The 57128-nt window shown below is 73.0% G+C and carries 45 protein-coding genes and 3 pseudogenes (2 of these 48 cut by a window edge); 12 read left to right on the top strand and 36 right to left on the bottom strand.

Annotated elements, in window-relative coordinates; all coding sequences use genetic code 11:
- From ACFPP6_RS01580 to ACFPP6_RS01500, 17 genes are all read right to left on the bottom strand, one after another.
- Positions 1 to 1509, bottom strand: partial view of an AAA family ATPase gene (locus ACFPP6_RS01580; RefSeq protein ID WP_382036146.1) — the 5' portion only. The gene continues 858 nt to the left of window position 1, outside the view; 1509 of the gene's 2367 nt are visible here — the first part of the coding sequence; it begins with the start codon at positions 1507 to 1509; its stop codon lies off the left edge, out of view.
- On the bottom strand, positions 1506 to 2186 hold the full coding sequence (locus ACFPP6_RS01575; RefSeq protein WP_382036143.1) for a Pvc16 family protein: 681 nt from the start codon (positions 2184 to 2186) through the stop codon (positions 1506 to 1508). Before ACFPP6_RS01575 ends, ACFPP6_RS01580 begins: the two co-directional genes overlap by 4 nt.
- A 73-nt stretch (positions 2187 to 2259) precedes the next feature.
- Positions 2260 to 6111, bottom strand: coding sequence for a beta-propeller fold lactonase family protein (locus ACFPP6_RS01570; RefSeq protein WP_382036141.1), 3852 nt, complete (start codon positions 6109 to 6111; stop codon positions 2260 to 2262).
- The gene (locus tag ACFPP6_RS01565) at positions 6108 to 9491 is read right to left on the bottom strand and encodes a putative baseplate assembly protein (protein ID WP_382036139.1); all 3384 of its coding nucleotides are present in this window, start codon (positions 9489 to 9491) and stop codon (positions 6108 to 6110) included. The genes ACFPP6_RS01570 and ACFPP6_RS01565 overlap by 4 nt, the downstream gene beginning before the upstream one ends.
- Positions 9488 to 10105 carry a phage tail protein gene (locus ACFPP6_RS01560; protein WP_382036136.1) on the bottom strand — a complete coding sequence of 206 codons (618 nt, stop codon included), beginning with the start codon at positions 10103 to 10105 and terminating at the stop codon, positions 9488 to 9490. Before ACFPP6_RS01560 ends, ACFPP6_RS01565 begins: the two co-directional genes overlap by 4 nt.
- A gap of 64 nt (positions 10106 to 10169) precedes the next feature.
- Positions 10170 to 12491, bottom strand: a complete 2322-nt coding sequence (locus ACFPP6_RS01555; protein ID WP_382036133.1) for a baseplate J/gp47 family protein — start codon at positions 12489 to 12491, stop codon at positions 10170 to 10172.
- Positions 12492 to 12494: 3 nt separating this feature from the next.
- Positions 12495 to 12902, bottom strand: coding sequence for a GPW/gp25 family protein (locus ACFPP6_RS01550; protein WP_382036130.1), 408 nt, complete (start codon positions 12900 to 12902; stop codon positions 12495 to 12497).
- Between the two features lie 42 nt (positions 12903 to 12944).
- Positions 12945 to 14741: a VgrG-related protein gene (locus tag ACFPP6_RS01545; RefSeq protein WP_382036128.1), complete on the bottom strand. Its 1797-nt coding sequence runs from the start codon at positions 14739 to 14741 to the stop codon at positions 12945 to 12947.
- Complete coding sequence (locus tag ACFPP6_RS01540; RefSeq protein WP_382036125.1) at positions 14738 to 15475, bottom strand: CIS tube protein; 738 nt, start codon at positions 15473 to 15475, stop codon at positions 14738 to 14740. The genes ACFPP6_RS01545 and ACFPP6_RS01540 overlap by 4 nt, the downstream gene beginning before the upstream one ends.
- 46 nt (positions 15476 to 15521) lie before the next feature.
- A complete protein-coding gene (locus ACFPP6_RS01535; protein WP_382036122.1) occupies positions 15522 to 16046 on the bottom strand; it encodes a phage tail protein in 525 nt (174 codons plus the stop codon).
- Complete coding sequence (locus ACFPP6_RS01530) at positions 16046 to 16378, bottom strand: hypothetical protein (protein WP_382036119.1); 333 nt, start codon at positions 16376 to 16378, stop codon at positions 16046 to 16048. Before ACFPP6_RS01530 ends, ACFPP6_RS01535 begins: the two co-directional genes overlap by 1 nt.
- 2279 nt (positions 16379 to 18657) lie before the next feature.
- Complete coding sequence (locus ACFPP6_RS01525; RefSeq protein WP_168095642.1) at positions 18658 to 18825, bottom strand: DUF6760 family protein; 168 nt, start codon at positions 18823 to 18825, stop codon at positions 18658 to 18660.
- Complete coding sequence (locus ACFPP6_RS01520; RefSeq protein WP_382036115.1) at positions 18822 to 19232, bottom strand: hypothetical protein; 411 nt, start codon at positions 19230 to 19232, stop codon at positions 18822 to 18824. Before ACFPP6_RS01520 ends, ACFPP6_RS01525 begins: the two co-directional genes overlap by 4 nt.
- Before the next feature lie 135 nt (positions 19233 to 19367).
- The gene (locus ACFPP6_RS01515) at positions 19368 to 20951 is read right to left on the bottom strand and encodes a hypothetical protein (RefSeq protein ID WP_382036112.1); all 1584 of its coding nucleotides are present in this window, start codon (positions 20949 to 20951) and stop codon (positions 19368 to 19370) included.
- 75 nt (positions 20952 to 21026) lie between these two features.
- Entirely contained in the window at positions 21027 to 22376 is a 1350-nt protein-coding gene (locus ACFPP6_RS01510; protein ID WP_382036109.1) for an NHL repeat-containing protein, read from the bottom strand.
- 454 nt (positions 22377 to 22830) lie between these two features.
- Positions 22831 to 23964: a CU044_5270 family protein gene (locus tag ACFPP6_RS01505; RefSeq protein ID WP_382036106.1), complete on the bottom strand. Its 1134-nt coding sequence runs from the start codon at positions 23962 to 23964 to the stop codon at positions 22831 to 22833.
- A complete protein-coding gene (locus tag ACFPP6_RS01500; RefSeq protein WP_382036104.1) occupies positions 23961 to 24842 on the bottom strand; it encodes a sigma-70 family RNA polymerase sigma factor in 882 nt (293 codons plus the stop codon). Before ACFPP6_RS01500 ends, ACFPP6_RS01505 begins: the two co-directional genes overlap by 4 nt.
- Positions 24843 to 24986: 144 nt before the next feature.
- Between ACFPP6_RS01500 and ACFPP6_RS01495 the strand changes: the two genes are divergently transcribed.
- The 4 genes and pseudogenes from ACFPP6_RS01495 to ACFPP6_RS36550 all read left to right on the top strand — a co-directional run.
- Positions 24987 to 25946, top strand: a complete 960-nt coding sequence (locus ACFPP6_RS01495; RefSeq protein ID WP_382036101.1) for a hypothetical protein — start codon at positions 24987 to 24989, stop codon at positions 25944 to 25946.
- A 49-nt stretch (positions 25947 to 25995) separates the two neighbouring features.
- Positions 25996 to 27129 (top strand): DUF4132 domain-containing protein, encoded by a 1134-nt coding sequence (locus ACFPP6_RS01490; RefSeq protein WP_382036098.1) that lies wholly within the window; start codon positions 25996 to 25998, stop codon positions 27127 to 27129.
- Positions 27130 to 27172: 43 nt separating this feature from the next.
- Positions 27173 to 27340 (top strand): annotated as a pseudogene (locus tag ACFPP6_RS36555) (IS5/IS1182 family transposase); the annotation flags it as partial.
- A pseudogene (locus ACFPP6_RS36550) lies at positions 27319 to 27594 on the top strand (IS5/IS1182 family transposase); the annotation flags it as partial. The pseudogenes ACFPP6_RS36555 and ACFPP6_RS36550, both read left to right, overlap by 22 nt.
- 21 nt (positions 27595 to 27615) lie before the next feature.
- On the opposite strand, the gene ACFPP6_RS01480 reads toward ACFPP6_RS36550, so the two are convergent.
- The 3 genes from ACFPP6_RS01480 to ACFPP6_RS01470 all read right to left on the bottom strand — a co-directional run bounded on the left by ACFPP6_RS01480 (position 27616) and on the right by ACFPP6_RS01470 (position 29709).
- Positions 27616 to 28122 carry a GNAT family N-acetyltransferase gene (locus tag ACFPP6_RS01480; RefSeq protein WP_382036095.1) on the bottom strand — a complete coding sequence of 169 codons (507 nt, stop codon included), beginning with the start codon at positions 28120 to 28122 and terminating at the stop codon, positions 27616 to 27618.
- Positions 28123 to 28164: 42 nt separating this feature from the next.
- Positions 28165 to 28560 (bottom strand): hypothetical protein, encoded by a 396-nt coding sequence (locus tag ACFPP6_RS01475; protein ID WP_382036092.1) that lies wholly within the window; start codon positions 28558 to 28560, stop codon positions 28165 to 28167.
- Positions 28561 to 28797: 237 nt separating this feature from the next.
- On the bottom strand, positions 28798 to 29709 hold the full coding sequence (locus tag ACFPP6_RS01470; RefSeq protein WP_382036090.1) for a helix-turn-helix domain-containing protein: 912 nt from the start codon (positions 29707 to 29709) through the stop codon (positions 28798 to 28800).
- A gap of 98 nt (positions 29710 to 29807) precedes the next feature.
- Between ACFPP6_RS01470 and ACFPP6_RS01465 the strand changes: the two genes are divergently transcribed.
- The gene (locus ACFPP6_RS01465) at positions 29808 to 30605 is read left to right on the top strand and encodes an NAD(P)H-dependent oxidoreductase (protein WP_382036087.1); all 798 of its coding nucleotides are present in this window, start codon (positions 29808 to 29810) and stop codon (positions 30603 to 30605) included.
- Positions 30606 to 31306: 701 nt separating this feature from the next.
- Here ACFPP6_RS01465 and ACFPP6_RS01460 read toward each other — a convergent pair.
- Positions 31307 to 31886: pseudogene (locus tag ACFPP6_RS01460) on the bottom strand (eCIS core domain-containing protein); the annotation flags it as partial.
- A 349-nt stretch (positions 31887 to 32235) separates the two neighbouring features.
- Between ACFPP6_RS01460 and ACFPP6_RS01455 the strand changes: the two are divergent.
- Positions 32236 to 33006, top strand: a complete 771-nt coding sequence (locus ACFPP6_RS01455) for a nucleotidyltransferase domain-containing protein (RefSeq protein WP_382036084.1) — start codon at positions 32236 to 32238, stop codon at positions 33004 to 33006.
- A gap of 75 nt (positions 33007 to 33081) precedes the next feature.
- Here ACFPP6_RS01455 and ACFPP6_RS01450 read toward each other — a convergent pair whose 3' ends face one another.
- The 4 genes from ACFPP6_RS01450 to ACFPP6_RS01435 form a co-directional block, all read right to left on the bottom strand.
- Positions 33082 to 33948, bottom strand: a complete 867-nt coding sequence (locus tag ACFPP6_RS01450; RefSeq protein ID WP_382036082.1) for a geranyl diphosphate 2-C-methyltransferase — start codon at positions 33946 to 33948, stop codon at positions 33082 to 33084.
- 189 nt (positions 33949 to 34137) lie between these two features.
- The gene (locus ACFPP6_RS01445) at positions 34138 to 35397 is read right to left on the bottom strand and encodes a family 2 encapsulin nanocompartment cargo protein terpene cyclase (RefSeq protein ID WP_382036079.1); all 1260 of its coding nucleotides are present in this window, start codon (positions 35395 to 35397) and stop codon (positions 34138 to 34140) included.
- A 35-nt stretch (positions 35398 to 35432) separates the two neighbouring features.
- Entirely contained in the window at positions 35433 to 36860 is a 1428-nt protein-coding gene (locus ACFPP6_RS01440) for a family 2B encapsulin nanocompartment shell protein (protein WP_382036076.1), read from the bottom strand.
- Positions 36861 to 37195: 335 nt separating this feature from the next.
- Complete coding sequence (locus ACFPP6_RS01435) at positions 37196 to 38026, bottom strand: SAM-dependent methyltransferase (RefSeq protein ID WP_382036073.1); 831 nt, start codon at positions 38024 to 38026, stop codon at positions 37196 to 37198.
- Between the two features lie 526 nt (positions 38027 to 38552).
- Here ACFPP6_RS01435 and ACFPP6_RS01430 point away from each other — a divergent pair.
- Entirely contained in the window at positions 38553 to 42062 is a 3510-nt protein-coding gene (locus tag ACFPP6_RS01430) for a BTAD domain-containing putative transcriptional regulator (protein ID WP_382036070.1), read from the top strand.
- 26 nt (positions 42063 to 42088) lie between these two features.
- On the opposite strand, the gene ACFPP6_RS01425 is transcribed toward ACFPP6_RS01430, so the two are convergent.
- Complete coding sequence (locus ACFPP6_RS01425) at positions 42089 to 42544, bottom strand: hypothetical protein (protein ID WP_382036068.1); 456 nt, start codon at positions 42542 to 42544, stop codon at positions 42089 to 42091.
- A gap of 151 nt (positions 42545 to 42695) precedes the next feature.
- Positions 42696 to 43232, bottom strand: a complete 537-nt coding sequence (locus ACFPP6_RS01420) for a hypothetical protein (protein ID WP_382036065.1) — start codon at positions 43230 to 43232, stop codon at positions 42696 to 42698.
- Positions 43233 to 43829: 597 nt separating this feature from the next.
- Here ACFPP6_RS01420 and proP point away from each other — a divergent pair.
- Positions 43830 to 45371, top strand: coding sequence for a glycine betaine/L-proline transporter ProP (proP, locus tag ACFPP6_RS01415; protein WP_382036766.1), 1542 nt, complete (start codon positions 43830 to 43832; stop codon positions 45369 to 45371).
- A gap of 68 nt (positions 45372 to 45439) precedes the next feature.
- Positions 45440 to 45964, top strand: a complete 525-nt coding sequence (locus ACFPP6_RS01410) for a hypothetical protein (RefSeq protein ID WP_382036062.1) — start codon at positions 45440 to 45442, stop codon at positions 45962 to 45964.
- A 113-nt stretch (positions 45965 to 46077) separates the two neighbouring features.
- On the opposite strand, the gene ACFPP6_RS01405 is transcribed toward ACFPP6_RS01410, so the two are convergent.
- A complete protein-coding gene (locus ACFPP6_RS01405; RefSeq protein WP_382036059.1) occupies positions 46078 to 46566 on the bottom strand; it encodes a GNAT family N-acetyltransferase in 489 nt (162 codons plus the stop codon).
- 119 nt (positions 46567 to 46685) lie between these two features.
- Positions 46686 to 47660 (bottom strand): hypothetical protein, encoded by a 975-nt coding sequence (locus ACFPP6_RS01400; RefSeq protein WP_382036056.1) that lies wholly within the window; start codon positions 47658 to 47660, stop codon positions 46686 to 46688.
- A 220-nt stretch (positions 47661 to 47880) separates the two neighbouring features.
- Between ACFPP6_RS01400 and ACFPP6_RS01395 the strand changes: the two genes are divergently transcribed.
- The 3 genes from ACFPP6_RS01395 to ACFPP6_RS01385 all read left to right on the top strand — a co-directional run bounded on the left by ACFPP6_RS01395 (position 47881) and on the right by ACFPP6_RS01385 (position 49921).
- Positions 47881 to 48867 (top strand): NAD-dependent epimerase/dehydratase family protein, encoded by a 987-nt coding sequence (locus ACFPP6_RS01395; protein ID WP_382036054.1) that lies wholly within the window; start codon positions 47881 to 47883, stop codon positions 48865 to 48867.
- A 255-nt stretch (positions 48868 to 49122) separates the two neighbouring features.
- Positions 49123 to 49557, top strand: a complete 435-nt coding sequence (locus ACFPP6_RS01390) for a lasso peptide biosynthesis B2 protein (protein ID WP_382036051.1) — start codon at positions 49123 to 49125, stop codon at positions 49555 to 49557.
- A 151-nt stretch (positions 49558 to 49708) separates the two neighbouring features.
- On the top strand, positions 49709 to 49921 hold the full coding sequence (locus tag ACFPP6_RS01385) for a hypothetical protein (protein WP_382036048.1): 213 nt from the start codon (positions 49709 to 49711) through the stop codon (positions 49919 to 49921).
- Between the two features lie 46 nt (positions 49922 to 49967).
- Here ACFPP6_RS01385 and ACFPP6_RS01380 read toward each other — a convergent pair whose 3' ends face one another.
- The 7 genes from ACFPP6_RS01380 to ACFPP6_RS01350 all read right to left on the bottom strand — a co-directional run.
- The gene (locus ACFPP6_RS01380; protein ID WP_382036045.1) at positions 49968 to 50567 is read right to left on the bottom strand and encodes a dihydrofolate reductase family protein; all 600 of its coding nucleotides are present in this window, start codon (positions 50565 to 50567) and stop codon (positions 49968 to 49970) included.
- Positions 50548 to 51792 carry a M6 family metalloprotease domain-containing protein gene (locus ACFPP6_RS01375; RefSeq protein ID WP_382036042.1) on the bottom strand — a complete coding sequence of 415 codons (1245 nt, stop codon included), beginning with the start codon at positions 51790 to 51792 and terminating at the stop codon, positions 50548 to 50550. The genes ACFPP6_RS01380 and ACFPP6_RS01375 overlap by 20 nt, the downstream gene beginning before the upstream one ends.
- Positions 51793 to 51829: 37 nt before the next feature.
- The gene (locus tag ACFPP6_RS01370) at positions 51830 to 52510 is read right to left on the bottom strand and encodes a GntR family transcriptional regulator (protein ID WP_058041802.1); all 681 of its coding nucleotides are present in this window, start codon (positions 52508 to 52510) and stop codon (positions 51830 to 51832) included.
- 130 nt (positions 52511 to 52640) lie between these two features.
- Positions 52641 to 54011: an aldehyde dehydrogenase family protein gene (locus ACFPP6_RS01365; RefSeq protein WP_382036040.1), complete on the bottom strand. Its 1371-nt coding sequence runs from the start codon at positions 54009 to 54011 to the stop codon at positions 52641 to 52643.
- Positions 54008 to 55012 (bottom strand): proline racemase family protein, encoded by a 1005-nt coding sequence (locus ACFPP6_RS01360; protein WP_382036039.1) that lies wholly within the window; start codon positions 55010 to 55012, stop codon positions 54008 to 54010. The genes ACFPP6_RS01365 and ACFPP6_RS01360 overlap by 4 nt, the downstream gene beginning before the upstream one ends.
- A gap of 62 nt (positions 55013 to 55074) precedes the next feature.
- Entirely contained in the window at positions 55075 to 55983 is a 909-nt protein-coding gene (locus ACFPP6_RS01355) for a dihydrodipicolinate synthase family protein (protein WP_382036036.1), read from the bottom strand.
- Between the two features lie 72 nt (positions 55984 to 56055).
- A protein-coding gene (locus tag ACFPP6_RS01350; RefSeq protein WP_382036033.1) for an FAD-dependent oxidoreductase crosses the window boundary here: on the bottom strand, positions 56056 to 57128 show its 3' portion. It continues 502 nt past the right edge of the window; the window shows 1073 of its 1575 coding nt (coding positions 503-1575); the start codon falls outside the window, past its right edge — the gene reads right to left on this strand; the stop codon is at positions 56056 to 56058.

Genomic DNA, 57128 nt, shown 5'->3' with positions numbered 1-57128 from the left:
CTCGGGCAGGACCAGGTCGGGCCAGGAGACGGCGGGGCGCACGCGCCGGGCGAGGCGGCCGAGGGCGCTGCCGTTCCAGCTGCGGGCGGCGGCGTGGACGGCCGCCGGGCCGACGGGGGTGCCGTCCGCGTCGGCCTGGCGGCAGGCCGACGCGGCCACGGCGGGGATCCGGTGCGGGGCGATCCGGTACCGGGCGCCTGCGGCCGCGGCCTCGTCGATCCGGTCGGCCGTCGCCGCATCGAGCCTGTCGGCCGCCGCCTCATGGGTCCCGACGGCCGGACCGGTGAGCGCGCGTAACTCGTGCCGCCACATTGCCGCCCGCTCGGGCTCCGTGAGCGGCGGGCACTCGACCAGGACGGGGTGCGTGGGCGTCCAGTGCGCGTCCCAGGGCTCCGGGCCGGTGAGCACGACCGGGACGGGCAGATCCGTGAGCGGGGCCAAGAGGGTGCGCATGCGCCGGACGTCGGAGGAAGTGCCGGCGGCGCCGAGGGAACCGGCGGAGCCGACAGGGCCGACCAGCAGCCCGCAGCCCCGCAGCCGCGCTTCGAGGACGGCGGCGCGGACCACGGCCTCCGCCCCCACCTCCGCCTGCGGCTCGTTCGGGAGGGCGGCGAGGGCGGCGAGGTCCAGCCGGAGCGCCGGCCTGCCGACCGCTGCCAGCGCCGCCTCGGCGACGCTCCCGGCCGCGCCGCCGGGCCCGTCGCGCAGGTGGGCCGACGGGTGGCGAGCGAGCAGCGAGGCGAGGTGCCGGGCGGTGGCGGCGAGCGGCCCCTCGCCCGGCGGCGGCAACTGCGGCGCAGGCCGGGGCAGACGTACGGCGCTGCGCAGGGCGGCCGGCAAGGCGTCATGGCCCAGCAGATGTGCGGTGACCCGGTCGGGGACGCGCAACGGACGTGTCAGGAAGGGGCGTTCGGTGTCGCCGTCCTCCAGCAGGCCCCCGGCCCGCAAGGGGCCGTCGGGCGAGAAGACGCGCCGGGCGGTCGCGGAGGCGCTGGGGACGCCGCACAGGGCGAGGGCGAGTCCGGTGGTGGCGTGACGGCAGGTGATGTCGTCGTTGAGGTACCCGTAACAGCGCTCGAAGCGTGCGTCGGTGTCGGGGGCGAGGGCGATCAGCAGGACGTCCACGTCCAGCGGGCTCAGGCCGAACTCCTGGGCGAGGCGCGTGAGGGGCGGTGCGGAACCGGCGGCGACGGCCGCGTCCTCGTGTGCACGGAGGGCGGCGGCGAGGCGGCCTTCGGCGGGGTCGGTGGGCAGCGGGCCGATGGGGGCGTCCAGGAGGTGCGGGGCCGCGTCGTCGGAGATGTAGAGCCCCTGGAACGGGTCGAAGGGGGCGTCGGCGAGCCCCGGGAGCCCACCCGGTCCGGCCGCCGTCTCGTCACCGGTACGGACGGCGATGGCGCGCCGGACTCGGGCCTCGATCAGGGCCAGGCGGGCGAGGAGCCAGTCGGCGGCCGTGGGAGCCGCCGCCCCGGCGGCTTCGTCGGGGCGTGTCGGCGACGGTGCGGTCATCGGCCGCCGCCTTCCCCGGTGGGGCTGGTGGGATCGGTGGGATCGGTGGCCCGGCGCGGCGTTCCGGGCCGGAGGAACTCGACGTTCTCGTCGCCGATCACAAGGGGCTGGGACACCCAGTGGTCGTAGCCGGCCGGAAGGTACGACAGCAGGGGCACGGTCACGGTGACGTTCAGAGCGGGTGCGAGTGTGTGACCCACCGTGCTCCACAGCTCGGTCAGGGCCCGGTCCTCGGCCGGCGGGTGGCCGACGTCGAGAAGGGCCTGCAGGTGCATCTGCTCCAGCTCCGGAGGGAGCCGCACCTCGAACTCACGGCTCCTGGCGAAGCCGACGAGGAGTTCGCCGAGCATGCGGTGGGCGATGAGGGCGTCCGGCGCCAAGGCGCTGACGAGGTAGGACAGCCGGGCGTACCGGGGCGGGTCGTGCTGCGCCAGTTTCTTCCGCGGTTCGTCCCCGCCGCCCAGTGGCGTGACGTACTGATAGACGGTACCGGTCTGCTTGCGGTCCAGGTCCTCTCGGATGTCGTACAGGTAGATGCCGACGGTCTCCGCGCCGGCGACCTCCCCGTCTCCGCCGTCGCGGCCCGAGGGCTGGAAGGTGACGCGGAAACCCGATGGCGGATAGGTCAGATCCCTCCGTACGCGTGCCTCCATCGCCAGGTCGACCAGTTCGATCATCTGTCTGCCTCTGTCTGCCGTTGTCGCCGCTGTCCGTGCCGGATGGGTGGGGTCGTACGGAGGGTGACGGGTGTCAGGCGGGGCCGCCCGGTCCGAGGAGCGCCTGACGGGTGTCGATTCCCAGTTCCGTTGTACCGGCCTTTGCCAGCTCCGTGGTGTCGACCACCGCGACGGCGGCACCGGACTCGTCGGCGACGTACACACGCGGCTCCGTCGGATGCAGTGCGAGGGCGGCAAGCCCGGCACCGGCCGGCACGGTGAAGCGGAGTGCCCCGGTCCCGGTCTCGAGGATCGAGAGCGTTCCGCTGTTCTCCGAGGTCACGAAGAGCCTCATGCCGTCGGCCGAAACCGCCACGGTCTGCGGCGCGACGATGTGCCAGGTGTGGGTGACCCTGGGCGGGCCGAGCGTGATGCCGGCGAGACCGTCGGCGGTGAGGCACAAGGCGCTGCGGCCGTCCGGGCGGAAGGCCGCGCCGGGGCGGGCGCCCAGTTCCGGGGTGCTGCCCGCGAGCCGGGGCCGGGCGGGGTCCCCCGTCTCCAGGACGTGGATGCCGCCGCCGTCTCCCCCGACGAAGGCGTAACCGCCTTGCGGGTGCACGGTGATGTTCCGGGCGCCGGGAGGAAGGAGCAGACCGGGGCCGGGCAGGAGGACAGGCCTGGCCGGGTCGCCGGTGACGTGCAGGACGTGGAGCCGGCGGTCGTCGCCGGAGCGGGTGACCAGATAGGCGTGGCCGGTCACCCCCGGGTGGACGGCGACGCCTTCGACGGCGGGGAGCGGAAGCTGCACCGTGCCGGTCACGGAAAGGCGATCCGGCTGGGACGTGTCGAGCACCCACAGGGTGCCCGGCGCCCGGTCGTGGTCCCCTTCCTGCGATCCGCTGACGTACCCCCACGGCTGCGCGGGGTGAAGGGCGATGCCGGTGGGCCGTGCACCGCCGGTGAGCTGTACCGGATCCGCCGCGGCCCGGACGGGGCGGCCGGCCGCGGCCAGGTCGACGACGCGCACCTCGGGCACGGGGCCGCCGGCGTCCACCGCGTACGCGTACGTTCCGTCGGGATGCACCGCGACGTCGCACAGGGACGCTCCCGTGCTCAAGGCGGGCCCGGCCGGGCCTCCGTCGAGGGCCACGGCGTCGAGGCTGTTGTCCCGGACGATGTAGGCGTACGGGGCCCGGGGATCGAGCGCCACGGCACGGGCGCCCTCGGCCTCGGCCAAGGGCACGGGCGTACCGACCCGTTCAGCGGTTCTGTCGAGGACGGTGATGCTGTTGCCCCCGCGGTTGGCGACGTAGGCGTGCACGCCTCCCGGCCCGCTCGCCACGCCCATGGGGTCGTCTCCCACGGGGAGCGTGCTCACGTCGTGGTCGGCGAGACGGACGCACCGTACGGCTCCGGCACGGCGGTCGGTGGCGTACGCGTAGGCGCCGTCCTGGGTGACGGCCACGTCCCACGGCTGGGAGTCGGCCGGCTCACCGACCGGAACGGGGGTGACCATGGAACCGAACACCGTGACCGTCGGCCCGTCGAAGTCGGCGATGCAGAGGGTGCCCTCGCCCGAGACGGCGGGCGAGTACGGGAGGACGTCCTTGTCGAGGGGGACGGCCTTGCTCTCGTGCACGGCCAGCCGGGTGTCGTCCAGCGTCAGCACGGCCAGGCACGCGGAGCGCGAAGCCACGCTCTTGGCACCCTGGTTGACGACACACAAGGTGCGGTCGTCGCGGCAGACGAGCCCGCTGGGCGTGTCGATGCCGACCCCCGACGCGGCGTTCGCCACGACAACGGCCCGCATGTCCCCTTCCAGGAGTACCCCGTACACCGTGCCGGTCGCCCTCTGCGACCCCGGGCTGAGCTCCTCGTCGGCCGCGTAGAGGAACCGGCCGTCCGGGGAGAGCGCGAGCCCGAGGTGGACATCAATCTGGTTCGACTTGACGATGATCGTCCCCATGAAGTCGCCCTTGTCAGCGGCGACGTTGAACATCTCGACGGTGCCCTTGCTACTGGCAGCGTTGGAGACGTAGAGGGTGGCTCCGTCCGGCGAGAGAGCCAGACCGTAGGGCTGCACCAGGGCGGCGGGGGTCTTGGTGACGGTCCGGCGGAAGGTCCACGCGTCACCGTCGTCGTCGCGCCCGAGAACCGAGACGGTCCCGTTCGTGTAGTTGGCTACATACAGCAGCCGCTCGTCGGGCGACAAGGCCATCTCATGAGCGCCGGCCAGCCGGCCTGTCTCGGCATTGATGAACGTCGTGCGTTCCCAGTGGCCCGAGGCATTCTTTCGGAGGACGGCGATCCTTCCGTCGAATGTACCCCCCGGAGGCTCGACAAAGTCCGCGACGTACATCGTCCGGCCGTCCCTGGACAGGGCAACACCAGCGGGGTGCTCGCATCCGACGGTCTCGGCGCCGATCGTGTACGTTCCCCCGCGCGGGTCAACGAGCGACACCGTCGCCGTGCCGTGGTCGGCGGTCACCGCGTACCGGCTGTCCGGGGTGACGGCCACGCCGTGCGGCCGGGATCCCGGCGCCAGGGCGACCGGAGTCACCCGGGCGCCTTCGCCGCCCTCCAAGGTCTCTCCCGAGTCGGGCGTCAGAAGGAGAAGGCGGTCCGAGTCCGGGCTGGTCGCGCAGGCGAACGTCCGGTCCGGCGCCACGGCGACGTCCCAGGGCTTGTGCTCGTCTCCGAGACCGACGGGCGTGCCGGGCGCCAGGTGTTCGAGGTCCAGCACGGCGAGCTTGCCGGACGCGGTGTCGGCCGCGTAGGCCCACCGGCCGTCCGGGGAGACCGCGACGCCGACCGGCTTCGAGTCGTCCCCCGTGGTGACCTCCCCCGCCTTGTACGGAGCCGTGCGTACGGTGACGAGGCGGCCGGTCGCCTGGTCGGTGACGTACGCGTAGTGGCCATCAGGTCCGAACACCACGCCCGAGGGTACGGTCGTGACCTCAAGCTCCGCGGTCTCCGGTTGCTGCCCCTGCCCCCATGCGTCCAGGCGGATGGCGGTGACCTTCCCCGTGGTCTGGCTGACGGCGTGGATCAGACGGCCGTCCGGCGTGAAGGCCACGGCGACCGGGTGCGGGCCGGTCGCGACCGTGACGGCGGATCCCATCCGTCCGCTCTGCCGGTCGAGTTCGGCGATCGCGACCGACGCCGAGCCGTAGGCGGCCACGCAGATGCGGTCGCCCGCCGGGCTCACCGCGATCGCGCGCGGCTCGGCGCCGATTCCCTCCACGGCTCCCCCGGGCGCTTCGGTGCCCTGGATCAGGTCGACGACCTTCACCGCGCCGGTCTCGCCGTCCGCCCTGACCCCGACGTACGCGAAACCTCCGCCCGGGGACACCGCGACCGCCCCGGTGGCCCCGCTCACCGGCACCGTGCCGGTCACGGACGGTTCGGCCGGCCCGGCGACACCGATGACCGAGGCCGTCCCGCCCGTCACGTCGACGGCGCAGACCCGCTCCCCCGAGGGAGCTGCTGCGAGGGTGCACGGTCCCGTGCCCACCGCGAGTGCGGCCACTCGCTCGCCGTCCGCCTCGAACACCACGACCCCGCCCGAGTCGTTCGCGACACAGACGCGGTCACGGGCGAGTCCGGCGACGACGGAGGCCGGGCTCGGGTCCGGGTCCGGGCTCGGGTCCGGGTCCGGTTCGGTGGGGACGGTGTCCAGCAGCACGGGCTCGGCGCCGGTCAGATCCACCACCGACAGCGTTGCCGAGCCGTGGTTGGCGACGTAGGCCCTGGTGCCGTCCGCACCGACGGCCACCGCACGGGGGTTGCTCCCGACCCCGACGGTGTGCGGCGGCTCCGGGCTCCCCGGTGTGCCGAGGCCCACCACGGCCAGCCGGTCCGCCGCCCAGTCCACGGCCAGCAGCCGGGGCTCTCCGGCGATGCCCCGGCCCGTCCCGCTGCCGCCCCTCTGCTCCGTCCCGCTCATGACGGCACCTCCGCAACGGTGATCCGGTGTTCGACGGAATACACGGTCTCGCCCGGCCCGCAGTCGACCAGGTCGACGGGCTTTTCGGCCACGCCGGTACGCGGGTCGACCGGCGTCAGGGTCGCGGTGGCCACGCGGGCGACCCCGGGCACCTGTTCCAGGACCCGGAACGCCTCTCCTACGTGCACGGGGCGCCCGAGCGGCCAGCCGGTGCCGTCCGGTCCGCCGCCGACAGGGCTGAAGTACCGGTACAGGGCGCGTTCGGCGGCCGCCCCGAGGGCGGCGCGCTCGGATGCGGTCCGGTAGTCGGCGGGTACGATACGGGCGTCGATGCGGATGCCCCGGTAGCCGGGCTGTTCCAGCCACACCGGCACCCCTTCGGGCTGGCGGGCCCGCAGGGAGCGCCGCAAGGTGTCGCCGGCGTCGCGGCCGGGGGTGAGCATGTGGAACGGGAACCAGCCGCGTTCGTCGGCCGTGACGAAGGGGACGACCATGAGCCGTACGCCGGCCTGGGTGTTGCCGCCGCTGGTGTCCGTGTAGCCGTTCTTCCCGCCGCTCGTGGGGGTGGTGTTCACCACGCCCAGGACCCCGTCCGCGGGATCCTTCACATGGTTGACGTCGCCCGGGGGGATGCCGTTGGCGGCGGCGCCGAGGGTGACCTTGTACGGGCTGCTCGTCGTGACCCTCGTGCCTGCCGGTGGCACCTTGCCGTACTGGCGGTTGCTGATCCAGGGGCCGAAGTGGACCTGGCCCGTGCTGGCGTTGACCACGACGTGCTCGTCCTCGGGCTGCGAGTCGGTGAAGGAGAGGACGGTCGTCCAGTCGTCGTCCGCGCCGACGCGGATCGCCGGCAGGTCGCCGTACACCGGCGCTTCGAGCACCGGGAGGACCTGTCCGGGCTGACCCGTCGAGACGGCCTCCTTGTGGCCCGCAGGGTGCGTCGCGTACTGCACCGCGGGCACGTCCTTCGTGGTGCCGGAGTCGGCGTGGACGGTGTACGTGGTGTCGTCCGCGCCCTTGGGGTCGAGGATCTGGACGGCCAGCCAGCAGGCGGCTCCCTCCACCGGAAGGTCCTGCCCGGGAGCTTCGAGAGCCTCCTGCGGCGTCGTGGCGAGCTCGCCCCGGTCGACCGCGGCCAGCCACCGCGCGGAGCCGGCCAGGGGGACCGGGTGGGCGGTGAGGGGCGCACCTTGACCGCCCTCGCCCTCTCCGCCCTCTCCGCCCTCTCCGCCCCCGGCGACCCTGATCTCCTCGGCGGGTGCGGCCGCATAAGCGCACGGGGAGGCGGTATCCCACCAAGGCCTGCCTTTCCGGGGGGCGAACACGGACACCGCGATGCGGTCGTCCGGCTGCCGCCCGTCCCCGGACGACGCCGCGACCCACAGAGTGAGGTTGCGCGGATCGTGCGGCTTGGCGATGCGCACCAGGGCAAGGACCAGCTTGCCGTGTTCCTTGAAAGGGCCGGAGAAGCCGGACTCCGCCGCGTAGCTCCCGGCAAGGAACATCTCCTCGGCGCCGATGGCGTCCGGGCGGAGACGGAGGGGCGCCGTGCCCATGGGTTCCGGCAGTTCGCGGACGGCCGCCGCAGTCGTGGTGAAGACCGTCTTCCCGTCCTCCGTCGTGACCTCCGCCCCCTTGCGCACCTCGGGCACGCCGGGCGCGACGGTGAACCGGACCTCGGTCCTGGCGGGCTCCCAGGGGACGTAGTTGCGCGCCGGGTCGAGCGCGTCGTCGGTCAGGTCCCGGATGTGGTGGATGCGGGCCATGCCCGCGGAGGCGGCGAGGGCCAGCTGCTCGTAGTCGCGCGGGACGACGGCCCGTTCGGGCACGGGCGAGCCGAGCGGCAGGCGGGTCGCGCAGGCGGCGGCGCTCTCGCGCTCCGTGCCGCCGACGGCGGGCGCCGGGTTCGTCACGGAGGAGATGTACGGCAGCGGCGTCCGCAACACCGTGATCGTCCGGGCGGGCACGTTGCCCCGGGCACCGCCCCCGGACAGGTAGCGCCGTGCCCGGACGACCGCGCCCGCAGGCAGGGCCGCCCCGTGCTGCCGCGGACCGCGGGCCCCGGCCACCAGAGGCGCGAACACGGCCTCGCCGGTGCGCGGGTCCAGGGTGAAGTGCCGGTCGACGGGCCCCGATCCGGCGAGCGAGGCGACGTGCGTCCACCGTTCGGTGCGCCCGCCGACGGTGGCCTCGACGACGAGGGGATCGGTGGACCGCGACATCGGCGGACGGGCGAAACGCAGCCGCTCGCCGGGGATGCCGGAGGCCGTCCCCAGCGTCTCGTCCTGGATGAGCCGGGCCTGGACGACCGGGACGGGCACGCTCAGCACCGGGTTGAGCGCAACCTCGGTCAGGGGGGCCTGTCCCGCATCCGTGCGGTAGCGGATCAGGCCCACGTCACGCAGCCTGCGCGGCGTGTCCTGCTCTTCGCCCGGACCCGGGTCCCGGCTGGGGTCCGTCCGCCGGTGGAGGAGGAGCTGGGCCGGCGCGTGGGCGGACGGGAGGTCGAGGGTGATCTGTCCCGGCAGGCCGGGGCCGGTCACGCTGTCGGTCACGACGCGGCAGGGGGTCCAGTGCGTCCCCTGCCAGGCTTCCCACCGGCCCCGCGCCTGGCGGGCGCCGCCTCCGGCCGTGGTGACGGGGGCCTCGCCCAGCCGGACGTCGAGCGTCACCCGGATATTGGGAACGGGAACGGACAGGACCAGCAGCGCGTAGGGGTCGGTCGCGGCAGAAGGGCCGCCGGCCGCAGGGCCGAGGCCGAGAAGGCCGAGGCTGCGATCAAGGCCAAGGCCAAGGCCGTCCATGGCGTCCCCGGAAGCGGGGAAGTCCTCCAGATAGGGGAGATTGAGGTGGAGCGGCGGCCCTGCGTAAGCGGGGGCAACGGGCTCGACGGGCTTGCCCGCGTCGGCGCCCAGTCCGGTCAGCGTGCCCTCCAGGGCTCCGCTGCCGGTGCGGCGCTCCCGGAAGCTGCCGGCGGCGACGAGGACGCAGGGGTTGAGCACGGCCTCGGTCAGGGTGCTGAAGACGACCGGTTCCTCGTCCCCCACCGGTCGCGTGGCCACCTCCAGCCCGGCGGGGACGACGACCGGTTCGGGCGGCGGTGCCGCGAGCCGGAAGACGACCTCGGTCTGCGCGGGCGACGGCTGGTACGGCCGGACGCCCAGCATGCTCAGCGCCTTCAGGCGCCGCTGGTCGGGGGCCAGGTTGATCCGGTCGCGCAGGGCCACGACCATGTCGGTGCACGTCTCGATCAGGCCCCGCCCGGGGTCGGTGCGGTCCTGCCCGCTCCATACCCCGACTCTGCGGTGCACGGCGTCGACGGCGGCGGCGACGACCTGGTCGCGGGTGCGCCCGTCGTACTCGGGTGTCGGCAGACTCATCCCTGCTGTGACCTCTCGTCAGGGGTGGCGGGAGCGGGCCCGGCAGGTCCGGCGCCCTCGGTGCGCCGCGCCTCCCGGCGGTCGCCCTGATCACTGATGACCGCGACCTTGAACGGCAGGTGCGCGGGGCAGTGTGCGCGCACCAGACGGGTGAGCCGGTGTTCGAGGGCCTGGCGGTCCTCGTCGCGCCCTGCCGTCAGGGTGACGGTGAGCGTGCGACCCGCCCGAGGGGGCCTGTCGCCTTCGGTGAAGACGCCACCGGGGTCGTCGATGACGAGGCGGTCCCAGCCGTGGAGCTCCTTCGCTTCCAGCCGCAGCCCGTACGGGGTCCCGCGGTATGCCGTCAGCCGGGGTGCCAGGTCGACGGCCTTGCGGCGCTGGTTCTCGGTCCACCCGGGCTCGACCCGGGCTCCGGTGATGCGGATCAGCCAGTCCAGGAAGGCGGGAGGCGCGCGCCACGGGTCGAGGACGGCGTCGAGGCTCTCGATCCGCTCCTCCGTCGGGGCCAGGACCTCGCCGATCGCGGCGGCGAACGCCTCCACGACCGTGTCGCCGGAGTAGACGGACGGCAGGGCGAGGGGGCGTGCGGCGCGGGGTTCGGGATGCGGATCCATGGCGGGGCGGTCCTCTCCGGGGTCCCGGCGACCGGCGCCGGGCTCTGCGGTCGGTCTCGGGTGGTCAGTCCTCAGGACGGGCGACGGTGATGTCCACGCCGTCGAGCAGCACGAGCCCGCCGTCGGAGACCTCGACGGACGTGACGACCCGGCTGCCGCCGTTGCCGTTGCCGTCGTCGTTGCCGTCGTCGTTGCCGTCGCCCCCCTGGACCGGGGGCAGGGTCAGGCCGACGGCGAGTGTGCCGCGGAGCTCCGGGAGCGGTTCCAGCGCGGTGAAGACATCGCCCGCATGGACGCGGCGGCCCCACGGCCAGCCCCGCCCGTCCGGCCCCCCGGCCGTGGGGTGGAAGAAGCGGCGCAGGGCCCGCTCGGCGGCCTGCCGGGCCCGTGCCTCGTCCTCCTCCGTGCTGCTCCACGGCCGGACCGTGGCCGTGACGCCGAACGAGTGGTAGCGGGGAGGGCCCGCGCCGAGGCTCTCGCCGAGCAGCCGTGAGGCGTCGACGACGGCGCTCACCCGCGTGAGGACCTCCGCGGGAATCGCGAACTCCCCGGCGGACGGCTTCCGTCCGGGGTCGGCATCCGTCCGGGGCACGAGGAGGACGTGCAGGAGGGCGTCCTCAGAGCGCCAGAGGGCGGGTTCGGTCCGCGTCCCCTTCATGAAGTAGAAGACGCCGTTGACGACAGCCACCGCGTCCGGGGTGTCCTGGCACTGCGGGGAGAGCCCGGGGAAGGCTTCCGAAATGCGCGAGGTCACGCCTCTGCTGTCCGGCAGGGGCAGGAACCCCCGGCCGCCGGAGACGACGGAGTAGGCGCGGTGGTAGAAGATCTCACCTTTGAAGAAGAACAGTTCGTAGACATCAGGGGTCGCGGGGTCGGCCAGCACGGCGACATCGTCGAGGTCGGCGCAGAAGGCTTCCGGCAGGCCGGGGAACTCCTGCCGGATCTCGCGCTGCCCAACCCCGCCGTCCCACAGGCAGTGCCGCCCGTAGAACCAGAGTCTCGGCGGCTGTTCGACCGGGAGCTTGGGCTGCAGTTCGCCGGTGCGGATGACGGCGTTCAGGCACTTGGCCTGCTGGACCTCGTCGGGCACGTCATCGGTCTCGCCGCCTCGGGTGGGCGCGCCCGTGCCGCCGGCTTCGTCCGTGTCCGGCATCCGGAGGGGCAGCGGGCGGGCCGTGATGGTGCCGTTGTCGTCGTAGTAGTGCACCGCCCGGCTCGGGTTCCGGGCGGCGACGGCGCAGGCGAGGACCTCGGCCGGGCGTTGCGGTACGCCGAACGCCTCCGGCACGCGGGAGTCGGTGGGACGTGTCAGTGCCGTCACCCGCACCCGTGCCAGGCCGTCGACGTGCTCCTCGATCAGCTGCTCGTGGTCGGCCGCGGTGACCGCGCGCCGCAGGGGGGCCAGTCCGAGCCCGGCCCGCTCCAACGCCTGCCGCCAGTCCTCCGCGTCCTGCGCGGGCGCGAGCACCGTGCGGACGGCGGCGGTCAGTCCGGCCGGTGACGCGACCGTGAGGGGCGTACCGGCGGGGACGCCGCCCTTGCCTCCCCGGTAGGCGGTGTACTCGGCGCTGATCACGGCGCCGGCCGACGGCTTGGCGCCGTGCTGCGCGCTGCCGCTCTCCTCCGGAACCAGCGGCCCGAAGACCACTTCGCACGCGGCGTCGTCCCACCAGTGGGCCAGGGTGTCCAATTCGGCCTCGGCGAACGTCCGTACGGGCGGCCACACCACGCCGTTGACACGGACCGTCACCGGCGGCCCGAACGGCGGGTCCGCGGCGGGCGCCCCGGGCCGCCAAGGGCGCTGCGACGTCGCGAACCGTCCGCCCGGGGCACCGTCGGCGATACCCAGCACCTCGTTGTACGTGACGGGCTGTTCGACGGCCTCCACGCACCCGGACGCCTGCCCCTCCGTGAGGGTCAGCAGGGCTACGGTGCGCATGACGACGGCGTCATCTCCGTCGCCGGTCCGGACCTCCGTGCCTTCAGGAATCGCGAGGGAGGGGAGAGCGCCGCCGCGCGAGAATTCGACGACGACGCGGGCGGGAGAGGCGGGCAGCGACGTGATCCCCATCAGCCGCAGCAGGGCGGACCGCTGCCGGTCCGTCATCCGGTCGAGGCGGTAGGAGAGCTGGTCGGCGCGCTCGGCGCAGGCTTCGATCAGGGTGACGCCGGGGTCGGACACGTTGTGGTCGGTCCACTCCGGTACGCGCTCCGGGAGGGCGCGCTTGGCGGCGTCGACGAGCGGCTGGAAGCGCAGGTCGTCGAGGTCGGGGACGGGAACGCCGGACGGATCCGCCGGGCCGCCCGCCGAATCCGGCTCGGGCACGGACGCGGAGGCGGGAGGGGAGGCACTCCCCGGTCCGGGGGTGGGCAGGGAGATGGACATGGGTCACTCATCCGGGGATTCGGATTCGCCGGGCAGGGTGTAGAAGGGGAAGACGAGGTTGCGGGGTTCGTTGGTGGCCCGCAAGCGGTAGCGGATGTCGATGTAGAGCACGCCGGTGTCCTCGGAGTCCGTGCTGAAGAGGAGATCGTCGACCTCGATGCGCGGCTCCCACCGGTCCAGGGCCTGGCGCACCTCCACGTCGGCGCGGGCGACCGTGGTGGCGTCGAGCGGGTCGAAGACGAGCCGGTGGATGCCGCAGCCGAATTCCGGGCGCATGGGCCGCTCGCCGGGCGCGGTGGACAGGATGATGCGGACGGCCTGCTCCACGTCGTCGCTGCCGCGCGCGAGGCCGACCCGGCCCGTGCCGGTGATGACGGCGGGGAAGGCCCACCCCGCGCCGATGATGTCCACGGTCCGTCCTCTCCTGGAAGGTTCACCGGTGCCCAATGGGCTTCAGTTGATGTCCACGGTGTCGCCCGTGATGGTCGTGCTCTTGCCGTTGAGCTTGAGCTCGCCCGTGCTCTCGACGGTGACGGTGGCGCCTTCGAGCCGCAGCTCTCCCCCGCCGCTGCCGGCCGCCTTGACGGTGACGGTGCCGGCCGTGACGATCACGCTGCCCGCCTCGCCCGCGTCGATGGTGAGGGTGCCGTCGCCGCGCCCGTCGAGCGAGACCCGTACGGTCTTCTCGCCCTCCCCCGCCGCGAAGGCGATCGTGGTGTCCTTCCGGTCGAGGTGGGTGGTGAGCTTGCCGTCGCCGGTCAGGAGCCGGACGCCTTGGGGCCCGTCGGTGGCGCTGAGCAGTTCGAGGCGGTCCCCGGTGCGGGAGGCCAGCGAGCGGCGGTTGGCGCGCCCGGTGTCGGCGTCGACGAGCGGCAGGCCGTGGTCGGTGGGAGCGTCCACGCCGTTGTAGAGGCCGCCGATGACGTACGGGCGGTCCAGGCGCCCGTGTTCGAAGCCGACGAGCACCTCGTCCCCGGCCTCCGGCGCGAAGACGCCCCCGCCGTCGGTCCCGCCCCACTGGACGGTGCGGACCCAGTCGGTCACATAGTCCTGGGAGAGCCACGGCAGGCGCAGCCGTACGGCGCCGCGCTGGCCCTGGCCCGGTTCCTTGGTGTCGGTCACCACGCCCACCGCGACGCCGAGCCCGCACAGGGGCGGCGGGTAGGGCACGACGGGCGGGGGCAGCGGGCCTACGTGGACGTGGGTGCGGTAGCCCTGTTCGCCGTCGAAGGTGTGACGGCAGACGGTGACCGTGTACTTGCCGGTGAAGGGCTCGCCCACCCCGGCCAGGGCAATGGGCACGCCGGCCCGCAGCTCCGGGGTACCCGCGGCCTCGGCGGAAAGCCGCGCCATCGCGGCGGCCGCCTCCTCCGCCACCCCGCGCGCCGCGACGTCCACCTGCTGCGCGGCGGTGTAGGGACGGCCGCTGACGAGCAGCCCGGCCGACGCGCCTCCGAACGCGCCGCCGAGCTGTCCGGGGGTGACGCCCACGCTCAGCCGCTCGCTCCGGCCCGCACTCGCCGTGGCGGACAGCGCCGCCTTGGTCCCGGGGTCCCAGCCGCGGACCTCCACGTCGGCGACCTGCCCCTCGGAGGACACGGCGGCCCGCAGCGCCATCAGGTTCACCCCGTACTGAAGGACGTACGGGCTGCGGTCCGCTCCCGTGCTGGGTGCGGGGGCGCCGCTCGCGGCCGCGGGACGGGTCATGTGCACGCTGCTCCCCTTGACCGAAAGGCGGAGTCCGCGCTGGTCGGCCAGGTGGGTGAGGAGCTCCCAGTCGGTCAGGTTGGGCTGGGCCAGGTGCTCGATCCGGGTGCGTTCCGCCTCGATGGTGCCGGTCTTCAACCCGTGCCGGCCCGCGGCCGCTTCCGCGACCTCGGCGACGGTCGTGTCGACGTAGGCGGCCACGCGTCGCCCGCGCATCAGCCGGTGCCCCCGGTCCATGGCCCGTACGGTCGTGAAGGTGCCGTCGCTGTCCACCTCGGTCTCCAGCGCGATGACCTCCCCGTCGAAGATCTCGGCGCGGGCACGGCGGCGGGCGGCGGCCACGGACACGGTCAGCGGCGAGCCGACCTTGATGCCGGCCGCCGCCAGAAGACGGTTGCCCGGATCCCGGAACCGCAGGCGGGCCCGGGCCGGTGCGCCCACGGCGGTGTCGACCACGGCCTCCACGAGCCGGTCGGCCCACAGCTCCTGCAGGACGGAACCGAAGGCGATCACCGGCTCCGCCGCGTACAGCCTCTGCGTCACGCGGGACCTCCTGAGGTGCGCTCCTCCGCGGCCCGTTCCTCCAGGACCGGCAGCACCAGTACGGTGCCCGGCAGCACCCGGGAGGGGTCGTCGACGGCGTTGGCGCGGGCGATGGCCCGCCAGCGGGTGGCGTCGCCGTACGCCTGCCAGGCCAGCCCGGCGAGGGTGTCGCCCGCGACGACCCGGTGCGTGGCCACCGGCCCGTCCGCGCCGGAGGTCGGGTTCTGCCGGGGCGCCGAACCACCCACCTCCTCCATGGAGATGGTGCAGGAGGCGCGCAGCGGCACGCCGTCGTGCCCGAAGCGCGTGTACGTCGCGTCGACCTGCGTCACCAGCGCCAGGAACGCCGTCGTCCGCGAACGGCCCCACTCCAGCCGTACCCACGGCGCCGAGGCCGGCTTGGCCGTGGTGCTCGCGGAGGTGGGGGCGCAGCAGTCGAGCAGCTTCTCGACCTGGTCCTGCACACTGGAGCGGAAGTCCCCCGCGTCGAGGAACACTTCCAGCGTCATCGTCCGCGGCTGCGCCCCCACGAACTGCGCCTGGGCCGCCTCCCCGTTGGACGGCGACCTGCTGCGGTCCCAGCGGGCCTGCTTGCCCACCTGGAGGCGGTCCGGGTTGAAGTGCAGCCGGACGCGCCCGCGTTCCGGGCCGGGCGTGTTGCCGGCGCCCGTCGGGGGATCGTAGATCACGAGGGCGGCCCGTACGGGGGCGCCTCCCAGCAGCTCGGACAGCATGCGGTCCTCTCGGGGATGGGCTTGGGGTGGGCTGGGGCCGAGCCGCTCAGATCGTGATCCCCAGGAATCCGTTGTGCGTGATCTCCAACGTCTCCCGGGCCGGCTGCGACTGGTCCGTGTCGAACGTCGGCCCGCTCCAGCGCACCGGCAGTACGCCGTCCAGCAGCCACCGCACGATCGGCTGCCGGTCCGGGCCGAGCGCCACGAGCTGCCCCGGGAGCCGGACGGGCTCACGGACCTGCTGCTGCAGCCAGGCCCAGATGAGGACCGTCTGCTGGGAGAGCGGCCGGGTCAGCACGACGTTCGTGTAGCGCAGGCGGGTCGGCAGCTGCCAGACGTGCCCGTTCAGCCCGCCCTCGACGCGCTCCTCGACCTCCATCGCGCAGCCCAGGCCGTCGCAGGAGGTGAACGAACCCAGCGCGTGGAGGCCGATGGAGAGCTGGAAGTGGGAACTGACGGCGAACGGCTGGTCCAGCATGTGCGGGGTCTCCGTCGGGTCGGGGACAGGGGCGGCGGGTTGCTGCGGGTCACGGCGGGCCAGGGCGGGCCAGGGCGGGCTATGAAGGGTCACTAACGGGGATCCGCGGATCCCCAGGGGGAGGGAGCGGGGGCGGTGGCGGTGGGAGCGGGCTGGTCGTACGCCGACGAGCGCGACCGCTGCGCCCGCCGGACGCGGGGCGAGGCCTCCAGGGCGGGGAGCACGGCCTCGGCCAGGAGATCCGCGTGAGCGCGGGCTACTTCACGGGCGATCTCGCGGGCGGCTGGGGCGGTGACCGGGGCGGGCGCGGACCTGTCGGCCGGAGGCCCGGGTGGGGGCGCGGTCGTGAACGGTGGGGCGGGGTGCCCGCTTCCCGAGGGCGCCGCGCCGGGGGCGGCCACCGGCGGAGGGGATGCGAGGGGCATGGCGGTACGGGGTACCTCCCGCAAGGGTCGGCCGATCCCCAGCCGCCGCGGGGCGGGGCTGCTCGGGCGGCCGCCACCGGCGGGCCGGCCGGGGGCGGCGGCACCGGGAGTGTCACCGAGCGGCGCCCAGGTGTACCCGCCGACGGATCCGGGCCTGTCTCCATCGCTACGGGCAGCGGCCTCCGGGCGGGTGCCGCCTGGAACACGATGCGGGCCGGGGTCGGCGTTCTGTGGCCCGGAACCGGCCGGGAGGGCGGCTCCGGTGGTGGAAAACAGGGCGGAGTCGGAGCCGAAGGGGAAGGGGAAGGGGCTGCCGGGGCTCGGGTCCGGTGCCCCGGCAGGCCCCGTGCCGGGGGAGGCGGCGCGGCCCAGCAGATTTGCGCTGCTGCCGCTGCCGCTGCCGCTGCCCAGGAAACCAAGGCTGTTGCCGGATGCGGCGGCCCTTGGGGAAGGTCGGGGGCCCGGCACCGGGCCGGTACCGTCGGGGAAGCCCGGAGCGGATACGGTCGCCCCTGCACCGGGGCGGCTCCAGGGGCGCGGACCGGCCCCGGCGCCGGCCCTGGCCTCTACGGCCGGATCCGGATCCGCGCCCGGGGCTCCACTGCGCCTGGCTGTGCCGGCAGCCCCTGCACGGGACCCACCGGTTCCGGTGCCGCTACCGGTACCTGCAACTGACCCCGCCGATGCGCCGGTTGCTGCGCCGGGCGTCTCCCTGGACGCGGCCCCGAATCCATCCGCGGCGACTGGGGAGACAGGACCGAACTCCGGCCCGGCGCCACGGCCGGAGTTCTCTCGTCCCCCGGCTCCGGGGCCACGGCGGGTGTCTCCGGCGCCACGTGCCGGCGAGCCGGGCACTGCGCCGGACGATGCCCTCGGCCCCTCCCCATGGCCGGAGTTCCTCCGTACGCCGGCCCTGGACCCGGGTCCGGCGTCGGCAACGGGCCCTGCTGGCAGGCCGAGTGCAGCCCCGGAGGACGCCCCGTCCCCCGGCCTCAGGCCGCTCCCTGCAACAGGCCCCGTCGGCGCACCGAAGTCCGTCCCGGAAGATCCCCCGGCCCCGTCGCCACGACCAACACCGACACTGACACCGACACCGGGCACGAGTCCGAAGCCAGGCCCGACGCCGGGAGTCGAACCAGCCGCTCCCCCATCGTCTGGTGAGGCTCCCCCGGACTCGTGCCCATGGCGGGCATCAACACGAGGCGCCGGCCCGAAACCCCGCCCGGCACCGGCGCCGAAGCCTGCCCCTGCCCCTGCCCCTGCCCCGGCTCTCGGCCCGAGGCCGGTGCCTGCAACGGGGCCCGTCTGCGAGCCGAATGCCGCACCCGCCGACTGCCCGGGCCCGTCTCCACGTGGAGCTGCCCCCGATCCCGGCCGCCATGTGTCGAAGCCCGCCCCTGTCCGTCCGAGCGCGCGACCGAAGGCCGCTCCGTCCTCGCGTCTGCGGCCGGGTAAAGGCTCCGCGGGATTCGTGCCGGCTCCCTCGCGGACTCCCCCGGGGAACTCAGGAGCCCCATCAGCGCTCCCCACGATCGCCCCCGTGTCCCGGCTGGGGCCGCGGCGGCCGCTCCCGGCGCCCCGGCGCGAGTCGACGGCCCCGTCCCGTACTGCGTGCGCGGCCCCGGTGGCCGGTACGCCACGCCCGCCGTCGGCCGATGCCGCCGTAGCCGCAACCCGGCCGTCTCCGCCGTCTTCACCCGAGGCGGCCACGGCGCCGCCCGGCGGATCCGGCCGCCGCCTCGCCCGGCCCCCCAAGGCGTTCACCGCCGACCTCAGCGCGCCTCGCCAGCCCACCCCGGGCGGGGCCTCGGCAAGAGCCTCCGGAGCGGCTCCAGGAGAGCGGGCCGCATCGGTCGGGCACTCGCCTGACGCTCCATCAGGGTATGACGGCATGCCGCCCACCGGTGCGTACGGCAGAACGGGAGCGGCAAACCCCCCGCTCCCACCCCCACTCGTCCGCGGCAGGGCCGCGAGCGGCCCCCGTGCCGCCACCCCGGACAGCGGCACCGCGCGCGGCAGCAGGCGGCCGGCCGTCGTGACGGTCGGGGCCGGGCGCCACGCCGCGAGTTGCTCCCGGAAGGCGGCGGGGCCCCCGGCCCCGAGGACCGGCAGCCGCACCAGCCCTACCGGGGCTACCGCCCGCCACTCCCCGCGAGGCCGCTCGGGGGCGGCGGGGACGGCAGGGGCGGCCGCAACAACCGGAGCCGGAGCCGGAGCCGACTCCTCACGTATACGGCGGTCCCGGGACCGGGACCCTCGACGCCACCGCCCCGTCGTCGTCACCGCGCCCCCCGCCCCTCGGCGAGCGCGGTGTTGATCCCGGCGATCTCGCGCACCCAGGCGCGCCGCTCCCCGTGTGTCAGGGAGAGGAGGTCGGCGTACCCCCAGTGGAAGTGGTAGGCGATGTACGCCACCTCCTCCCGGAGCCGCTGCGCAGGGTGCGTCATGCTTCCCCCAGGCGCTCACCGGCCACCGCGCCCGGCACGGCGAAGCTGGTGCCGCAGGACGGGCAGGCGACGGCGCCGTGGCCGGTGTCGAGGCCGTTGATGCGCCGGTAGAAGTCCTGGAGGTAGGCGAGGTCCGTGGCGAAGAGGCCTTCCACGACGCCCGCGTGGATGTCGGTCACCGTTCCCAGGCGGGTGATGACGAGGCCGAGGAGGACGACCCCGAGGTAGGCGGGGTTCTCCCGGACGCGCTGGTCGATCAGAGGTGAGAGCTCGTCCCGGGCGGTGGCGAGCCGCATGGCGCCGCGGCGGTGGACGGTGCCTGCGGCGTCCACGTAGCCGTGGGGCAGTTCGAAGTCGAACTCGGTGCGCAGCGGGGATCCGTCGTCGTGCGATCCGTTCTGGGGCATGGCGGTACGGTTCCTCCATCGGGAGTACGGCCGCGCGGGGCCGTGGGGCCCGGCCCCCGCCCGGGGAGGGGGGCGGGAGCCGGGATGTCGTTCAGCGTTTCCTCAGTTGATCCGTCCGGTGCGCTGCTGCCGTCGTCACTCGATGGTCTGATCGAGCAGGAGGCTCACCGGGGTCTTGACGACCCACACCCGCACCGAGAACACGCCGGGCTTGTCCCCGGCGGTCAGCACGGGCGACTCGACCGAACCGTCGGGCCCGCTCTTCACCTTGGCGGTGTCCTTGCCACCCGGGAACGTGGCTACGTTCTCACCACGGATCTTGAAGGTGACCTCGGCGCCCTCGACAGGATTGCCGTTCTTGTCCTCCACGACGACCGTCATCGGCTCGTCGAAGGACTTGCCCGCGGGGACCGTCTGCCCCGCTCCCGACATGTAGCGGACGTGGTCCGCGACGCCCCGCTCCGGGGTGACGACGAGCCGGGAGAACGAGGCCACGGCATCGCCCTCCGTCCAGCGGGCGGTGACGACGCAAGGCCCTTCCTTGAGCGCCTTGAGCAGCGAGCTGGTCGCCACACCGAGGTCCTCGACGCCGGCCCCGGTGTAGCGGATCTCGACCGGCTTGCCGTTCTCGAAGACGGCGGAGCCCGCCTCCACCGAGAACTCGATCCGCTGCCTGGCCACCGGCGTTCCGTCCAGCAGCGTCGCCTTGACGACGAGCGGCTCGGGGAAGCGCTGCCCCACCTCGGCGGTCTGGTGGTCGCCGGACTGCACGGCCAGCCTGTGCCGGGACACCCGCTGCAGGGCGTTCTCCCCGGACAGGGCCACCCACAGGTCCCCGTCCCCGGCAAGGGCGAGGCCCGACGGGCGGGACCGGGAGCCGGTGGAGATCACCGACGCCGTGCTCTCCCCCGGTAGGACGTATCCGATCTGGTCCCCCGCGGTGCTGGCGAACCAGAGCGTGCCGTCACCCGACACCAACAGCCGGTGTGCCGGCGAGGGGATGTCCATCTGTGCGAACCGGCGGTCGTGGACGCCGTACCGGTAGAGCCGGTTTCCGGCAGTAGCCACCCACACGACGTCCCCGGCAGCGCTGATCGCCAGGTCCTGCGCCTCGGCGCCGACGCTGATGGGCTCGGAGAACCGGCCCGTGACCATGTCGAAGGTGACCAGGGCCTGGCGCTCCGGGGAGCTGAGCCACAGCCGCGTCGGATCCTGCTCCGCGACGGCGATCCCGTACAGGCCGGCGGAGTAGACCTGGGAGGTCTCGACGATGCCCCCGGGCTCCAGGAAGGCCAGGAGGTTGCGGTCCACGAGCGGAGCGACGATCACGCTGCTGCCGCGCTCGTCCTGGGCGATGGCCAGGGCCCTGCAGCGGGACGTGCCGTTCACGGACCGGACCTGATAGTTGCCGTCCTGGTCACACCGGATGAAGGCGGATTCGCTCTCCCCGGCGACGTACGACCACACGCCGTGGCCCGGCCAGGAGAGAAGGGTATCCGCCCGGCCGGTGACGCCCACGGCCGGAGGGAAGAGCGTGTTGCTGTGGCCGCGGGGATCGGCATACCCGATGCGGCCTTCGGCCGTGACGAACCATAAACGATGGTCTTCGACGTTCCACGTCAGATCGACGGGGGCGCCGTGCAGGGCAATCTTGTCGGTGTCGCCGGCAGGTGTCGCGGGGGGTACGGGGGTCACGGGAGGTGTCACGTCGGACGGCATTCTGCTGCTCCCTCCGGGGGAAGAAATGGTCCGGCGGACGGGCCGGTCGGCGGCCCGTCCGCGGCGCGAGAGGTGCTACGCCGGCCTGATGTGGAGCTTTGTGGTCGCGTGCGGCTCGGTGCCGCCGAGGCCGACGCTCAGGATGGCCTCCTCCTCGGTGTCCCCGGCGTACACGGGAGGCAGGCAGACCCGGCCGCGCTGGTCGGTCAGGATCACCCGCTCGCGGGTGTTGTCGTCGAAGGTCGCGCCTTCCGCCTCGATGCGGCAGGTGAGCGGAATGCCCGGGATCGGCCGGCCGTCGGCCACGTACTCGGCGACCAGCGGGGCGTCGACGTGCTCCTTGGCGTGCAGCACGGTCTCGACGTGGGAGACCACCTGGGTCCGGCCCGTGCGGGAGGGCGCCCCCAGCACGGCGAGGCCGGTGACGTACTTGCCCAGGGTCTTCCGGTCGGGATTCGTGTACCAGATGTTGCCGTCGCTGCCGACGCAGATCCCCTTGGCCTTGCCGCCGCTGGGGAGCTGGATGATGGTGCCCTCTTCCTCCATCTGGCCGTCGAAGATGTGGATCCCCATGCTGGAGGCGACCCAGACCTCGCCGTTCGGCGTGAACGTCAGCTCCTGCGGGATGGCCGAGCCCAGGTTCCGCTCCTTCCACCGGAGGGTGTTCAGGTTGAGCCGGAGCACCTGGTTCGGGTTGGTGGCGGTCACCCAGACCGCCTCCGTGTCGACCTTCACGTAGTACGGCTTCTGCCCCGGCCCGCCGGGCAGCGGGATGTGTTCCCAGTTGTTCTGCCTGGGGGCGCGCTTGAACAAGCCGTTCATGGTGCGGGACGGATTGCTGTTCGTCTGGCCGGTGACCCAGTAGGTGTGGGTCTTCCCGTCCGTGTCGGTGCTGACGGCCACGTCCCAGAGCCACGTGTTGTGCTCGACGGACATCTTCTCGACCTGGCCCGCGCCGGACTGCGTGATCGGCAGGACGCCCACGTACTTGTGCACGGGTTCGGCGAAGAGCAGGCTGTATTCGTAGGTCGGCGTGCCCGCACCGCCGACCTTCGTCGTCTCGAGCTCGATGCTCTCCGCCTTGGCGTCGTTCTCCAGCGGGTAGAACGTGACGGGGTAGCCGGCCGTGGTCAGCATCGAGACGATCGGGTCCTCCTGCGCGGGGGGTGCCGGTGCGGCGAACCACACCTTGGCGGCGCCGAGCGGATCCTTGATGATCCCTGCGGTGAGCCGGGGGATGTGCGAATGGTCCGCGCGGCTCAACTCGCTCGGCCGCAGCGGATTGACGCGAACGACGCACCCACTGCCCGTGGTGGCCGTGTTGCTCGTGGTGACCCAGAGTTTGCCGGCATTGCCGACGCCCACCGAGTGCGGTGCGAAGGTGGTCCCGAGCCCGAGCGTGTACTCCGTAATGCCCTCTGTCATAGCGCACTCCGTCCGGTTCAGGTGCTTCTGGATGACGCGTGAACTCACCGGCGGCGCGCAGGACGGAGCACACCTGTTGCAGGTGTGACGAAGAGGCAGCCGCATTCCGATGACCCACGCGGGGCGACTCAGACCGGTCGAGATTATGCCGTCAGCACTGCCCTCGCAGCCGGACGAACCAGCCACCAGGGAAGAGAAGTTACGGCTTCCGGACAATGCCGAGACCATCCGTCGGACCATTTCACGTTCCACCTGCAAACGGGGACATCCGACATGTCGAGTTCCGTATGCGACATCTCGTCTTCACGCAATCGCGCCGCTGTCAAGAGCCCCGCCACCCGGGCGGCGAGCGGCCGTGCGACGTGGCCGGATTTCCCTGAAGAACGGTTTCATGCCTAAAAATCTGGCCCAATGACGTAAAACAACCTGCCAGGCCGGAGATCACCCCATTTCGTCATCGGTGACCGCCGGGAATCTCGCCGGCGCGGTCGACCGCGGCCTTGGCGAGGACCGAGGAAGCGCCGACGACCGTCCCGGCCGGGCCCGCGTCGCCGGCTTCGGTGAGGACCGTTCGTTCACCGAGGAACGCGTACGTGCTCCGGTCGAAGACCCACTGCGTCTGCTGCCCGTGCGCCGTGCGGGCGACGGCGATGCCCGCCCGTCCCGCGGCGTCGGCGGCCGACCGCACCACTGTGACCCCGGGGATCTTCGCGGCGGCCTCGTAAAGCGCGGCACTGACCTTCGGGGGTGCCCAGGTCTCGGCGAGCAGGTCGCCGATCGCGGCGAACGCCCGCTGGTCCAGGTCCGAGTCCCGGTCCCGGTCCCGGTCCCGGTCCCGGCTTCCCCCGCGCGTCTCGTCCCGGATCAGCTTCAGCAGGGCGTCGGGGTCGGTGGGCAGCGACGCGACGTACCGGTGGGTCGGGTCGCCGATCGACGGGCTTTTGCGCAGCGTGGTCGGCCGGGGCGTGGCCCCGGGGCCGTCGAGGGCGTATACGGGAGCCTCGTCGGTGCCGAGCGGCGTGTCGGGCCGGCCCTCCTCGCGCAGCAGGCCCGGGCGGCTGCCGTCGGCGGACAGCCACACCTGCCGCGTGTGCACGGGGGCCATGGTCACGGAACCTCCCGCGGCGCCCTGTGCGGCGTAGGCGACCTTGCTCTCGACGTAGACGAACTGGTCGGCGCGGACCGTCGGCTGCGGTGCCGCTGCGGCGGCGAGGGCGATGCGGGCGAGGAGCCGCGTCGCTTCGGGTGTGCGGTCGGCACCGTCACGCCCCGGGGCCGCGGGGGCTCCGCTCCCGGGCGTGTCCGCAAGGTTCGCCGCCACGACGCCGCCCACCGCCAGGGCGCAGGCGACCGCCGGGGCCATGACCCGGACGACCAGGCGCCGGGGCGGGCGCAGTCGCGAGGCCCGGGCGGCGAGGCTCCCACGCGGCGCGTCGGCGGCGGCCTCGCGCAGCAGTGCCTCCTTCAGCAGCAGTTCACGGTCGGGGTCCAGGCCGGGGACCGGCGGCGGGGGCAGCAGGCCGGCGAGGCCGAGAGGGTCGGTCTCCTCGGACCCTGGGAGCGGACGGCGCCGCGGGGTGGTGTTCATCCGTGGTTCTCCTGGGTCGAAGGCCGGGGCGCGGGGATGCGGCCCGGTGCGGACTGGTCGAGCGGTGGGGCGGGGGCCTTGGCGAGCGGCTCGGCGTGGGGCCTGTCGAGCCGCTCGGCAAGGGACCGGATGACAGGCTTGCCGAGGGACTTGCCGCGCGGCGGGCCGGGCGACGCGTCCAGCGGCTTGGCGAGTGGCGTGGCAACTGGCTCGTCGAAGGCAGCGGCGGCTTCGTCGCCGACCGCCGCGCGAGGCCGCTCGGCTCCGGCCCTCCGAATCTCCGAGGTATCCGACGTATCCGAGGTATGCGAAGCCTTCGAGGCATGCGAGGTCTTCGAGCGCGCGGCGCGCGCCTCGGCATCGGCGAGTTCGCGCAGCCGGGTGCGGGCGCGGGACAGGCGCGACCGGACGGTGCCGACCGGCACGCCGAGCGCCTCGGCCGCCGCCGCGTAGTCCAGGCCCGCCCACACCACGAGGGTGAAGACCTCCCGGTCGCGGCGCCGCAGGCGGGCGAGCGCGGCGTGTGCGGCGCGCAGTTGCTCGGTGTCGGCGAGGTGCGTGACGAGGTCGTCGGCGAAGTCGGGAATCGAGCCGCGTTCCGGGACGCGGGCGAGCGCGATGTCGCGGCGGCGGCGTGCGCGGGCGTTGCGGCGCATGATGTTGGTGGCGATTCCCAGCAGCCACGGGCGCAGGCTGTCCCCGTCGGGGTGCACGCGCTCCCGGCCGCGCCACGCCTCCAGGAAGGTCGCCGAGACGACGTCCTCGGCCTCCGCCCAGTCGCCCGTCACCCGCAGGGCGTAGCGGTACAGCACTTGGGCGTGCTCGTCGTACAGCTCCGCCAAGGCGTCGCGGTCTCCGCGGCGGAAGCGGTTCCTCATCAGTGATTCCACGTTCTGCTCTGCCCCGCACGGCGCGCCGGTTCCGGTGATGTGCACCACAGGAGCTGCCGCCCGCAACGCGAGCCCCACCTCCAAGTGACGCAGGCCACAGGAACTCCGGTGCCCCGCGGCGCAGTGCAGATCATGACCACTTCTTCCGTACCCCGCCGGAGCGTCCTCCGGGCTCTCGCGCTCGCTGTCACCCTCGTCGGCTGTGCAACGTCGACCTGGGACGGCCAGGCCTTCGCCGCAGCGCAGCGGCCGGAGACGTACAGTCTCACGATCCGTCACCTCGACCGCGTCGGCAGCCCGACAGGGGCCTACGACACCACCGTCACCGGCATCTCGGGCCCGGGCTCCGGCGAGTCCGTCAACCCCCACGACGCCTCCGGCACGACCACCGTGCGTCTGCCCAAGGGTCGCTACCTGCTGGACAGTTACCTGACCACCGGCAAGGCCACGGCCGGCAAGGGCGGCACGGACGGCGCGGACTGGGTCGTCCAGCCGCGCCTCGATCTCGACCGTGACACCACCGTCACCGTCGACGCGCGCACCACGGCCCCCGTCGACGTACGGCCGCCCGACCGTTCCGCGGCGTTCCTGCACGGCATGATGGTCACCGAGGTCAAGCACGGTGGCACCACCCGCCTCGTCAACCGGATGCTCTCCACGCCGAACCTGCGCGTCGCGCACCTGGGCCCCGACTCCGAGCCGGGGTCGGTGAAGCAGTGGTACGACGCGTACTGGACGACCAAGTCCGCCGACTACGCGCTCGGCCACGTCTTCACCGGTTCCCGCGCACTGACCGGACTCACCAGGCACCCCTCCGCGAAGGACCTGGCCACCGTGCAGGTCCGCGGTGGTGCCCGGCCGGGCACCACCGGGCCCGCGACGGTCGACCTGCAGCCGAGCGCCGGACCGACCGTCGGTCTCAGCCGGCGTCTGACGGTCCCCGGCACCGCCACCTACTTCGTGACGCCCGAGCGCGGCACCTGGGACATCACCTACTGGTCCCCCACGGCGCCCGGCGCGCCGTCGAACCGCGCCACCGCCGACGGCATCGCCGTACGCGCCGGGAGCACGACCACCCGCACCTTCGAGTGACCACGGCCGTGCCGGGGGTGTTGTCAGTGGGCCTTGGCAGGATCGGCGCATGACCGATCGCGTGGAAGACCTGCTCGACCCCGGCAACGACTGGAGCCGGAGGATGCGGGACCGGCTGACGGGGCTGTCCCCCGAGCTGACGGAACTCGTCCTGCACCTCGGCACGTCCGTGGACTTCTGGAACCACCGGTACAAGGTCGACGTGGCGTGGAAGCGCCGGACCAAGGTCCTCCTGAAGGCCGGCGGCGCGGGCGAGCTCGTCCGCGCCGCCGTCCGGGAACTGTCCGTGGGCGGTTCGCTGCACGGCATGACCGACAACGAGCGCGTGATCCGGGAACTCGGCATGGGCAAGCCGCAGTCCCCCGCCCGGGCGGCGGCGATCGGCTTCACGCTCGCCGCCGGCCGGCTGGTCGGGGACGTCGACGGACTCGTCGGCGACCTGGCGACGGTCGCCCGGAAGAACGCCGCCGCCACGGACGTCTACTACCGCCCGGACGACGCACTGGCCGGCGCGGCCTTCACGGCCCTCGGCGAGCTGCGCGGGCTCGCGGCCATGGAGGCGCTGTGGGCCCTGCACTTCCAGGTGCCGACCGCCCGGCACCCGCAGGGGCACCTCGTCAAGTGCGTGAAGAAGGCGGCCGCCCGGCTGGGCGTGCCGCCGCACGAGCTGGCCGAGCGAACCGTCCCCCGGCACGGGCTGGAACCCGACGGCACCCTCACCATCGGCGGGATAGGGCGCGGGGCCGTATGGATCAACGCCTGGCTGGACGCGGTCATCACCCTGCACGACAACGGCCGGGTGACGGTCGTCTGGATCGACGAGGACGGCTCCGGCACCACGACCGGAGCGCCGTTCCGCACCCCCACCGGCTACAAGGCGCGCCACCACGCCGACAGCGTCAACTACGTTCGCAGCCTCGCGCAGCGCATCGAGAAGACCGTGGCCGACGAGCGGCACCGGCTGTCGGGCCTGGCGGCCCAGGGCCCGGACCTCACCTGGAGCGGGGCCGACTGGACCCGGTACTACCGTGACCACCCGGTGACGGGCGTGGTCACCCGCTCCTTGGACTGGGAATACGAGGTCCCGGACGGTCTCGGCTTCCGCCCGCTGGACCCGGGCGCCGCGTCGGCTTCGCTGCCCACCACGGCGCGGGTGCGGTTGCGCCCCCGGACGGCGCCGTAGGGACTGTCCGAGGAGTCGGGTGACGTGCCCGTGCCCCCTGGGCGTGGACTCCACGGTGTGCCGTGCCCACCAGCACGCCGCCGGGGCCCGTCACCGGCCGGCATCGATACCAGGACGTCGCAGGCGGCCAGTCCAGCATCGGCCCGACGAGGCGGTGGGCCGCTCGCGCGGCGGGCTTACCACCAAGAGGCGTACAGCTCCCGCCGGAATCGCTTCTACCCACGGCGTCGGCAGATCCGGCACACGATTCCCGAGCGCCGGGACCAGCGGGCCAACCGCCGGCGCCGTGGTAGTCAAGGCGGCCGGCCCGCTGGCTTCGACCGGATGCGCTATGCCCGCAGGAACGAAGTCGAGCGGACCATCAACGCGTTCAAGGGCTTCCGGGCCGTGGCGACCCGGTATGACAAGAGAGCGTTCGTCTTTCACGGCACGGTCACTGTCGCCGCGATCCGGCTGTGGATCCGTCAGCAGTTCGCCGGACGGTCTTCAGAGGGGGATGCTCATTTCGATGCGCAGGATGTGTGGCGGGTTGGTCCGGGGCTTGAGCCATCCGGTGGGGACCGCTCCCACGCTGCGGAAGAGCCGTACCGCCGGCCTGTTCGCCGGAATGACCTGGCCCCGCAGATCGCTGTCGCCGCGTCGGCGGGAGTGGTCGATCATGGTGAGCATGAGCCGGCGGGCCAGGCCGCGGGTTCTGCCCTGAGGGTCCACCCACAGGCTGCCGCCGTGACCGTACCCGGCCTGGGGTGTGTAGCGGGCCGTGCCCACCGGGGAATCGTCCACGCCGGCCTGCCAGAAGACCGATGTGGCCAGTAGTTCCTGCCAGTGGGACGGTGGAAGAGCGGCCTCGGCCTCGCGTACCCCGTCCAGCAGGGTGCCCGTGTGGCTGAGGGAACGCAGACGGAGCTCACGCAGGAGTGGCCACTGCGTGGGGTCCAGGATCTCGATACGGGCCTGCTCTTCCGCAGCTGACTGCGGGCCCTTGGGGGCCAATGAGCGCCTCTCTCCGTCGCGCACGTACCTTCGGCAGGGCTGTTACCGGTGGTCGTTCACCACGCAGGTGGTGTGGCTGAGGACGCTGACCAGGCCGTTCCCGCAGGAATTGCTGTGATCGGAGGCATTGCCGGACGCGACGTTCGACAGGACTCCCCCGAAGTGCGCGGCGCCGGCCTCCCCCGCAGAGCCCTTCCCGTGGTCCGGGCCATGGTCGGTGACGCACTCGGTGTGGCCCGCCACGTTGGTCCGGGGACCGCCGCAGGTGTTGCTGTGGCCGTCGGCGTTCTTGGAGCCGAGGTTCGACAGCAGCCCACCGACGACAGCGTCACCGGAGGGCACCGGGCCACCGTGATCAGCGGCCCCGGCAGGGGAGGCCGGGCCGAGGACCGCGAAGGCGAGCACGGCGGGGACCGCCAGGGACAGGACAGGACGCATACGCTCCACAGGACCCTTTCTGCACAGGGACGAACAGTACGGTTCACGAACGTAGGCCAGCCCCAACTGCCCTGAAAGAGGCGTGCATGAGCGCTGGACGGCGTGCGCACTGGGCAGGGGGACGCATGAGGCGTAACGAGCTCCTCCCCGAGCGAGCGGAAAGATGCCGATGTGGGCCCGGCCGCATGACCCATCGGACACGCCTTGGCGCTCGAGGGGCCCGGACGAAGGCGGTCGTCAGACCGGAACAGGCACATCCGTCACGGCCGTGGCCGGCCGGGTCAGCCGGGCCAGGGCCGACGCCTCCTCGCTGCCCTCCTCGGCGCTGAACACGTGCACCACCAGCCCCGTCTCACCGGGCGCCGCCGGGACGTGCAGCGTCTCGAAGTCCAGGGTGAGCAGCCCGGCCTCGGGGTGACGAAGCCGCTTGCGGCCCGCTGCGCACATCACGACCTCTCCGGTGGCCCAGATCCTCCCGAAGTCGGCGCTGTGCGCGGACAGTTCGTTGATGAGGGCGGACAGGTCCGTATCGTCGGGGTAGCGGCCGGCAGCGACCCGTAGCTGGCCCACGGCCTCCGCCGCCCTCATCTCCCAGTCGGGGTGGACGGCGCGGGAGGCCGGGTCGAGGAAGAGGTACCTGGCGTTGTTACGGTCGCGGCTCCCCTGCCCGGGCGCGCCGCCGATCAGTTCGGCGCCCAGGGCGTTCCAGGCCACCACGTCCATGCGGTGGTCCGTCACGAACACCGGGAAGCGCTCCAGGGAATCCAGCACCCGCTGCAGGAGGGGGCTGACCTCCGCCCTGGGCACGGGGTCGCGCCTGGCGCCGGCGAGCGTGTCCAGGTGCTTGCGCTCCGCCGCGTCCAGGCCCAGCGCCCCCGCGAGCGCGTCGAGCACCTCCGCGGACGGCTGGGTGGCCCGGCCCTGCTCCAGGCGGACGTAGTAGTCCACGCTGATGCCGGCGAGCTGGGCCAGCTCCTCGCGGCGCAGCCCGCGCACCCGCCGGCGGCGACCGCCTGCGAGCCCGACCTGTTCGGGTGAGACGCGCCCCCTGCGGGCGCGCAGGAATCCGCCGAGCGCCCGCTGGGCATCGCCGCCAACCCCGTCAACCCCGCCGACTCCTCCGATGTGACTGCCGTCCACGCCGTTCATACGCTCCAGTATGCGTGGCCCTGGCAGTACCAGGATTACGGATCCGCAGGTAAAACAGGGTGCTGGCTACCCGGGCGCGGCCGGGAGAACGTAGCTGCATGAACGACTCCGCACCGCAGCAGCAGCAAAAGAAGATCCTCCTCGTCACCGCCCACCCCGAGCCCCGCTCGCTCACCACCTCCCTGGCCGCCTTCGCGACCGAGCACCTGCGCGCCGCGGGCCACGAGGTGCGGGTCTCCGACCTCTACGCGATGAAGTGGAAGGCCACGGTCGACGCCGACGACTTCCCCGACGAACCCGGGGACGGGCGGCTGCACGTGATGGCCGCCTCCGAGCGGGCCACGCTGGCGGGCCGGCTGTCCGCCGACGTCGCGGCCGAGCAGGAGAAGGTGCGCTGGTCGGACGCGGTGATCCTGCAGTTCCCGATGTGGTGGTTCTCCATGCCCGCGATACTCAAGGGCTGGGTCGACCGGGTGTTCACCGCCGGCTTCGGCTATGGCCCGACCCTCCCTCCGCCCTACTCCGAGAGCGCCCTCGGAGGGCGGCGGGCGCTGGTGTCGGTGACGGCGGGCGCCCGGGAATCGTCGTTCTCCGACCGGGGCATTCACGGGCGCCTCGCGGACGTCCTCCACCCGGTGCAGCACGGCCTGTTCTGGTTCACGGGCATGACGCCGCTCGAACCGTTCGGGGTGTACCGCGCCAACGACCTGCCGGAGGAGCGGTTCGAGGCGGCGAAGCGGGAGTACGCGCGCCGTCTCGACGGCCTCTTCACGGACGCCCCGGTCCCCTACCGGACGCTCACCGGCGGCGACTACGACCATGACATGCGCCTCCTGCCGGGCGTGGAGACGCCGGGCACCAGCGGACTCGACCTCCATGTCCGCCCGCACAGCTGACTGAACGTTGGGCATCCACCTCACCGGACTGCCCAGGTGCGGCCGGGGCGGCGGACGACATTGAACAGCCGACGCACCCAGGGCCAGGAACAGGTGACGCCCCGACCGATATGTCGGGGCGTCACCTGAAACCTTCACCAACGCACCCTATGATGGCGGGTTGCAGTGGTAGTCAACAGTAACTGTTCCATCCCCGACAGTCGCGATGGCGTCAAAGATGACAGCCTGTCCGTTGACGTCCACGGCCACCTTCTTTGCTGTGAACTTCCCCGGCCCCATCGGGGACCATATAAGCTCTTCGGTATTCGCCTCGCCAAAGAGTGCGGGGATGCAACGCACAGGATATTCTGCCGAGTTGACCCTGTGCCAGTTCAGATCCACATGCGATTTAAACTTGGTGCCCCGGCCCCCCGTGTACGCCTTGAGTTCCCCAATAGGCGACGACTGGTGCTTGTTCTGGTGACTGTCCATGACGACTCGCACCTTGCGCTCACCGACGGTCCTGGAAATCAGCTCAATGTCTTCCTGCGGACCGCCGGAATTCTCAGCCACCGCGCCGGCCGGCTTGCCCTTCTTTGCACCTCCCTGATTTCCACCTCCTTGCTTTCCGCCGCTCGCCCCTTTCGCATTCCCCTTGGCCATCCGCTGGAGCGGTGTGTCACCATTCGACGAAGAGTACGATCGAGTCACACGCTGGACTTCCTGGGGCGGAGCCGAACCGGCCATCGCTCGTGCGGCATTGGCTTCCGCTTCACGTTCGAACCGGTCGGAAGGGTCGGAGACCTTCAGCCCCGATCCGTTGTCCGCGCCGGCGACGGGACCTTGACGCTGTTGAACTACATGGGTGAGTTCGTGAGCGAGGGTGCGCTTGTCCCCACCACCGTCGCCGATGACTACGTGGCTGCCGGAGGTGTATGCACGGGCGCCGACCTCAGCGGCCGAGGCTTTGGCGGCGCTGTCGTCGTGAATGCGCACATCGGAGAAATCAGCTCCGAGGCGGTTCTCCATGTCACTGCGGATGGAATCGGCCAGCGGGCGACCCCTACTGCGCAGTACCTCATGGACAGCAGAGCTCTGCGCGTCAGGCTGCGCGGCTTGCTGATGCTGTTCCCTGGTCCAGGGACGGTCGGCCCGACGGAGCATCTGAACAATTGCCGCGTTACCCGCGGCACTCTGCAAGCCGATAAGCCTCTGGAGTGGCCCGCTCTCGCGTGCATTCTTTTGGGTTGAGTCCCGGCCGTGCTGTACTTCCGGCAATCCGACGTTCTCTTGTTTCCGCAAGGGTACGCCTCTCTTTGCCTACGGAAAGCGCAACCCTTCCTTGATACAGGCTCGCCGACGAGGGGGCAAGGTGCCCCAGCGCAACGCGCACTGGGCGAACAGGCAGAGTTGCACCAGCCCGGACCGAGTGATGCGACTGGTCGCAGCACTCGCTGCCGGAAGCGCAGGCCGGCCGAGTGCGCCGGGCGCCTCGTCGGTGGCCGGGCAGGTACAGTCTGCGTCATGAAGTGATGACACGCCCCGGCACATCGAATCACCTCACGCCGTCCGAGCCTCTGCTCCGGCGTTCGTCCGGTGTGCCCACATCGCCTGTCGTCCACTTCTCACGCGTTCTCAGGATCGGATCCCCATGACCGACGACAAGCTCTTCCTCGACCACGTCTCCGGCCGGCTCGCGGCCCTGACCGCCGTACGCGCCGTCACGCTCGGCGGCTCGCGCGCCCAAGGCACCCACACACCCGGCAGCGACTGGGACCTGGCCGTGTACTACCGCGGTGGTTTCGATCCGGCCGAGTTGCGTGCCGTCGGCTGGGAAGGCGAGGTCTCCGGGATCGGGGGCTGGGGCGGCGGCGTCTTCAACGGCGGGGCGTGGCTCACGATCGACGGCCGGCACGTCGACGTGCACTACCGCGACCTCGACGTCGTCGAGCATGAACTCGCCGAGGCCCGGCAGGGCCGCTTCCACTGGGAACCGCTGATGTTCCACCTCGCGGGCATCCCCAGCTACCTCGTGGTCGCCGAACTCGCCGTCAACCAGGTGCTGCGCGGCACCCTGCCCCGCCCCGAGTACCCGCAGGCCCTCCGCGAGGCGGCCCCGCGGATGTGGCGGGAGCGGGCGGCCCTGACGCTCCACTACGCCAAGGGCGCGTACGTCGGGCGCGGCCAGGCCGCCGAGGTCGCGGGCGCGCTGGCCGTCGCCGCCATGCAGACGGGGCATGCGGTGCTCGCGGCGCGCGGCGAATGGGTCACCAACGAGAAGCGGCTCCTGCAGCAGGCCGGTCTACGGGGCATCGACGCGATCGTGTCCGGGCTCCGGCCGGAGCCCGAAGCCCTGGCACGGGCGATCAACGAGGCCGAGGGGCTCTTCGAGCGGGCACACGCGACGACTTCGGTGCGCTGATCCGCTCGGCTCAGCCCGCCACGGGGCGGGGCCGGGGCCGGAACGGCCTTCGCCCGGTCCCCGCGCGTGCTCGCGTCAGATGCGGTCGGCCGCGATCAGGAGGTAGTGGAAGCTGCCCTCCTTGTACGCGGTCAGGAAGGGGTCCTCGACGCCGGTGGCGAGGGAGGACTGGGCGCGCAGCTCCCAGTAGGGGATCGTCGCGGCCGTGAGGTCGACGACGTTGATGGGCACGAGGCCGTTGGCGGCCATGGCCTTGAAGTAGGCGCTGCGGGGGTGGATGTTGCAGGTGTAGTGCTCGTCGATGCGGCTGACGGCCTTGGAGCGCAGGCCCGTCACGTCGTTGGAGCAGCCGGTGATGGTGACGTAGCGGCCGCCGTAGGCCAGCTGGCGGGCGTGCTCGGCGAAGAGCTCGTTCAGGTCCACGTACATGGTGGACTCGTTGTTCCAGATGCCCTGGAAGGCGCCGGTGGGCAGGCCGGTGTCCAGCATGTTGGCGAAGTGGTAGCGGACCTTGTCGTCCACGCCGCGCTTGCGGGCCTGCTCGTTGGCGAAGTCGACCTGGGCCTGCGAGATGGAGACGCCGTCGGCGCGGCAGCCGAAGCGGGCGTTGGCCATGATGCTGGTGCCTCCGCGGCCGCAGCCGGCGTCCAGGACGCGCTGGTCCGGGGCGATGGGGCCGAGGTGGTCGAGGAGGACGTCGGCCTGTGCCGACTCCAGCCGGTGCAGTTCCTCGATGATGCGCTGGTCCCGGGTCTCCTCGGGGCCGTCCAGGACGGAGGGGTCGTAGTCGCCGAGCCCGTAGTGGTGGTGGTAGAGGCCGTCGACGTCGCCGAGGCGCAGGTTGACCGGGTCCTTCTCGTTGTTCCAGTACTCCGCCACGGACTTCTGGTACGCGGTGCGCAGGACGCCGGTGGACGCGGCGGGGGCGGGCGTGGTCGTCATGGGTGGGTGCTCCTTACAGATTGCGGCATGCGTGTGGCAATGGCGATGGCGATGGCGATGGCGATGGCGATGGCGATGGCGATGGCGATAGAGCGTGGAATGCGCTGAACGTGTCGCATGCGCGGTATCGCGTGGATGTGCAGGGGACGTGCTGTGGATGTCCGGGGGCGGCAGCCGAGAGGGCCGGGCTCACGCGCCGTTGTAGCGGGGGCTTCCGGCATGCCATTCGCGGTTGCCGCCGAGCCAGGCCCAGACTCCCCCGAGGAACCGGCGCAGCTCGGGCGTTCCGGTGAGGGCGAGGGCCGCGGCCTCCGTCTCGTAGGTGTGCACGAGCTCGTCGTGGATCTCCGCGCTCCGCTCGATCGCCTCGCGCAGCGAGCAGCCGTCTTCCTCGGCGATCACGACGGGGAGGTTGAACTCCACGCCCGAGGAGTCGTGTTCCTTCGTCATCGAGTACAGGTCGTTGACGAGCGTGGCGGCCGTGGCGGCCATCGTCACGGCGCGGCGCACGCGCGGTTCGGCGTATACGGAGGCGGGCAGCGCGTAGCCGCTGACCACGTCGGCGAGTGCGATGCAGGGGAGGAAGCTGTTGATCTGACGGTGAGCCAGGTATTCGCTGACTCCGGGCATACGGCCCTGGGAGCGCCACGAGCCCTCCTGCTCGTAGCCCACGAAGAGGACGGCGACCTCGTGCCGCAGCCGGGCGACCTGCGAGGGCTCCGCGTAGCGGGACAGGTGGTCCAGGCCCGAGCGCAGGGCGACCCGTACGGGGTCCTGCCGCATCTCCTCCTCCCACGCCGGCGCGTAGCGGGCCGGGAGGTGGGAGGGGTCGACGGCCGTGTAGGCGAGGCCGAGGTGGGAGCCGAGGAGTTCGGTCCGGGAGCCCATGGTCTCGTCGTCGCAGTAGTAGTCGTCCGTGGCCCACTCGGCCAGGGCGCACTTGCCCGCAGCCAGCAGCCGGTCCGGGTCGTCGCTGTCGGGGTGGGCCAGCATCATCAGGCGGCCGAAGTCGGCCGCGCGGACGCGGTCGAGCCGTCCGTCGTAGATGCCGACCTCGTCCGCCCAGTCCACCAGCCGGTCGTTGACCTCCCGGGCGAGCGCGGGGTCGTCGCGGAGCGCGGGCGGGCAGTACAGCTCGGGGACGCCGGTGCCGCGGCCGTCCGAGGCTGCGGCGCCGGAAGCGGCGGAAGCACCGGCGATGCCGGGGGAGCCCGGGGCGTTGGCCCTGCCGACCTCCTCGGCCTTCCCGGCCGCCGCGAGGCGGGCGGCGGAAGTGCCCAGCCCCGTCGGCCCGGTGGTCAGGACGGTGCCCGCCGGGCGAGGGGTGGTGCCGGGCAGCGCCTGCGGTGCCGGCCGGCGGGCGCCCTGGCGGTGGGTGAGCAGCGTGGCCACGAGCCGCGCCACGTCGTGGTGAGCCGGCGGCGCGGTGATCCGGGACAGCAGTGACAAGGTTCTTCTCTCCGTTCCGGGGGGTGGGGTGCCCGTCAGGACGGGGTGTGGAAGACCTCGGCGTTCTCGAGGACGCCGAGCGCGTCGGGGACGAGAACGGCCGCCGAGTAGTAGGTGCTGACCAGGTAGGAGATGAGGGCCTGGTCGTTGATGCCCATGAACCGCACGTTCAGGCCGGGCTCGTACTCGTCCGGGATGCCGGTCTGCCGCAGGCCGACCACTCCCTGCTCGCCCTCGCCCAGGCGCATGGCGAGGATGGAGGAGGTGCCCTCGTCCGAGACGGGGATCTTGCCGCAGGGGAGGATCGGCACGCCGCGCCAGGCGGGCACGGGGTGGCCGTTCACGTCGGCGCTGCCGAAGGACAGGCCCCGCTTGTTGCACTCGCGGGCGAGGGCGGAGATGGCCCGGGGGTGGGCGAAGAAGGCCTTGGTGCCGCGCCGCATGCTCAGCAGCTCGTCCATGTCGTCGGGCGTGGGCGGGCCGGAGTGGGTGGAGATGCGCTGGCTGTGGTCGGCGTTGTGCAGCAGGCCGAACTCGGGGTTGTTGACGAGCTCGGACTCCTGGCGCTCGCGCAGCGCCTCGATGGTCAGGCGCAGCTGCTGCTCGACCTGGTCCATCGGGTCGTTGTAGAGGTCGGCGACGCGGGTGTGGACCCGGAGGATCGTCTGGGCGACGCTCAGCTCGTACTCGCGGGGGGAGAGCTCGTAGTCGACGAAGGTGCCCGGCAGGGCCGGCTCGCCGGTGTGCCCGGAGGCGAGGGTGATGTTCGCCTCGCCCTTCTTGTTCTGCGGACGCGCCTTTTCGGCCTGGCGCCGGCGGACGTGGGCCCGCAGCTCCTCGTGGCGGCCCGCCACCTCCTCGTAGGCGTAGCGGGGCAGGGCCAGGACGGTGCACGCCGTCATCGCGCGCGCCGTGAACTCCCACTTGCCCGGCTCCTCGGCCACGGCCTGCGCGCCGAAGAACCCGCCGTCGGCCAGCACGCCGCGCCGGGTCTCCTCGCCGTACTTGCCGGTTCCGGCCTTCTCGACCTTGCCGTGCGCGATCAGGTAGACGTGGTCGACGGGACGGCCCCGTTCGGCGATCACCTGGCCGGGTTCGTACTCCTGCTGCCGGCAGCGCTCCGCGAGCGCCCGCAGCGTCCCTTCGTCGTGGAATCCGCGCAGCAGCGGCAGTTCCCCCAGCTCGGCGGGGACGACCTTGACCGCGGCGCCTTCCTGGACGAAGGTGATCCGGCCGTCGCCGACCTCGTACACCAGGCGCCGGTTGACCCGGTACGTGCCGCCCTTCACCTCCACCCACGGCAGCATGCGCAGCAACCACCGGGAGCTGATGCCCTGCATCTGCGGGACGGTCTTGGTGGTGCTGGCCAGATTCCGCGCAGCGGCGATCCCCAGGCTGAGCTGGGCCCGGCCTGCGTGCTGTTCGGGCTGCTCCGGCTGCTGCCGGTGCGCTGCGGTCGACATCCCGGTCCCTCTTCCGTCTCGGCGCATGCGTCAAGAGGGAGCCCCTGAAGTCGCCCGATCGGGCGACTGGAGCTCCCGCCGCGCAAGTGAAGCAGCGCCTGATGATGTTGGTCGAGGTGACCGGGACGGCATCGTCGTCTTTGCGCCATGAGGGGGTGCTGGTTCGTGCGACCCGCACCGGTTTCCGGAGTACTTCAGGATGGCAACCAGGGCTGACCTGGTGGGATTATCCGCATATTCCTCACCCCGGACCGGCGCACCGGAGAGTCCCGGCACCGGGGGCGAGGTGGCCGATTCCATGCGGTCGAGTCGCCCGCCCGAGGTATGACGGCCAGTCAGACCGGCTTCTGGGCGGCCAGCAGGACAGCGCCGAACTCGTCGACGTCGATCATGTCGGCGGGGCCGAACTTCTCCCCCGCAGCCGCGTCGAACGCGGTCCGCAGACCTCCCTCTCCCCGGCGGGACCTGCTCATCCGGTCGAACGTCCGGCGCACGCACTCCTCGGTGATGTCGAGGAGTTCCGTGAAGCGCAGGCCCGCCCGGCTCAGCATGGGCACGTAGTCCTCGGGCCGCGCCAGGGTCATGATGAAGTCCCGCAGGCACCGGTCCATGGCGGAGCGCAGCCCGGCCGGGATCGGATCCCGCTCGAAGAAGTCGGTCAGCACCAGCCGGCCTCCGGGCCGCAGCACCCGCCGGATCTCGCGGAACACCTGCTCGCGGTCGGGCATGTGGAAGATCGATTCGATGGCGATGGCCGCGTCGAAGGAGTTGTCCTCGAAGGGGAGCCGCATGGCGTCGGCGTAGCGGAACTCCACGCGGTCTCGGAGCCCTGCCGCGTCGGCGAGCGCGGTGGCGCGGGCGACCTGCCCGCGGCTGACGGAGATGCCGGTGACGTGCGCACCGGTGCGCCGGGCGATCCGCATGGCCGGCTGCCCCACCCCGCAGCCGATGTCGAGGACCCGGTGGTTCTCGTCGACGTGCAGGCGGTCCGTCATCATGTCGGTGAGCCGGTCGGCGGCCTCCACGAGCGGCACACCGTCGTCCTCGGCGTCCCAGTAGCCGAGGTGGAGACTTCCGCCGACCGTGCCGGTGTCGAGCGCGGTCAGGCGGTCGTAAAGGCGTCCGACCTCTTCGGGGACGGGGAAGACGGTGTGAGCACTGGACACTAAGGTCCTCCGTTTCTTGTCTGAACGTGTCTTGTGGACGGTCTGCCGGACGGGCCTGCCGGACGAGGAAAGCGGAACCCCTCACGCCACCCCCGTTGGCGTGAGGGATTCCGTCGCGTTCGTGCCACGCCACGTTTGCCGTCGATAGCAGTGGCTGTTCCGGTGACGGACATCGTGCGCCACCGCCCTTGCGGCACCCTGGCCGTGCCACTGACGTTTCCTTGCCGACCCCTGCGGCCGGATTCGGCCGTACTGGCGAAGACCCTGCAGTAGCCTCGCCATTCGCTTGCCGTGCGCTTGCCGATGGCTTGTCGTGATCTTGGATTGCCCTGGTGCGTATGCCAAGATCCGATTTGTAAGGCACCGGCCTCTCCGCGCCGGACGCCCGTCATCAGTCGCGTGTGCGAGAACGATTGGGACCGACATGCCCGCATCTCCGACGCCGGAGCCGACACCGACAGCCCCGCCGGCAACCGAGCCGGCGGCCACCGCCCCGAGCGAGCCCCTCCTGAGCGTTCTGGGTCCCATGTCGGCGCGCCACGACGGGCACGACCTCCCGATCGGCCCCCCGCGCAGGCGGGCGCTGCTCGCCCTGCTCCTCATACGCCCCGGCCGCGTGGTGTCCACGGAACTGCTCGTCGAGGAGCTGTGGGGCGAGGAACCGCCGCGCCGGGCCGTCGCCACGCTCCAGAGCCACGTCTCCCACCTGCGCCGCGCCCTCCAGCCGGCGGCCGGGCCGGACGGTACGCCGGTGCTCCGCCACCGGGCGGGCGGCTACGTCCTGGAACTCGACCCCGCGCGGATAGACGTCTGCCGCTTCGAGCTCCTGGTCACCGAAGGGCGGCGACTGTTGGAGCAACGCGACCCGCTCGCCGCGCGGGACCGGCTCACGCAGGCGCTGGCCCTGTGGCGGGGCACGCCCTACGGGGAGTTCGACGGCCATCCGCCGCTCAGTGACGAGAGCACACGGCTGGAACACGTCCGCCTCACGGCCGTGGAATCCTGCGCGGAAGCGCGGCTGGCCCTCGGAGCGGCCGAGGAGGTGGCCGCCGACCTCGAGCAGGAAGCGCGCCGCCATCCGGCGCGGGAGCGCCTCGTCGGCCACCTGATGACCGCCCTGTCCCGGCTCGGCCGGCAGGCCGAGGCTCTGGAGGTCTACGAACGGACGCGCAGCCACCTGGCCGAAGAGTTCGGCGTGGGCACGGCCGCCGCGCTCCGCCGCGTCAGGACGGCGATACTCCGCCAAGAACCGGGAACGGGAGGCCCTGGCGAGGAATCGCGCCACGGACGCGTCGATCCCCTGGTCCGCGGCACGGAGGACCACGTGACGGATGCAGTCGATACCGTCGATGCGGCGGATACGGCGGATACGGCTGGTGCCGCCGCCGTGCCCGGCGGAACCGTCCCGGCGGACGGCACCATTCGCGTCGTACGCAACGCAGAGCGAGAGCAGCTCGGCACGGCCGCGGCCACCCACAGCAGCGGAGGGGCCGGAACAGCCAAAGCAACCGGAGCAGCCGGAACAACCGGAGCAGCACGTACAGCCGACACCACCGATACCACCAGCACCTCTGACACCCCCGACGCCACCGGCACCACCGACACCACCGAGCCCGGGCTCCCCCTCGGCCAGTCGCCGTTCACCGGGCGCAGCGAGGAGCTGCAGCGGCTGACCGCCGCGGCGACGAGCGCGCTGTCCGGGCACGGGCACGTGGCCGGTGTCCTCGGCCCCGCCGGAGTCGGCAAGACCCGGCTGCTCCTCGAACTCGCCCCACGGCTGGAGGCCGTCTGCGCGAGCCGGGGCGGCGCGGACCTGGAAGTGATCTGGAGCCACTGCTTCCTCAGCGAGGGCGTACCGCCCTACTGGCTGTGGACGCAGGTCCTCCGGCGGCTGTCCGTCACCCGCCCGGACGCCTTCCGCCGCGCGGCGGAACCGTTCGGCTGCCTCCTCGCCCCGCTCATGCCCGAGCGGTCGGCCGGGCCCGGCACCGGCGGGCCCGGCGCCGATTCCGACTGGGGGCAGGCGCGGTTCCTCACCCACGACGCGGTATGCGAGGTCCTGCTCACGCTGGCCGGGCAGCGTCCGCTCGTCCTGTTCCTGGAAGACCTGCACTGGGCCGACACCGCCTCGCTCGACCTGCTCCGGCTGCTGAGCACGCGCCGCCAGGGCCACCGGCTCGGCATCGTGCTGACCGCCCGCGAGTTCGAGGTCGAGGCCGACGCCACGATGCGCCGGATGCTCTCCGAGGTCCTGCGCGGCCCCAGGACCGAGACGCTGCGGCTCGACGGGCTCTCCCGGCAGGCCGTCGCCGCCATCGTCGTGGCGCAGGCCGGGCCGGGCGTGGACCCGAAGGTCGTCGAAGTGCTGCACCGGCGCAGCGAGGGCAACCCGTACTTCGTCATGCAGCTCCTCTCCCTCCTGGGGGACCCCCGCAGCCTGCACCGGCCCGACGCGGCGGACGTGCTGCTGAGGCGCGTTCCGACGGGGGTGCGCGAGGTGCTGCACCAGCGGTTCGCGGCGCTGCCCGAACCGGTGCTGCAGGTGCTGCGGCTGTGCGCCGTCATCGGCTCCGAGGTCGACACCGACCTGCTGCACCGCACGGCCGCCGCGGACGAACCGGTCGCCGGGGCGCTGGAGTCGGCGATCCGCGCCGGGCTGCTCGGGGAGGAGCCGCACCATCCGGAGCGGATCCACTTCGCCCACGCCCTGGTCCAGGAGACGCTCATCGAGGAGCTGGCGCGCGAGGACCGGCAGCGGCTGCACGCCCGGGTCGCCGAGGCGCTGTGCGCGCGCAGGCACGGGCAGGTGGGGGACGGGGACGTCGAGCAGGTGGCCCACCACACCTGGCACGCCGGGAGTGCGCTGCCGCCCGCGCAGGCGCTCCCGCGGCTGCTGCGCGCCGCCGACCAGGCCGAGCAGCAACTGGCGTACGAGCGCGTGGAGACGTGGCTGCGCCGGGCGGCGCACCTGGTCGGCCTGCTGCCCCACGACGACCCCTCGGCCCTGCCCCTGGAACGACGGCTGAACATCCAGCTCGGGCAGGTGCTGGCCACGACCCGGGGCTACGGTCACCCCGAGGCCGAGACGGCGCTCGCGCACGGCCGGGCCCTCAGCGCGGCCACCGAGGCGCCCGAGGACCCGTCGGTGCTCTGGGCGCTGTGCGCGGCGTATCTGGTGACCGGCCGCTACGACGCCTCACGGCGGTTCTCCGGCCTGCTGCGGGGCCTCGCGGAACGGACCCGGGAGCCCGTGGCGGTGCTCGGCGCGGCGTACGGCGAGGGCATCGTGCTGCACATCCGCGGGCGGCTGCCGCAGGCGCTCGCCGAGCTGGAGCACGGGGTGGACATGGCGGACCGCTACGCCCGCGAAGGGCATGCGCTGGCCCGCACCTTCCAGCACGACCCGCGCGTCTCCTGCCGCTCGTACAACACGTTCACCCACTGGCTCCTCGGCGACCGGCGGACCGCGGCTGCGCGCCGGCGCGAGCTTCTGCACCTGACCGAGTACGACAGCAGGCCTTCCGACCGGTCCTTCGCCCTCTACGTGGACGCGGTCGTGGCGGCCTGGGAGGGCGACGCCCGTACGGCCCGCTCCTCCGGCGCCGAAGGCGCCCGCCTGGCGGGCGAACACGGGCTGCTCTACTGGAAGGCGATGCTGGGCCTGCTCGAAGGATGGGGCCTGACGCACTCGGGGTGGGAGGACGACGGCCTCGCCCTGATGCACGTCTCCCTGGCCGAACTGCGCCGCTCCAGCACGCTCTTGCGCCACCCCCTCCATCTGGGCCTGCTCGGCGAGGCGCAGCACCGCGCCGGGCGGCCCGAGGAGGCGGGTGAGACCTTCCGCGCGCTGCTCGCGGCCGTCGAGCAGCGCGGAGAACAGGTCTATCTGCACGAGGCCCTGCCCGCCACCCGGCTGCTGCGCGACCTCCTGGGGAGCGGTGCGGCAGGGGCGGTGGGAAGGGCGGCGGCGGGGGCGATGCCTCCCCATGCCCGGTGGGCGTCCCGAAGGCCTCCGGGTGGCCTCGCCGCCATATGACGCCTCGCAGCGGTCCACACGGCCCGCTACGTGACGGGCTCGGCTTCGAGCCAGCGCTGCCGGCGCGCCCCGCGGTACTCCAGCGCCGGCCACCCCAGGCCCTCCAGAACGCGGGCGCAGCGCTGGAGGGCCTCGTGCTGCTGGGCGGCGGCCCCGCTGCCCGGCGGGCCGAGCCACTCGACCCGTACGCTCCCCGGCTGTTCCCCCGGACGGACGCGGTAGCCGGTCGCGGAGCGCTGCCCGTCGGCGTCGCGAGCGGAGGGCGGGATGCCGGCGGCTTCGAGGACGAGGGCGACGGCACGCACCGGCTGACGCCGTTCCCAGTCGGCGGGGCCGGACGACGGGTCCGTGAGGTGGCCGTTCATCAGCCGCCGGATCTGCAGCAGCCCTTCCATCGCCTCGCGGACCGCCGCGGCCCGCTCGGAGGCGTCCCCCGACGGCGGGCGGCCGTCCCCGGTGTCCACCTCGAACGTCCCCCTCATGCGGCTGCCTCCTTGCGCGTCGATCCGGCCAGGGTTCCGGCCGTCACCTGCCGGGCCGTCGGTCCGGCCGTCACCTGCCCGCCTGGTGCCCGTCCCGCTCCCCGGAAACCCACTATGGGCGCAGCCACTGACAACACCGCGCGTACGGCCGTCAGGCGCGGCGCCGCCTCAAGCGGCCGTACAGGATGAACGCCTCCATCCCGGCCAGCAGGCCCCCGCAGGTCCAGGCCGTGCCCGGCGACAGCCCCGGGGCGTCGCTGCCCAGGCGCGGCCTCAGCCAGCCTTCCGGGTCCGTGACGATCGTGACCTTGTCGCCCTGCCCGAGGCTTTCGTCGCAGCCCTTGCGGTCGCCGACCTCGGCCCTGTGCGTCTCCCCCGAAGCGGACCACACGACCGAGCAGGTGCGCCCTTCATTGCCGTGTTTGCGGTAGTACGTGGAGACGTCGGCGACCAGCGCCTCGTGGACGGTGCCGCGCTGCCCCAGGACGTAGTCGTCCAGGGCCGGGCCGGCGAAGAGGACGAAGGAGAAGCCGAGGACCGCCATGCCCGCGCCCGGTCCCGGGCCGCACATGCACCAGGCCGCGATGAGGATGACCACCGTCAGGGCGAACCCGGCGAACAGCAGCAGCATGTCGTCCGGCGGGTTCAGCCACGAGACGGCGGCCAGGAGTGCCGGTGTGAGCAGCATCGTGGCCACCGTGCCCGGCCACCTGGGCCTGCCGCCGCCCCGCCCGGCGGCCGTCGCGCCCGGGTCCGCCGCTCCCCGGGCCCCCGCCCGTCCGCGTATGCCGGTACCCGTATCCGCATCCGCATCCGTCCTGCTGCTCACCACGAGCTCACCACGCCTCGATCTCTTTCTGCTCCGTACGGGGAGCCCCGTTGAAGGACCCCGACGGGCGAGGCTACGCGGTGGTGGCCCCAAACGCCGTACGGACGGTAGTAGTTGACGACCCGACGCATTGCGGGCACAAGCCCTGTCACCGGACAATCCACTCAAAGCAGGGAGGCTCACCCGGCGGGCGTGACGCGGCTCTCGCCGGTGTGGGCGCGACGGATGGGCAGGGGGACGCGACCGTTCCCCCGGCGGGTCACGGGGCTGCCGGGGGCCGGGCGATGTTCAATGCATAAACCACAGGATTCGGCCCATGCGTCTCTGTACGCCCCAGGAGCCTCAGCGCCCGGACCCCCGACCCGCCGGCAGGTGAGTGTGAGCCCCGATCGCAAGAAGACCCCGAAGCCCGGGCACCGCGTCCCTGCGCGCGGTGGCGCGACCGCCACCGACCGGATGCTCCGCACCCTGCTGCGGCGCCGCAAGAAGTCCCTGAACATCGAGGACGTCACGGTCACCGACCGCCCCCAGGTCCGCCGCGCGGTGCTCGCCGCCGCACTCGGCAACATGATGGAGTGGTTCGACTTCGGGGTGTACGCCTATATGGCGGTCACCCTGGGCAGGGTCTTCTTCCCCTCCACCTCGCCCGGCGCCCAGGTCGTCTCCGCCTTCGCCACCTTCGCGGCTGCCTTCCTCGTCCGGCCCCTCGGCGGCCTGGTCTTCGGCCCGCTCGGCGACCGCATCGGACGCCAGCGCGTGCTCGCCGCCACGATGATCATGATGGCGGTGAGCACGTTCGCGGTCGGTTTCCTGCCGGTCTACGCGACGGCCGGCTTCGTCGCCCCCGTCCTGCTCCTCATCTGCCGTCTGGTGCAGGGCTTCTCCACGGGCGGCGAGTACGCCGGAGCCACCACGTACATCGCCGAGTACGCGCCCGACACCCGCCGCGGGTTCCTCGGCAGCTGGCTGGACTTCGGCACGTTCGTCGGCTACGCGCTCGGCTCGGGTCTCGTGACCGTGCTCACCGCGGTCCTGGGCACCGACGGCATGACCGACTGGGGATGGCGCCTGCCCTTCCTCGTCGCCGGGCCCCTCGGACTGATCGGCCTGTACATGCGGATGCGGCTCGAAGAGACCCCCGCCTTCCGCGCGGAGACCGAGGCCGCCCGGGCACGGACGCCGGGCGCCGCCTCCGGAACGACCTCCGAGGAGGAAAAGGTCGAGGAAGACATCGAGCAGGCGCGCCAGTCCGGCCACGGGCGGCTCAAGGAGATCTTCACCAGGCACTGGGAGGCGGTGCTGATCTGCATGGGGCTGGTCGTCGTCTACAACGTCACCAGCTACATGGTCACCTCGTACCTGCCGACCTACATGACCGAGACGCTGAAGAAGGACGCCACCACCGCACAGCTGCTCATCCTCGGCACCATGGTCCTGGTGGCCCTCACCATCACCGTCGTGGGCCGCTCCTCCGACCTGTGGGGGCGCAGGCCCATGTTCATGGCCGGCAGCGCCGCCCTGATCGCCCTCGCCTACCCCTCGATGCTCCTGGTCCGCGCCGGCGGGGCGCTCCTCCCGGCCTTCGGCTGCCTGATCCTCGGACTGCTGCTGGTGTGCTTCGCGGGCACGGCCGCCGCGACCCTGCCGGCGCTCTTCCCGACCCGGCTGCGCTACGGGGCCCTGTCCGTCTCCTACAACATCTCCGTGTCGCTCTTCGGCGGCACCACTCCCCTGGCGGTCTCCGCCCTCCTCGAAACGACCCGCGACGCAATGATCCCCGCGTACTACCTGATGGCGGCGGGCGTGATCGGGCTCGTCTCGGCGTTCTTCCTCCACGAGACGGCGGGCAGGCCGCTGCGCGGCTCGGGGCCGATGGTGGAATCCGCGGAAGAGGCCCGGGTCCTGGTCGCCGGAAGCCGCACCGAGGCCGGCCGCCGCGCCAGGGACATCTGGGTACGCCTCCGCCACCCGGGCCACCGGCACCACGAAGACCGGTGACCGGCCCCGATCTGCCGGCCCGGCCCCGGCCCCGCCCCCGAGGCTGACGACACGCATAGAGTGCACCGATGGATCTCAGTTCAGTGGTCATCGCCGTGGCCGGTGTCGGAGGTACCCTGGGCGGGGCGTTGCTCACCCAGCGCGGCTCCGAACGCGCGAAGCGCCGGGAAATAGAGCTCGTTCGCAGCCATGAGGAGATCCGCGAGAACCGCTCGCTCCGCCGTGCCTGCTACACAGAGCTCAACCGGGACGCCCGGCAGTTCACCACGGCGCTCAACCGCCACCTGCACGTCATGCGGGAACGCGACGTCGAGGACGCCGACAGGGACACGCTGGACGAGGCGAAGAACGCCCACCGGGACCGGTACTCCGAAGCGCAGATGATCGCCCCCGACGACGTCCTCACGCGGGCGCACGCGGTCAACCAAGCCCTGAACGAGGTCTACGGGCAGGTCAAGCGACTCGAACGCCATGAGCCCGGGCCGGGCGAGACGCTGGACTCCGCGGCCCGGGCGCAGCACGCGGTCTGGGAACTGCTCCGGGTCATGAGGACTGCCATGCGGCACGACCTCGGGGTGTCGCCCCGGAGGTAGAGGTGCCCCGGAGCCGGGAGGGCGACTGGGCAGGGCGAGTTCGGCCGTCCGGTGGGTTCGGCTCGGGGAGCCGGACCCACCGGGCACTCGGACACCGTTGCGCCCGCTTTCGTTCAGAGTCGGCGGTACATGAGGTGCAGGCCCACCGGCCCGAGTTCGGGATGCATGAAGGCACCGGGAACGGTCCCGAGGACGGCGAAGTCGAGGCGCTTGTAAAGGTCCACCGCGGCGTGGTTGGACTCGACCACGGCGTTGAACTGCATTCCCGCGTAGCCGCGCTCCTCCGCCCAGTCCACCGCGAACTGGCACAGGGCCCTGCCCACGCCCTTCCCGCGGGAGCCGGCCTCCACCATGAAACTGGCGGTGGACACGTGGGAGCCGGGGCCCGGCCGGTTCGGTCCCATCTTGGCGGTGCCGAGGACGCGTTCGCCCTCGACGGCGACGACGGTCAGCCCGGGCGGCTCCTCGACCCACATGCGGGCGTCCGCCTCGGTCATCTCCGGGTCGTAGACAAAGGTTTTCCGCTCCTGGACGACGTCCCGGATGATTTCCCACACCTGGGGCCAGTCGGACTCTGCGAATTCACGGATGTGCATGTTCATGGCCGTACGCTAGCGGTGGCCGACGTCATGGGCGGGCGCGAGGGAGCGGGGGCGCTCGACGTCCGGCGCAGCCGATGGGCCCGTTGCAGGCGGGCCCATCGGGTTCGGCGCGGCCCGGCTCAGCCGAAGAAGACTGAGGAGACGTCGTTGTCGAAGCCGATCGTGGCAAGGTCGGCGACATCGCCGCCGACGACCTTGGACTTGCCGGTGCAGTTGCGTCCGGACCAGATCTTCAGGCTGCCCTGGGCCTGGAGGGAGGAGGCAACGTTGTCCCGGGCCACGTTCTGGCAGCCCTTGCCGGCCAGGCCCTGCGCGGGGTCGCCGAAGTTGCGGTCGTCGAAGAGGACGACGCTGGTGGCGGGCTTGGCCTGCGAACTTCCGCCGCCGCTGCCACTGCCACTGCCACTACCACTTCCGCTGCCGCTGCCACTCCCCGTGCCCCCGCCCGCGCCGCCGCCGGCCTTCTTGCCGTCGGGGGTGACGCCGAACCAGGTGCCCCCGACCCCCTGGCCCTTGGTGTCGCCGGGCTTGGTGTCCTTGCCGAAGCGGTAGACGGGCCAGCCGCCGACGGTGACCTGGAGGGTGCCGTCGTCCCGCTTGACGGTGCCTACCTTCGACTTGTCGACGCCGTCGAGGAAGACCCTGCCGCCCTGGGCGACGACGACCGGCGGCCAGGTGACCGCGCAGTCGCCGTTGCAGGCGGACTTCGACGGCTTCGCGGTGTCCTTGTCGAAGCGGTAGAGGGTGAAGCCGGCGCCGTTGACCACGACCGGGTCCAGGCTGCCCGCCTTGGACGCGGAGAGCTGCACCCAGCGCTGCGCCTCGGGCTTCGTGGCGGGCTTTCCGGGCTCGTTCGCCCAGTCGCCCGTCATGGGCTGGGCGTTGTTCTTCTTCGCCGTGCCTCCGAGGAAGTTCAGCGCCTGCCCGCCGGACTGGGCGTCGGCGTTCGCGCCCGCCCGGGCGGCGGCACCGGCGGAGGCCGATGTGGCCGGCGCCGAGGAGTCCTTGCCGTCACCGCCTCCTCCGCAGGCGGTGAGCAACAGGGCCCCGGCGGCGGCCGACGTCACGATCGCTGCAGTGCTCTTGCGGAACATAGGAGATCCCCCCAGCCATGGCCCCGGTTCCCTCCCGGGGCCGTCTCCCCCCTGTACGGAGCCCGTTCCGCGAAGACCTCAGCCGGTTACCGTTCCGATACACAACGTGGACGATGTAACAGCGCGATCAGCCGGCGCCCCCTCCGCCCCTGCCCGGTTCCCGGGTCTGCCCGCAGCAGATCCCCTTGGTGTCCGGCGTGCGCGGTGCTTGAGTGACCGCATGGAGATCTTGGTACTGGGCGGGACGGCATGGCTGGGCCGGGAAGTGTCGCGGCAGGCGCTCGAGCGCGGCCACCGGGTGACGTGTCTCGCACGCGGCGAGAGCGGGCAAGTGGCGGACGGGGCGGTGCTGGTGGCCGCGGACCGGCGCGATCCTTCGGCGTACGATCCGCTGCTCGACCGCGAGTGGGACGCGGTCGTCGAGGTGTCGTGGCAGCCCCGCTTCGTCCGCGAGGCACTCCGGGCCCTGGGCGGCAGGGCCGCGCACTGGGCCTACGTGTCCTCGGCCAGCGCCTACGCCTCCCACGGCCTGCCGGGCGCGGACGAGTCCGCGGAGCTGCTGACGCCGACCGACCGGGACGAGGTCGGCCGCGAGCTGTACGGCGAGGCGAAGTCCGCCTGCGAGCAGGCGTCGACGGCCGCAGTGGGCGACCGCCTCCTCATCGCGCGCGCCGGTCTCATCGGCGGCCCGGGCGATCCCAGCGGGCGCTGCGGCTACTGGGTGGCCCGCGCCGCGCGCGATCCCCACGGGCCCATGCTGGTTCCCGACACGCCCGCCATGCCGACGCAGGTGATCGACGTACGGGACCTCGCCGCCTGGCTGCTCGACTCCGCGGAGGCGGGAACCACCGGCACGTACAACGCGGTCGGTCCGGTCCTCCCGTTCGAGGAGTGGATCGAGATGTCCCGCAGCGCGGGCGGGCACACGGGGCCGCTGGTCCGCGCCGACTCGGCGTGGCTGCTCAACAACGGCGTGGCCGAGTACATGGGGCCGGAGTCGCTGCCGATGTGGCTCGTCGAGCCCGGGTGGGAGGGGTGGTCGGACCGGGACGGATCGGCCGCATCCGCCGCCGGGCTGCGCCACCGCCCCCGGGCGGAACTGCTGGCGGACACCCTGGTGTGGGAACGCGAGCAGGGGCTGGACCGGGAACGGCGGGCCGGCCTCAGCGCCGGGCGCGAGCGCGAGCTGCTCGACGCTCTCGACTGAGGCCGCAACCCGGTGGTACGCCACGCGCCTTGAGCCGACCCGGCCCTGATCGCATCGGACGCCCGTCACACCTCACTGTCCACCACTCTTTCGGGTGGACGGTGCCGCCGGCCGGCGTGACGGGTCCATGCCCGGGCAGGGACCGCCGAGTCGTGGTCCGACCCTGCACATCCGCCACCGGAGGTTTGCCATGCCCCTGAGCTTGCGCCGCGCCGTCTCCGCCACGGGCACCCGCGACGACGGCATGGTGCCGGCATGAGCCAGGCCATGATCCCGGACCGCGGCGACCGGGCAGCCGTCCCGTGGCACCGCCGACCGCCGGTGTTCCTGGCCGTCGCCGTCGCCCGGCTGCTCGTCCTGCTGCCGCCCCGCCGCATCCGCCGCGTCCTGACCGCCGTCCGCAACGGGGCGGCGCCGGCCACCGCCGAGCAGGCCCTTGCCGCCCGCCGGGCGGTCACCGCGCTCAGCCCGCGCTGCGCCGGAGAAGGCTGTCTGCAGCGCTCGGTCGCCACCGCGCTGCTGTGCCGGATGCGAGGCGTCTGGCCGGACTGGTGCACCGGGGTGCGCACCAGCCCGTTCCGTGCGCACGCGTGGGTGGAGGTGGACGGCCGGCCGGTCGGCGAAGCCCACCAGGCACCCGGGTACTACCACCGCCTCATGACCGTTCCGGCGCGGGAACCGCGGGCCTGACGGTATGACACCGCGCCAACCCTGTGAGGGCGCAGTGCAGTTGGGCGTGCGCCGGGCGCACACTGCCGCGCACCGAGCGGCCGCCGTTTGTCGGACCACCGGACGGAAAGGACTCGACTCGTCCCTGCACCTGATCACCGAGGGAGAGCCCATGAAGGCCACCGTCCGACGCGTCCTGACCGCCTTCGCCGCCACCGCCCTGATCACCGCCGGATCGGCGGCACTGGCGGCGCCTGCACACGCCGAGATCAACTCCTCCGTACTGGGGGGTGTGGCCGGTGTGAATTCGAACGGCACCTTGGCCGTCTCCCTCCTGGGCCAGGACGTCCTCGTACTCCCGAACCTCGCCGCCCCGATCGTCTGACCCGGAGCGGATCAAGGCCGAGGGCCCGGCCCGGCGGGCCGCTGCCCTACCGCCCCTCGGCGACCGGCCGGTACGTGCTCACCTGCACCCCCGCGCTGCTGGTGACCGTCGAGACCAGTTCCAGCGTGTGCTGCGCGCCGTCCTCGGGGAAGAGCGACTTTCCGCCGCCGAGGAGCACCGGCATGATCATGAGGCGGAGTTCGTCGACGAGGCCCTCGCTCAGGAGGGTGCGCACGAGCGTGGGGCTCCCCATGACCAGCAGATCGCCGCCCTCCTTCCCGCGCAGTTCCCGGATGCGGGCGACGGCCTCGCCACCGGGGATGCGCGTGGTCTTGTCCCAGGTCAGGTCGGCGTCGCTCAGCGTCTCGGAGACCACGTACTTGGGGAGGGCGTTCATCCGGTCGGCGAAGGGGTCCCCGGCGCGCTCGGGCCACGCCGCGGCCATCGTCTGCCAGGTGCGGCGGCCGAACAGCAGCGCCTCGGCGTTGGACAGCGCGTCGTCGAAGGCGCCGCCCACCGTCTCCGGGTCGAAGAACGGGTGCGACCAGCCGCCGTGGGCGAATCCGCCGTCGGTGTCCTCCTCCGGGCCGCCGGGGGCCTGCACGACGCCGTCCAGGCTCATGAACTCACTGACCACGATGCGCACGGGACTTGCTCCTCTTCCTCGCTCCAGGGGGCACGACACGCAGCCGCGGCAGGGCGGCGGTGGCGTTCGGAACGATCGTCGCACCGACCACTGACAACGCCCCGGGCGACAGGCGGACGACGCGCACCACGTCTCCGGCGCGGCCGCCCGCGACCACGTCGATACGAACTCCCGCCTTGGGGTCGGTGAAGGACTCTCCGGGGGCGTGGGCCCGGCTCCTCACGACGCGGACCGGTCCCTCTCCGGTGGGGGTGGCGGAGTCGACCTCGTAGATGAGGACACCGGCCGACGGCGAGTCCTTGTCGTTGCCCTCGGCGCGCCGGGACTCGGCGACGTAGGCCTTCGTCAGGCCTGTGCGCACCACCGCGATCTTGGTGCCTCCGGGCCGTTCGACCGGGGTCAGCCGGACCGTGCGCCGGCCGGGGGCGGCGAGGCAGGCGACCTGGTCGTCCCGCGTCCAGCCGAGCTTCCACGAGTGCCAGCCGAGGTACTGCGGGGCGGTGCCGGCGATGTTGCCCATGACGTCCCAGCCGCCGACGTGGCGGTGGGTCTCGCCGGTGAAGGCGTAGAGGTCGGGCAGGCCGAAGACGTGGCCGGTCTCGTGGGCGGCGACCTTGTGCCCCCAGCGCCACATGTCCTGCCCGAAGGTGACGGCCCATCGGATGCGGATGCCGTCGGCCGTGACGCCGGGGGTGGCGGGGTCGAAGAGGTAGGTCGGGGAGAAGGAGATCGCGGACGCTTCTCTCGCGGGGACGACGTACACCATGTCGTAGCGGGAGAAGTCCGCGTACGGATCGGCGGCCGTGACCGCGTCGCGGAGGTAGCGCTCGTGGGCCTCGAAGGTGAGGCCGCGCTGGAAGCCGTAGGAGGCGGAGGGCGCCGGCATCCGGATCCAGCGGTGCAGCGGCGTGATCTCCAGCCGCGCCCGCCCGTAGGAGGCCTTGCGCAGCCAGTCGGCGGCGGGGGCGAGGTGGGCGGCGTACGGGGCGGTGGGGCCGGTGGCCCGCGCGTCGGGGAAGTCGGCGAACAGGGTCAGGACGCGGTGGGTGCCGGTGGCGTGCCGGAAGCGGGCGGGGTCGGTGTCGTGGCCCTCGTCCGTCCATCCCGTCGTGCCCTTGAGCGCACAGGCGCGCGCGGACGGGGGCCGGGCGGGTGACGCCCAGGCCGTCGCGGGGACCGCCAGGCAGCCGGCGAGGACCGCCGCGATCAGGGGTGAGGTGCGCATGTCCGCCCTCCTTCTCGCGCCGGCCTCCCGCGCGCGGTCATGAGTCCTTGTCGCTGCTGCCCTTCGCCCACAGGGAGCGCACGTGGCCGAGGTGCCGTGCCATGCACTGCTCGGCGCCCTCGGCGTCGCCGGCCAGCATCAGGTCGAGCAGTTCGAGGTGCTCCTCGGCGGAGGGGATGAGTTCGCCGCGCCGGTCGAGCGCGGTCAGCCCGTACAGGCGCGAGCGCTTGCGCAGGTCGCCGACGGTCTCGACGAGACGTTCGTTGCCGGACAGGGCCAGCAGGGTGAGGTGGAACTGCCGGTCGGCCTCCAGGTAGCCGATGAGGTCGTGGTCGCGGGCGGCGCGCACGATCTCCTCGGCGACCGGGCGGAGGGCTTCGAGGTCCTCGCGGGCGGCGGTGCGCGTGACGCGGCCGGTCGTGGGGACCTCGATGAGCGTACGGATCTCGGTGTACTGGTCCAGGTCGCGCTCGTTGACCTCGGTCACCCGGAACCCCTTGTTGCGGACCGGCTCGACCAGGCCCTCGCGGGCGAGGTCGAGCATGGCCTCGCGCACCGGAGTCGCGGAGATGCCGAAGTCCTCCGCGAGCTGCGGCGCGGAGTAGACCTCGCCGGGGTGGAGTTCGCCGGAGATGAGCGCGGCCCGCAAGGCATGGGCGACCTGGTCGCGCAGCCGCTCGGTGGCGGTGATGAGAGTGCGCTGCTTGAGGTGGCCCATGATCCCGTGTCCCTTCGTCGCCGGTGCGGCGGCCGAGGTCCGGCAGCCGCGTCCGCGGTACGTGCGCAGCCGCGCTCCCCGGCTGGTCCGTACCTGGACGGACCAACGAGCGTACAATGTCACATCTTTCTCAGGGAGCGAGGGTGTAGGTCCGGCTGGAGGTGTAGAAGTCCAGGGCCGCGCGCCCCTGCTCGCGCGGGCCGTGCCCGGAGGCCTTGGTGCCGCCGAACGGCAGGTGGAAGTCGACGCCGGTGGAAGGGGCGTTGACGCGGATCATGCCCGTGTCGAGGTCGTCGAGACCGTGCAGTGCCGCCTCGAGCCCGCCGGTGTGGACCGAGGTGACCAGGCCGTACGGAACGGAGTTGCTGATCCGTACGGCGTGCGCCAGGTCGTCCGCGGGCAGCAGGGCGGCGACGGGGGCGAAGACCTCCTCGGTGAGCAGCCGGTGACCGGCCGGGACCTTTTCGGCCACGGTGGGCGCCGCGTACCAGCCGGGGCCCTCCGGAGCGGTGCCGGCGGCCAGGACGGAGGCGCCGGAGAGGGCCTGGTCGAAGCGGCCCCGGGCCCGGGCCGAGATGAGGGGGCCGCACACGGTGGCCGGGTCGGCCGGGTCGCCCACGGGCAGGGCGCGCAGGGCTTCGGCGAGGGCCTCGCGCAGGGGGTCGAGGGCCGCGCCGACGGCGATCACCCGGCTGGTCGCGGTGCACTTCTGCCCGGCGTATCCGGCAATGGCCGCGGCGATGTGGGCCGCTGCCCGCCCGATGTCGGCGTCGGGCAGGACGATCGCCGCGTTGAGCCCGCCCGTCTCGGCCTGGACCGGGATGCCCCGGGCGGTGGCGGCGCGGGTGACCACGCCGCCGACGGCGGTGGAGCCGGTGAAGGAGACGGCGTCGGCGGTCGCGAGGACGGCGTTCCCCTCGGTCGCACCGCCGGGCACGACCGTGAACACCGCGGCGGGCAGCGCCTGCTGGACGAGTTCGGCGAGGCGCAGGGCGCACGCCGTGGCTTCGGGCGCGGGCTTGAGGACGACCGTGTTGCCCGCGGCGAGTGCGGGAGCGGCCTTCCAGGAGGGGATGGCGAAGGGGAAATTCCAGGGCGTGATGAGGCCGGCGACGCCGTGCGGACGGCGCCGGGTCAGCAGCAGGCCGGGACCGCCGGCCGTCTCGTGGACGGCGCCGGTGGGCTCGTAGGGGGCCTGGGCGTAGTACCGCCAGATCGCGGCCGTGCGGGCCACCTCGGCCCGCGCCTCGGCCAGGGGCTTGCCCGCCTCGCGCACGGCGAGGGCGGCGAGTTCGCCGGCCGCGGCCTCGACCGCCGCGGCGACGGCGGAGAGCGCGGAGGAGCGGGCGGCGGCACCGGCCCGCAGCCAGCCGGGCTGGGCGGCACGGGCCTGCTCGACGGCCTCGGCGGCGCCGGAGGCACCGGACGCGGGCACGTCGCAGACGACGTCGGACGGGTCGGCCGGGTTGTGCGAGGCGAAGGAGGTCGGGGCGGCGGTCACAGGAGGAAACCTCCGGGGAAGGGGTCGTCCGGGTCGAGGAAGTACTGGGCGGTGCCGGTGATCCAGGCGCGCCCGGTGATGGCGGGCACGACCGCCGGCACTCCGCCGACCTGCGTCTCCCCCACCAGGCGGCCGGTGAACCGCGTGCCGATGAAGGACTCGTTGACGAAGTCGCTGTCGAGCGGGAGCGCGCCGCGGGCGTGCAGCTGCGCCATCCGGGCGGAGGTGCCCGTGCCGCAGGGGGAACGGTCGAACCAGCCGGGGTGGATGGCCATGGCGTGCCAGGAGTGGCGGGCGTCCGAGCCGGGGGCCGCGAGGTAGACGTGCTTGAGGCCGTTGATCTCGGGGTGTTCGGGGTGCACGGGCCGGTCCGGCGAGGCGTTGATCGCCTCCATGACGGCGAGCCCGGCGGCGAGCAGGTCGTCCTTGCGGGCCCGGTCGAAGGGCAGCCCCAGGGCGTCGAGTTCGACGAAGGCGTAGAAGTTGCCGCCGAAGGCGAGGTCGTAGGTGACCGTCCCGTAGCCGGGGACGTCGGCCTTGCGGTCGAGACCCACGCTGAAGGAGGGCACGTTGACGAGCGTGACGGACTTGGCCGCTCCGTCCTCGACCTCCACGTCGACGGTGATCAGTCCGGACGGGGTGTCGAGGCGCACGGTCGTCACCGGTTCGCTGACCGGCACCATGCCCGTCTCGACGAGCACGGTCGCGACCCCGATGGTGCCGTGCCCGCACATCGGCAGCACCCCGGAGACCTCGATGTAGAGGACCCCGTAGTCGGCGTCGGGCCGGGTGGGGGGCTGCAGGATCGCACCGCTCATCGAGGCGTGGCCGCGCGGCTCGTACATCAGGAGCGTGCGCAGGTGGTCCATGTGCTCGATGAAGTGGAGCCGGCGCTCGGCCATGGTGGCGCCGGGGATCACGCCGACGCCACCGGTGATGACGCGCGTGGGCATGCCCTCGGTGTGCGAGTCGACGGCATGGAAGACATGACGGGTACGCACGGATGTCCTTTCCCTTCGGCAGGGGGAAACAGCAGGAAGGAGAGCCCGGAGGCCGTCGGCGGTCAGTGGTGCCCGTCGGCGACGGCCTTCTCCGTGGCGGCGCGCACCGCGGCCTCGGTCTCGCCCGTGAGCGGGAGGCGCGGCGGGCGGGTGGGGCCGCCGTGGTGGCCGGTGATGTCCATGGAGAGCTTGATGGCCTGCACGAACTCGGTCTTGGAGTCCCAGCGCAGGAGCGGGTGCAGCGAGCGGTAGAGGGGCAGTGCCGTCTGGAGGTCCCCGGCGACGGCGGCGCGGTAGAGCGCGGCGCAGGTGGTGGGGAAGGCGTTGGGGTATCCGGCGATCCAGCCGACGGCGCCGGCGGCGGCCAGTTCGAGGAGGACGTCGTCCGCGCCGATCAGCAGGTCGAGCTCGGGGGCGAGTTCGGCGATCTCGTAGGCGCGCCGGACGTCGCCGGTGAACTCCTTGACGGCCACGATGGTGCCGTCGGCGTGCAGCCGGGCCAGCAGGGCCGGGGTCAGGTCGACCTTCGTGTCGATGGGGTTGTTGTAGGCGACGACCGGTATCCCGGCCGCGGCGACCTCCGTGTAGTGGGCGCGGACGGCCTCTTCGCCGGCGCGGTAGGCGTTCGGCGGCAGCAGCAGGACGGAGCCGCAGCCCGCCTCGGCGGCCTGCTCGGCCCATTGGCGCGCCTCGGCGCTGCCGTACGCGGCGACGCCGGGCATCACCCGCGCCCCGTCCCCGGCCGCCTCGACGGCGGTGCGCACGACGCGGGCGCGCTCCTGCGGGGTGAGGGTCTGGTATTCGCCGAGGGATCCGTTGGGCACGACGCCGTCGCACCCGTTCTCGATGAGCCTGCGGACGTGTTCGGCGTAGGCGTCGTAGTCGACGGAGAGGTCCGGGCGCAGCGGGAGGGCGGTGGCGACCATGATGCCGCGCCAGGGGCGGTCGGGGGTCCAGGTGGAGGCGGTCATACCGGTAACCCTTCTATGGCGTTCTATGACGTGGGACGAGTGCGAGCGCGGGTGGCTCGGTGGTGCGGTGGTTCAGCCGTCTCCGGGTTCCCCGGCTCCGGCGGCGAGGGAGCCCAGCGGTACGGGCACGGCGAGCGGCCTGCGCTCGGCGGACGGCGGTACGGTCCCCTGCGCCGTACCGGGCGCCGCGAGGCAGGCCACGGCCGCGCCGCACATCCGGCCCTGGCACCAGCCCATGCCGGCCCGGGTGAGGAGCTTGACGGTACGGGCGTCCCTGGCGCCGAATTCGGTGACGGCTTCGCGGATGCTTCCGGCGGTCACCTCCTCGCAGCGGCAGACGTCGGTGTCGTCGTCGAGCCATGCGGTCCAGCCGGGGCCGGGTGCGTGGGCCGCGGCCATGGCATCGGCGAAGGCGCGCATGCGGTCGCGGCGCCGGGCCAGGTCCCGTACGCGCCGGCTCCGGGTGAGCGCGGGGAGCGCCCGCAGCCGGGCGGCCACCGCGATGCCCGCCAGCTCGCCCTCGACGCGGGCGAGTTGCCAGCCGCCGGTCCCGCCGGCCTCCCCCGCGGCCCACAGGCCGGGCACCGAGGTCTCCTGCAGGCCGTCCAGGACGAGGGCGTGCGTGCCGTCGGGCGTACGGCGGGTCGCACAGCCGGGGCCGGTGGCCAGTTCGGTCTGGGGTGCGAGCCCGTGGCCCACGGCCAGGGCGTCGCAGGCGATGCGGCGACCAGTGCCGGGCACGGGGCGCCAGTCGCGGTCGAGCCGGGAGACGGTGACGGCCTCGACGCGGTCCGTGCCGTGCACCTCGGTGACCGCGCTGCGGGTGTGCAGCGGGATGCGGTGGCGCAGGAGTGCCGTGCCGTGGACGGCGGCTTCGAGGAGCTTGTGGGGGTTGGCCGCCAGGGCGCCCGGCCGGCGGGCGTAGCCGAGGTAGCCGGACGCCTCGGCCACCGCGGGAACGCGGGCGCCGGCGGCGGCGAGCGAGGAGGCGACGGCGAGCAGGAGCGGACCGCTGCCCGCGACGACGATCCGCTGCCCGGGCAGGACGAGCCCGGACTTCAGCATGGCCTGGGCGCCACCGGCCCCGACGACGCCGGGCAGCGTCCACCCGGGGAAGGGCAGCTGCCGCTCGCAGGCGCCCGTGG

The organism is Streptomyces aureoversilis, from assembly GCF_042657885.1.
Lineage (GTDB): Bacteria > Actinomycetota > Actinomycetes > Streptomycetales > Streptomycetaceae > Streptomyces > Streptomyces aureoversilis.
This window is presented reverse-complemented; position numbering and strand designations above follow the sequence as displayed.

What these genes read in the sequence shown, in the direction of transcription:
- ACFPP6_RS01425 (WP_382036068.1), bottom strand. Translation starts at nt 42,544, where the DNA reads ATGAGGGGGACGTTCGAGGTGGACACCGGGGACGGCCGCCCGCCGTCG.
- ACFPP6_RS01565 (WP_382036139.1), bottom strand. Translation starts at nt 9,491, where the DNA reads ATGAGTCTGCCGACACCCGAGTACGACGGGCGCACCCGCGACCAGGTC.
- ACFPP6_RS01410 (WP_382036062.1), top strand. Translation starts at nt 45,440, where the DNA reads ATGGATCTCAGTTCAGTGGTCATCGCCGTGGCCGGTGTCGGAGGTACC.
- ACFPP6_RS01570 (WP_382036141.1), bottom strand. Translation starts at nt 6,111, where the DNA reads ATGAGCGGGACGGAGCAGAGGGGCGGCAGCGGGACGGGCCGGGGCATC.
- ACFPP6_RS01395 (WP_382036054.1), top strand. Translation starts at nt 47,881, where the DNA reads ATGGAGATCTTGGTACTGGGCGGGACGGCATGGCTGGGCCGGGAAGTG.
- ACFPP6_RS01465 (WP_382036087.1), top strand. Translation starts at nt 29,808, where the DNA reads ATGAACGACTCCGCACCGCAGCAGCAGCAAAAGAAGATCCTCCTCGTC.
- ACFPP6_RS01510 (WP_382036109.1), bottom strand. Translation starts at nt 22,376, where the DNA reads ATGACAGAGGGCATTACGGAGTACACGCTCGGGCTCGGGACCACCTTC.
- ACFPP6_RS01450 (WP_382036082.1), bottom strand. Translation starts at nt 33,948, where the DNA reads ATGACGACCACGCCCGCCCCCGCCGCGTCCACCGGCGTCCTGCGCACC.
- ACFPP6_RS01500 (WP_382036104.1), bottom strand. Translation starts at nt 24,842, where the DNA reads ATGAGGAACCGCTTCCGCCGCGGAGACCGCGACGCCTTGGCGGAGCTG.
- ACFPP6_RS01555 (WP_382036133.1), bottom strand. Translation starts at nt 12,491, where the DNA reads ATGTCCATCTCCCTGCCCACCCCCGGACCGGGGAGTGCCTCCCCTCCC.
- ACFPP6_RS01520 (WP_382036115.1), bottom strand. Translation starts at nt 19,232, where the DNA reads ATGCCCCAGAACGGATCGCACGACGACGGATCCCCGCTGCGCACCGAG.
- ACFPP6_RS01475 (WP_382036092.1), bottom strand. Translation starts at nt 28,560, where the DNA reads ATGCGTCCTGTCCTGTCCCTGGCGGTCCCCGCCGTGCTCGCCTTCGCG.
- ACFPP6_RS01540 (WP_382036125.1), bottom strand. Translation starts at nt 15,475, where the DNA reads ATGCTGTCCGAGCTGCTGGGAGGCGCCCCCGTACGGGCCGCCCTCGTG.
- ACFPP6_RS01375 (WP_382036042.1), bottom strand. Translation starts at nt 51,792, where the DNA reads ATGCGCACCTCACCCCTGATCGCGGCGGTCCTCGCCGGCTGCCTGGCG.
- ACFPP6_RS01420 (WP_382036065.1), bottom strand. Translation starts at nt 43,232, where the DNA reads ATGCTGCTCACACCGGCACTCCTGGCCGCCGTCTCGTGGCTGAACCCG.
- ACFPP6_RS01370 (WP_058041802.1), bottom strand. Translation starts at nt 52,510, where the DNA reads ATGGGCCACCTCAAGCAGCGCACTCTCATCACCGCCACCGAGCGGCTG.
- ACFPP6_RS01490 (WP_382036098.1), top strand. Translation starts at nt 25,996, where the DNA reads ATGACCGATCGCGTGGAAGACCTGCTCGACCCCGGCAACGACTGGAGC.
- ACFPP6_RS01390 (WP_382036051.1), top strand. Translation starts at nt 49,123, where the DNA reads ATGAGCCAGGCCATGATCCCGGACCGCGGCGACCGGGCAGCCGTCCCG.
- ACFPP6_RS01405 (WP_382036059.1), bottom strand. Translation starts at nt 46,566, where the DNA reads ATGAACATGCACATCCGTGAATTCGCAGAGTCCGACTGGCCCCAGGTG.
- proP (WP_382036766.1), top strand. Translation starts at nt 43,830, where the DNA reads ATGCTCCGCACCCTGCTGCGGCGCCGCAAGAAGTCCCTGAACATCGAG.
- ACFPP6_RS01455 (WP_382036084.1), top strand. Translation starts at nt 32,236, where the DNA reads ATGACCGACGACAAGCTCTTCCTCGACCACGTCTCCGGCCGGCTCGCG.
- ACFPP6_RS01430 (WP_382036070.1), top strand. Translation starts at nt 38,553, where the DNA reads ATGTCGGCGCGCCACGACGGGCACGACCTCCCGATCGGCCCCCCGCGC.
- ACFPP6_RS01355 (WP_382036036.1), bottom strand. Translation starts at nt 55,983, where the DNA reads ATGACCGCCTCCACCTGGACCCCCGACCGCCCCTGGCGCGGCATCATG.
- ACFPP6_RS01560 (WP_382036136.1), bottom strand. Translation starts at nt 10,105, where the DNA reads ATGGATCCGCATCCCGAACCCCGCGCCGCACGCCCCCTCGCCCTGCCG.
- ACFPP6_RS01530 (WP_382036119.1), bottom strand. Translation starts at nt 16,378, where the DNA reads ATGCCCCTCGCATCCCCTCCGCCGGTGGCCGCCCCCGGCGCGGCGCCC.
- ACFPP6_RS01470 (WP_382036090.1), bottom strand. Translation starts at nt 29,709, where the DNA reads ATGAACGGCGTGGACGGCAGTCACATCGGAGGAGTCGGCGGGGTTGAC.
- ACFPP6_RS01575 (WP_382036143.1), bottom strand. Translation starts at nt 2,186, where the DNA reads ATGATCGAACTGGTCGACCTGGCGATGGAGGCACGCGTACGGAGGGAT.
- ACFPP6_RS01440 (WP_382036076.1), bottom strand. Translation starts at nt 36,860, where the DNA reads ATGTCGACCGCAGCGCACCGGCAGCAGCCGGAGCAGCCCGAACAGCAC.
- ACFPP6_RS01495 (WP_382036101.1), top strand. Translation starts at nt 24,987, where the DNA reads ATGACCACTTCTTCCGTACCCCGCCGGAGCGTCCTCCGGGCTCTCGCG.
- ACFPP6_RS01400 (WP_382036056.1), bottom strand. Translation starts at nt 47,660, where the DNA reads ATGTTCCGCAAGAGCACTGCAGCGATCGTGACGTCGGCCGCCGCCGGG.
- ACFPP6_RS01505 (WP_382036106.1), bottom strand. Translation starts at nt 23,964, where the DNA reads ATGAACACCACCCCGCGGCGCCGTCCGCTCCCAGGGTCCGAGGAGACC.
- ACFPP6_RS01385 (WP_382036048.1), top strand. Translation starts at nt 49,709, where the DNA reads ATGAAGGCCACCGTCCGACGCGTCCTGACCGCCTTCGCCGCCACCGCC.
- ACFPP6_RS01515 (WP_382036112.1), bottom strand. Translation starts at nt 20,951, where the DNA reads ATGCCGTCCGACGTGACACCTCCCGTGACCCCCGTACCCCCCGCGACA.
- ACFPP6_RS01525 (WP_168095642.1), bottom strand. Translation starts at nt 18,825, where the DNA reads ATGACGCACCCTGCGCAGCGGCTCCGGGAGGAGGTGGCGTACATCGCC.